The organism is Phaeobacter sp. CC-HEC084, assembly GCF_059429255.1.
This window is the reverse complement of record NZ_JCAIJQ010000001.1, coordinates 1-57,671: the sequence shown is the minus strand read 5'-3', so window position 1 is coordinate 57,671 and position 57,671 is coordinate 1. Positions and strand designations below refer to the sequence as shown.

Annotated in this window: 45 protein-coding genes and 1 pseudogene (1 of these 46 running past the window's edge); 31 read left to right on the top strand and 15 right to left on the bottom strand. The window is 60.4% G+C overall.

Going from position 1 to position 57,671, the window contains the following annotated elements; all coding sequences use genetic code 11:
* The 9 genes from AC5SSZ_RS00230 to glmM form a co-directional block, all read left to right on the top strand.
* Window positions 1-611 carry the 3' portion of an NAD-dependent epimerase/dehydratase family protein gene (locus AC5SSZ_RS00230; RefSeq protein ID WP_274838604.1) on the top strand. The gene continues 295 nt to the left of window position 1, outside the view, so the window shows 611 of its 906 coding nt (coding positions 296-906); the start codon falls outside the window, past its left edge; its stop codon occupies window positions 609-611.
* 3 nt (window positions 612-614) lie between these two features.
* Window positions 615-1,226: a sugar transferase gene (locus tag AC5SSZ_RS00225; protein ID WP_274838605.1), complete on the top strand. Its 612-nt coding sequence runs from the start codon at window positions 615-617 to the stop codon at window positions 1,224-1,226.
* Window positions 1,227-1,326: 100 nt separating this feature from the next.
* Window positions 1,327-2,220 carry a UTP--glucose-1-phosphate uridylyltransferase GalU gene (gene galU / locus AC5SSZ_RS00220; protein WP_274838606.1) on the top strand — a complete coding sequence of 298 codons (894 nt, stop codon included), beginning with the start codon at window positions 1,327-1,329 and terminating at the stop codon, window positions 2,218-2,220.
* A 274-nt stretch (window positions 2,221-2,494) separates the two neighbouring features.
* The gene (locus tag AC5SSZ_RS00215; RefSeq protein ID WP_274838607.1) at window positions 2,495-4,369 is read left to right on the top strand and encodes a polysaccharide biosynthesis protein; all 1,875 of its coding nucleotides are present in this window, start codon (window positions 2,495-2,497) and stop codon (window positions 4,367-4,369) included.
* Between the two features lie 91 nt (window positions 4,370-4,460).
* A complete protein-coding gene (locus tag AC5SSZ_RS00210) occupies window positions 4,461-6,734 on the top strand; it encodes a YjbH domain-containing protein (RefSeq protein WP_274838608.1) in 2,274 nt (757 codons plus the stop codon).
* A gap of 2 nt (window positions 6,735-6,736) precedes the next feature.
* Complete coding sequence (locus AC5SSZ_RS00205; RefSeq protein ID WP_274838609.1) at window positions 6,737-7,450, top strand: YjbF family lipoprotein; 714 nt, start codon at window positions 6,737-6,739, stop codon at window positions 7,448-7,450.
* A gap of 175 nt (window positions 7,451-7,625) precedes the next feature.
* Window positions 7,626-7,868, top strand: a complete 243-nt coding sequence (locus tag AC5SSZ_RS00200) for a hypothetical protein (RefSeq protein ID WP_495436049.1) — start codon at window positions 7,626-7,628, stop codon at window positions 7,866-7,868.
* Window positions 7,869-8,074: 206 nt separating this feature from the next.
* Window positions 8,075-9,349 carry a Vi polysaccharide biosynthesis UDP-N-acetylglucosamine C-6 dehydrogenase TviB gene (tviB, locus tag AC5SSZ_RS00195; RefSeq protein ID WP_274838611.1) on the top strand — a complete coding sequence of 425 codons (1,275 nt, stop codon included), beginning with the start codon at window positions 8,075-8,077 and terminating at the stop codon, window positions 9,347-9,349.
* Window positions 9,350-9,390: 41 nt separating this feature from the next.
* Window positions 9,391-10,734: a phosphoglucosamine mutase gene (gene glmM / locus AC5SSZ_RS00190; protein ID WP_274838612.1), complete on the top strand. Its 1,344-nt coding sequence runs from the start codon at window positions 9,391-9,393 to the stop codon at window positions 10,732-10,734.
* A gap of 12 nt (window positions 10,735-10,746) precedes the next feature.
* Here glmM and AC5SSZ_RS00185 read toward each other — a convergent pair whose 3' ends face one another.
* On the bottom strand, window positions 10,747-13,407 hold the full coding sequence (locus tag AC5SSZ_RS00185) for a methyl-accepting chemotaxis protein (protein WP_274838613.1): 2,661 nt from the start codon (window positions 13,405-13,407) through the stop codon (window positions 10,747-10,749).
* A 578-nt stretch (window positions 13,408-13,985) separates the two neighbouring features.
* On the opposite strand from AC5SSZ_RS00185, the gene AC5SSZ_RS00180 reads away from it, so the two are divergent.
* Window positions 13,986-16,688 (top strand): PAS domain-containing hybrid sensor histidine kinase/response regulator, encoded by a 2,703-nt coding sequence (locus AC5SSZ_RS00180; RefSeq protein WP_274838614.1) that lies wholly within the window; start codon window positions 13,986-13,988, stop codon window positions 16,686-16,688.
* A 152-nt stretch (window positions 16,689-16,840) separates the two neighbouring features.
* Here the strand turns inward: AC5SSZ_RS00180 and AC5SSZ_RS00175 are convergent, their stop codons facing one another.
* The 3 genes and pseudogenes from AC5SSZ_RS00175 to AC5SSZ_RS00165 all read right to left on the bottom strand — a co-directional run.
* The gene (locus AC5SSZ_RS00175) at window positions 16,841-17,194 is read right to left on the bottom strand and encodes an RES family NAD+ phosphorylase (RefSeq protein WP_274838615.1); all 354 of its coding nucleotides are present in this window, start codon (window positions 17,192-17,194) and stop codon (window positions 16,841-16,843) included.
* 171 nt (window positions 17,195-17,365) lie between these two features.
* The gene (locus tag AC5SSZ_RS00170) at window positions 17,366-17,872 is read right to left on the bottom strand and encodes an Xre family toxin-antitoxin system antitoxin (RefSeq protein WP_274838616.1); all 507 of its coding nucleotides are present in this window, start codon (window positions 17,870-17,872) and stop codon (window positions 17,366-17,368) included.
* Window positions 17,873-19,141: 1,269 nt separating this feature from the next.
* Window positions 19,142-19,249: pseudogene (locus AC5SSZ_RS00165) on the bottom strand (IS30 family transposase); the annotation flags it as partial.
* 234 nt (window positions 19,250-19,483) lie between these two features.
* Between AC5SSZ_RS00165 and AC5SSZ_RS00160 the strand changes: the two are divergent.
* Entirely contained in the window at window positions 19,484-20,209 is a 726-nt protein-coding gene (locus AC5SSZ_RS00160) for a hypothetical protein (RefSeq protein ID WP_058242034.1), read from the top strand.
* Window positions 20,210-20,278: 69 nt separating this feature from the next.
* On the opposite strand, the gene AC5SSZ_RS00155 is transcribed toward AC5SSZ_RS00160, so the two are convergent.
* A complete protein-coding gene (locus AC5SSZ_RS00155) occupies window positions 20,279-21,625 on the bottom strand; it encodes an ISNCY family transposase (protein ID WP_058242035.1) in 1,347 nt (448 codons plus the stop codon).
* Between the two features lie 396 nt (window positions 21,626-22,021).
* Here AC5SSZ_RS00155 and AC5SSZ_RS00150 point away from each other — a divergent pair, with 396 nt between their 5' ends.
* From AC5SSZ_RS00150 to AC5SSZ_RS00140, 3 genes are read left to right on the top strand one after another with little or no spacing between them, the layout of a single operon-like run.
* On the top strand, window positions 22,022-22,246 hold the full coding sequence (locus AC5SSZ_RS00150) for a helix-turn-helix domain-containing protein (RefSeq protein ID WP_274838547.1): 225 nt from the start codon (window positions 22,022-22,024) through the stop codon (window positions 22,244-22,246).
* Window positions 22,239-24,164, top strand: coding sequence for a tyrosine-type recombinase/integrase (locus tag AC5SSZ_RS00145; RefSeq protein WP_274838548.1), 1,926 nt, complete (start codon window positions 22,239-22,241; stop codon window positions 24,162-24,164). The genes AC5SSZ_RS00150 and AC5SSZ_RS00145 overlap by 8 nt, the downstream gene beginning before the upstream one ends.
* Entirely contained in the window at window positions 24,148-25,533 is a 1,386-nt protein-coding gene (locus AC5SSZ_RS00140) for a hypothetical protein (RefSeq protein WP_274838549.1), read from the top strand. Before AC5SSZ_RS00145 ends, AC5SSZ_RS00140 begins: the two co-directional genes overlap by 17 nt.
* Before the next feature lie 604 nt (window positions 25,534-26,137).
* Here AC5SSZ_RS00140 and AC5SSZ_RS00135 read toward each other — a convergent pair.
* The 4 genes from AC5SSZ_RS00135 to rfbF all read right to left on the bottom strand — a co-directional run bounded on the left by AC5SSZ_RS00135 (window position 26,138) and on the right by rfbF (window position 29,983).
* The gene (locus AC5SSZ_RS00135) at window positions 26,138-26,908 is read right to left on the bottom strand and encodes a cephalosporin hydroxylase family protein (protein ID WP_274838550.1); all 771 of its coding nucleotides are present in this window, start codon (window positions 26,906-26,908) and stop codon (window positions 26,138-26,140) included.
* Window positions 26,909-26,935: 27 nt separating this feature from the next.
* Window positions 26,936-27,781 (bottom strand): NAD-dependent epimerase/dehydratase family protein, encoded by an 846-nt coding sequence (locus AC5SSZ_RS00130; RefSeq protein WP_274839029.1) that lies wholly within the window; start codon window positions 27,779-27,781, stop codon window positions 26,936-26,938.
* A gap of 19 nt (window positions 27,782-27,800) precedes the next feature.
* Entirely contained in the window at window positions 27,801-29,015 is a 1,215-nt protein-coding gene (locus tag AC5SSZ_RS00125) for a glycosyltransferase family 2 protein (RefSeq protein ID WP_274838552.1), read from the bottom strand.
* A 200-nt stretch (window positions 29,016-29,215) separates the two neighbouring features.
* Window positions 29,216-29,983 (bottom strand): glucose-1-phosphate cytidylyltransferase, encoded by a 768-nt coding sequence (rfbF, locus tag AC5SSZ_RS00120; RefSeq protein WP_116560461.1) that lies wholly within the window; start codon window positions 29,981-29,983, stop codon window positions 29,216-29,218.
* Window positions 29,984-30,373: 390 nt separating this feature from the next.
* Between rfbF and rfbG the strand changes: the two genes are divergently transcribed.
* The 5 genes from rfbG to AC5SSZ_RS00095 all read left to right on the top strand — a co-directional run bounded on the left by rfbG (window position 30,374) and on the right by AC5SSZ_RS00095 (window position 37,812).
* On the top strand, window positions 30,374-31,492 hold the full coding sequence (gene rfbG, locus AC5SSZ_RS00115; protein WP_274838553.1) for a CDP-glucose 4,6-dehydratase: 1,119 nt from the start codon (window positions 30,374-30,376) through the stop codon (window positions 31,490-31,492).
* Window positions 31,493-31,777: 285 nt separating this feature from the next.
* On the top strand, window positions 31,778-32,110 hold the full coding sequence (locus AC5SSZ_RS00110) for a hypothetical protein (protein ID WP_274838554.1): 333 nt from the start codon (window positions 31,778-31,780) through the stop codon (window positions 32,108-32,110).
* Between the two features lie 13 nt (window positions 32,111-32,123).
* The gene (locus AC5SSZ_RS00105) at window positions 32,124-34,346 is read left to right on the top strand and encodes a nidogen-like domain-containing protein (protein ID WP_274838555.1); all 2,223 of its coding nucleotides are present in this window, start codon (window positions 32,124-32,126) and stop codon (window positions 34,344-34,346) included.
* A 159-nt stretch (window positions 34,347-34,505) separates the two neighbouring features.
* Window positions 34,506-36,227, top strand: coding sequence for a calcium-binding protein (locus tag AC5SSZ_RS00100; protein WP_274838556.1), 1,722 nt, complete (start codon window positions 34,506-34,508; stop codon window positions 36,225-36,227).
* Between the two features lie 190 nt (window positions 36,228-36,417).
* Window positions 36,418-37,812 carry a M10 family metallopeptidase C-terminal domain-containing protein gene (locus AC5SSZ_RS00095; protein WP_274838557.1) on the top strand — a complete coding sequence of 465 codons (1,395 nt, stop codon included), beginning with the start codon at window positions 36,418-36,420 and terminating at the stop codon, window positions 37,810-37,812.
* A gap of 5 nt (window positions 37,813-37,817) precedes the next feature.
* Here AC5SSZ_RS00095 and AC5SSZ_RS00090 read toward each other — a convergent pair whose 3' ends face one another.
* On the bottom strand, window positions 37,818-40,115 hold the full coding sequence (locus AC5SSZ_RS00090; protein WP_274838558.1) for a calcium-binding protein: 2,298 nt from the start codon (window positions 40,113-40,115) through the stop codon (window positions 37,818-37,820).
* 213 nt (window positions 40,116-40,328) lie between these two features.
* Between AC5SSZ_RS00090 and AC5SSZ_RS00085 the strand changes: the two genes are divergently transcribed.
* Window positions 40,329-41,324: a peptidase G2 autoproteolytic cleavage domain-containing protein gene (locus AC5SSZ_RS00085; protein WP_274838559.1), complete on the top strand. Its 996-nt coding sequence runs from the start codon at window positions 40,329-40,331 to the stop codon at window positions 41,322-41,324.
* Between the two features lie 13 nt (window positions 41,325-41,337).
* Here the strand turns inward: AC5SSZ_RS00085 and AC5SSZ_RS00080 are convergent, their stop codons facing one another.
* Both AC5SSZ_RS00080 and AC5SSZ_RS00075 read right to left on the bottom strand, forming a co-directional pair.
* Complete coding sequence (locus tag AC5SSZ_RS00080; RefSeq protein WP_274838560.1) at window positions 41,338-42,330, bottom strand: ATP-grasp fold amidoligase family protein; 993 nt, start codon at window positions 42,328-42,330, stop codon at window positions 41,338-41,340.
* An 11-nt stretch (window positions 42,331-42,341) separates the two neighbouring features.
* Window positions 42,342-43,778, bottom strand: coding sequence for a mannose-1-phosphate guanylyltransferase/mannose-6-phosphate isomerase (locus AC5SSZ_RS00075; RefSeq protein ID WP_274838561.1), 1,437 nt, complete (start codon window positions 43,776-43,778; stop codon window positions 42,342-42,344).
* A gap of 155 nt (window positions 43,779-43,933) precedes the next feature.
* On the opposite strand from AC5SSZ_RS00075, the gene AC5SSZ_RS00070 reads away from it, so the two are divergent.
* Entirely contained in the window at window positions 43,934-44,884 is a 951-nt protein-coding gene (locus AC5SSZ_RS00070) for a Gfo/Idh/MocA family protein (protein WP_274838562.1), read from the top strand.
* A complete protein-coding gene (locus AC5SSZ_RS00065; RefSeq protein ID WP_274838563.1) occupies window positions 44,877-45,773 on the top strand; it encodes an SMP-30/gluconolactonase/LRE family protein in 897 nt (298 codons plus the stop codon). The genes AC5SSZ_RS00070 and AC5SSZ_RS00065 overlap by 8 nt, the downstream gene beginning before the upstream one ends.
* A gap of 209 nt (window positions 45,774-45,982) precedes the next feature.
* On the opposite strand, the gene AC5SSZ_RS00060 is transcribed toward AC5SSZ_RS00065, so the two are convergent.
* From AC5SSZ_RS00060 to AC5SSZ_RS00050, 3 genes are read right to left on the bottom strand one after another with little or no spacing between them, the layout of a single operon-like run.
* On the bottom strand, window positions 45,983-47,932 hold the full coding sequence (locus tag AC5SSZ_RS00060) for an O-methyltransferase (RefSeq protein WP_274838564.1): 1,950 nt from the start codon (window positions 47,930-47,932) through the stop codon (window positions 45,983-45,985).
* Entirely contained in the window at window positions 47,929-49,074 is a 1,146-nt protein-coding gene (locus AC5SSZ_RS00055; RefSeq protein ID WP_274838565.1) for a hypothetical protein, read from the bottom strand. The genes AC5SSZ_RS00060 and AC5SSZ_RS00055 overlap by 4 nt, the downstream gene beginning before the upstream one ends.
* Before the next feature lie 52 nt (window positions 49,075-49,126).
* A complete protein-coding gene (locus AC5SSZ_RS00050) occupies window positions 49,127-49,846 on the bottom strand; it encodes a 6-hydroxymethylpterin diphosphokinase MptE-like protein (RefSeq protein WP_274838566.1) in 720 nt (239 codons plus the stop codon).
* A 394-nt stretch (window positions 49,847-50,240) separates the two neighbouring features.
* On the opposite strand from AC5SSZ_RS00050, the gene AC5SSZ_RS00045 reads away from it, so the two are divergent.
* From AC5SSZ_RS00045 to AC5SSZ_RS00005, 9 genes are all read left to right on the top strand, one after another.
* On the top strand, window positions 50,241-50,774 hold the full coding sequence (locus AC5SSZ_RS00045) for a hypothetical protein (RefSeq protein WP_274838567.1): 534 nt from the start codon (window positions 50,241-50,243) through the stop codon (window positions 50,772-50,774).
* Window positions 50,775-50,790: 16 nt separating this feature from the next.
* On the top strand, window positions 50,791-51,762 hold the full coding sequence (locus AC5SSZ_RS00040; RefSeq protein WP_274838568.1) for a glycosyltransferase family 2 protein: 972 nt from the start codon (window positions 50,791-50,793) through the stop codon (window positions 51,760-51,762).
* Window positions 51,759-52,784: a hypothetical protein gene (locus AC5SSZ_RS00035; RefSeq protein WP_274838569.1), complete on the top strand. Its 1,026-nt coding sequence runs from the start codon at window positions 51,759-51,761 to the stop codon at window positions 52,782-52,784. The genes AC5SSZ_RS00040 and AC5SSZ_RS00035 overlap by 4 nt, the downstream gene beginning before the upstream one ends.
* Window positions 52,781-53,815 (top strand): glycosyltransferase family 10 domain-containing protein, encoded by a 1,035-nt coding sequence (locus tag AC5SSZ_RS00030; protein ID WP_274838570.1) that lies wholly within the window; start codon window positions 52,781-52,783, stop codon window positions 53,813-53,815. Before AC5SSZ_RS00035 ends, AC5SSZ_RS00030 begins: the two co-directional genes overlap by 4 nt.
* A 145-nt stretch (window positions 53,816-53,960) precedes the next feature.
* Window positions 53,961-54,920, top strand: a complete 960-nt coding sequence (locus AC5SSZ_RS00025; RefSeq protein WP_274838571.1) for a glycosyltransferase family 2 protein — start codon at window positions 53,961-53,963, stop codon at window positions 54,918-54,920.
* The gene (locus tag AC5SSZ_RS00020) at window positions 54,859-55,560 is read left to right on the top strand and encodes an acylneuraminate cytidylyltransferase family protein (protein ID WP_342456209.1); all 702 of its coding nucleotides are present in this window, start codon (window positions 54,859-54,861) and stop codon (window positions 55,558-55,560) included. Before AC5SSZ_RS00025 ends, AC5SSZ_RS00020 begins: the two co-directional genes overlap by 62 nt.
* Window positions 55,560-56,501 carry a phosphoglycerate dehydrogenase gene (locus AC5SSZ_RS00015; protein ID WP_274838573.1) on the top strand — a complete coding sequence of 314 codons (942 nt, stop codon included), beginning with the start codon at window positions 55,560-55,562 and terminating at the stop codon, window positions 56,499-56,501. The genes AC5SSZ_RS00020 and AC5SSZ_RS00015 overlap by 1 nt, the downstream gene beginning before the upstream one ends.
* 4 nt (window positions 56,502-56,505) lie before the next feature.
* Entirely contained in the window at window positions 56,506-56,823 is a 318-nt protein-coding gene (locus AC5SSZ_RS00010; protein WP_274838574.1) for an NAD-dependent epimerase/dehydratase family protein, read from the top strand.
* On the top strand, window positions 56,820-57,671 hold an 852-nt coding region (locus tag AC5SSZ_RS00005), incomplete at its 3' end, for a glycosyltransferase family 2 protein (protein WP_495436027.1). The genes AC5SSZ_RS00010 and AC5SSZ_RS00005, both read left to right, overlap by 4 nt.

Genomic DNA, 57,671 nt, shown 5'->3' with positions numbered 1-57,671 from the left:
GCCTTGCCGAAGCTGCGATAAAGGCGGCGCAGGCAAGCACCCGGGTCAGTGACAGAAAGACGCGGGTGTTGCTGACCTCTTCGGCGGCGGTCTACGGCAATCAGCCCGGAATATTGCCCGAAGAGGCGCCACTGCACCCGGCCAACCCCTATGGCGCCGCCAAGGCCGCGATGGAGACGCAGACCTTCAGGCTGGGGGCAGAGGCCGGGGTGGCGGTCACCGCCCTCAGGATCGGTAATATCGCGGGGCTCGATGCCATTCTCGGCGGCTGGCGCCCCGGGTTTCAGCTGGACCGTTTCGCCGATGGCACAACGCCCCGGCGCAGCTATATTGGGGTGCAGATGCTGGCGCAGGTGCTGGCGGCGCTGGTGCAGCGCCGGGGTCTGCCTGAGGTGGTTAACGTGGCTCAGCCCGGCCCGGTTGCCATGGGCGATCTGCTGCGCGCGGCGGGGCTGGAGTTCAGCTTGCGCCCGGCGCCCGATAGCGCCATCCCCGAGGTTGCGCTGGAGGTGACCCGGCTGGCCGGGTTGCTGCCGCCGGATGTGCCGCTGCCCCCTGCCGATCCGGCGCGGCTGGTGGCGGAATGGGCCGCGCTGAGGGACGAAAGCTGAGACATGACCTGGGACAAACGCCTTTTCGATCTTTTCTTTGCCACGCTGCTGATCATCATTCTGGGGCCGATTTTGCTGTTGCTGCTGCTCTGGCTGCTGCTGAAGGAAGGGCGACCGCTGTTTTATGTGGCAGAGCGGATGAAAACGCCGGATCAGCCCTTTGACCTCTGGAAGCTCCGCACTATGACGGTGGTGGCCGAGGATGCCGGCGTCTCCGGCGGTGACAAGGCGGCGCGCATCACCCGCACCGGTGCCTGGCTGAGGCGCAAGCGGCTGGATGAATTCCCCCAGCTCTGGAACATCCTCAAAGGTGATCTCAGTTTTGTCGGGCCGCGCCCGCCGCTACGCCAATATGTGGAGGCCCATCCCGAAGTCTATGAAAAGGTTCTGAAAAGCCGCCCCGGCGTCACCGGCCTGGCTTCGATCACCTACCACAAGCACGAGGCGGCGCTGCTGGAACGCTGCACAAGCCGCGAGGAAACCGATGCGGTCTATTCCCGCATCTGCGTGCCCGCCAAGGCGCGGCTCGATCTGATTTATCAGCGCCACCGCAACATGTGCTATGACTTCGACCTAGTGTTCCAGACCATTGGCAATATCTTCCGCCGTGGTTAGGGCGGATGATGCGCCGACCAGCCTTAGAAAGGTAGCCATTGTGGTTCGCTCATGTTTTGTGAAAAACGTGCATTGTTTACAATAATAGGAAAAGTTCTTGATGCGTAAAAAAGTGACGAAGGCGATTTTCCCTGTGGCGGGTCTGGGTACACGGTTTTTGCCTGCGACCAAATCGGTGCCCAAGGAAATTATGACGCTGGTGGATCGCCCCCTGGTGCAATATGCCATCGACGAGGCTCGCGAGGCGGGGATCAAGGAATTCATCTTCGTGACCTCGCGCGGTAAGGGGGCATTGGAAGACTATTTTGACCAGGCCCCGATATTGGAGCAGGAGCTGCGCAAGAAAGGTAAGGATGCGCTGCTCGAAACTCTGAAGCACACCAATATGGAAAGCGGCGCCATCGCCTACATCCGCCAGCATCAGGCCTTGGGTCTGGGCCATGCGGTCTGGTGCGCGCGGCGGCTGATCGCCAACGAACCCTTCGCGGTAATCCTGCCCGACGATGTGATCGCGGCGGAAACTCCCTGTCTCAAGCAGATGGTTGAGGCCTATGCTGAAACCGGCGGTAACATGGTGGCTGCAATGGAAGTCGCGCCGGAGAAGGCTGGTGCCTATGGTGTTCTGGATGTGAAGAACGACATGGGATCGGTGGTCGAGGCCCGTGGCATGGTCGAAAAACCGGCTATGGGCGAGGCGCCCTCCAATCTGGCGGTGATTGGCCGTTACATTCTGGAGCCCTCGGTGCTGCGCAATCTCAACAAGATGAAGCATGGAGCGGGCGGTGAGATCCAGCTGACCGACGCCATTGCTCAGGACATTGAAAAAGATGTGCCTGTTTATGGCTATCGCTTCCGAGGCCAGCGCTTTGATTGCGGCTCCAAAGCAGGTTTCCTGCAGGCCACCGTCTCCTTTGCACTGGCCCGCGAGGAATTGCGGGACGAGCTCTTGGGCTATCTGAACGGGGTGATCGGCACCCGTAAGGCGGCTGAGTAGACTGCCGTGTCTGCCTAGGATTCCGCAGGGAACAATAAAAATCCTGGGGTGGCAGATTTCCGCCGCACCGGGGTTTGTGCTAGAGGCAAATCAGGATAGACATAATCATTAGACGAATTTGAACAGTGATCCGGGTGATTTTAAAAAGCCGGGCGGATAGCATGTGCGGGATTGCGGAGAAACGCGTCATGCAAAGGTAGCAACCCGATGTCGTGACCGGGCAGGGTCATGGCAGGGTCAACTGGGCAGGCTGTCAGGGAACAGGGGCGCAAGCGTGTTTAATCTGATCAGTGCATTATCGCGCAAACAGAAATCCTATATCTTTCTGGCTATTGATCTGGCTCTGATCCCTCTGGCGCTTTTGTTCACCTTTGCAGTGCAGCCGCTGCCGGATCCTGCCCTAAAAACCCTGATTCTGATGGTGCCGGTGCTGCCATATGCCATGGCGGTGATGGCGGCCATGTCGGTCTGGCTGGGGCTGCCGATGGTGCAGCTCAACGCCTATGAACGCCACGCGGTGACGCTGACGGCGGCGGTCGCCTTCGTGACCGCCCTTGTGGTGGCCGGGCTGACCTATCTGTTCGGTCCCGACCTGACGCCCGGCACCCATGTGGTCTTCGGCACCAGCTATTTCCTGTTCCTGGTTGCCACACGCGGGGTACTGCATCAGGTGGTCATGGCGATCTACCGCCGCGCCCAGCCGCGCTGCCGGGTGCTGATCTACGGCGCAGGCACCACCGGCACCCAGCTGGCGCAGGCACTGAAGGCCCATGACGGTATCGATCCGGTGGCCTTTGTGGATGATAATTCCTCGCTGCAGGGCATGACGCTGGTGGGCTTGCCGGTCTTTCCGCCCGCCCGCATTAACCACATCGTCAAGACCCGCAGCATCAAGCGGGTGCTGCTGGCGATGCCCTCGCAAAGCCAGCCGAAACAGGCCCAGATCACCAAGCACCTGCAGGATATGCGCCTGGAGGTGCAGGCGCTGCCCTCCTTTGCCCAGCTGATCGGCGAAGAGGCGCTGGTGGACAAGCTGACCCCGGTGGCGCCGCAGAAATTCCTTGGCCGCGCGGCCCGCGATGTGCCCTTGCAGGAGGCCGCGCCCTCCTATGCCGGGCGGGTGGTGCTGGTCTCCGGCGCCGGCGGGTCGATCGGCTCGGAGCTCTGCCGTCAGGTGCTGGCCTGCGCGCCGACGAAACTGGTGCTTTTCGAACTCTCCGAACTGGCGCTTTATACCGTGCATCAGGAAATGAAGCAGCTGACTGCGGGCACCGGGATCGAGGTTGTGCCGGTGCTGGGATCGGTCACCGATCCGCGTCAGGTGCGGTTGGTGCTGAACACCCACGACGTGCAGGTGGTGCTGCATGCGGCGGCCTATAAACACGTCCCCCTGGTCGAGGCCAACCCGCTGCCGGGCCTGGCTAACAACGTCTTTGGCACCGAAACCCTGGCCCGGGCGGCGGCGCAGGCGGGGGTGGAACGCTTCATCCTGATTTCCTCGGACAAGGCGGTGCGCCCGACCAATGTGATGGGCGCCTCCAAACGCATGGCCGAGCTGACCGTGCAGGATCTGGCCAGCCGCCATCCGAACACCGTCTTCACCATGGTGCGGTTCGGCAATGTGCTGGGCTCTTCCGGCTCAGTGGTGCCGCTGTTTCAGGAGCAGATCAGCCGCGGCGGCCCGGTGACCGTCACCGATCCCAATGTGAAACGCTATTTCATGACCATCCGCGAGGCGGTGCAGCTGGTGCTGCAGGCCGGCGCCGAGGCCATGGGCGGCGAGGTCTTCGTGCTGGACATGGGCGAGCCGGTCTCGATCCTGCAGCTGGCCCGTCAGGTGATCGCCAGCGCCGGTTACACGGTGCGCGACGAAGACAATCCCGAAGGCGATATCGCCATCGACATCATCGGGCTGCGCCCCGGCGAGAAGATGGAAGAGGAGCTGACCCTCAGTCAGGAAGTGATCGGCACCCGGCATCAGAAGATCTTCTGCGCCCGGGAAACCGTGCTGTCGGAACTCGAAACCGCCGCCTTGTTGCGCGGGCTGCGTCAGGCAGTGGCCGCCGGGGACGAGAGCGCGGCCCGGCAGGTGGTGATGCGCTGGGTCGAAGGCTATACCCAGCCCCCCGCGGACCGGAAAACCTCATAAGCGCGCGCCGCGCTGTTCTGACCGTTGATCCGGTTCAGGATTCTGTGTTCTAACCGCCTGAGGCAGGCATTTTCAGACAGTCAGGACCGTCGTGACCTCTTCCCGCAGATATACGTTCCGGCGCGTTTGGCCCTCTCTCGCAGGGTCGGGCACCTCTGGGTTTTCTGCCGCGATCATCGCGGGGATCTGCGCAGGCGCCTCTGGCGCCGTGGCGCAGGACGCCGCCCCGGCGCCAGGATTTGCCACTGCGGCGCAGGTCGACAACTTTGATGCGCCCACTCTGGAGCCACCCGCTGCACCGGGGCTCAATTTCTACGGCACCCCCGGCCTGATGGACACGCCAAGCGCCGAAATGCTGCCGGACGGGCATTTCGCCACCACCTTTTCCTGGTTTGGCGGGCAAAGCCGCTACAACCTGACCTTCCAGGCGCTGCCTTGGCTCAGCGCTTCCTTCCGCTACAACGGCATCCGCAACCTCAACCTCTTTGGCTTCAACACCTATTACGACCGCGGCTTTGACGTGCGCTTCCGTCTGCTGCGCGAGCGGCGCTACCTGCCGGAACTGACCATGGGATTACAGGATTTCGCCGGCACCGGGGTCTATGCAGCGGAATATCTGGTCGCCACCAAGCGGATCGAGACGCCGCCCCTGCGTTTTGGCGGCGCGCCCGGGCGCAGCCCCGGCCAACTGAAAGTCTCGGCCGGTCTGGGCTGGGGGCGGCTCGGCTCTTACGGGGCGATTGGCAATATCGGCGGCAAGCGCCCCAGTTTCGTCGGTGGCGGCACCGGCGGTAACCTCTCCTATGACCAATGGTTCCGCGGCGATTTCGCGCCTTTTGCAGGTATCGAATGGCAGGCCAATGAACGCTGGTCCGTCAAGGCGGAGTATTCCTCGGACGCCTATGTGACCGAGACCCGCATCTCCAATGTTTTCGAGCGCAAGTCGCAGGTGAACTACGGGCTTGAGTACCAATGGTCCAAGACCACCCGCATCGGCGCCTATTACATGTATGGCTCCGAACTTGGCATCACCGCGCAGTTCCAGCTGAAGCCCCGGCACCCGATCATCGCGACCCAGGTGCCCGCCCCGGCGCCCATCGTGCCGCGCAGCCAATGGGCCACGAAAGAGGAACACTGGAGCCAGGATTGGACCGAAAGCGAATATAAACGCACCCGGTTCCGCGATCTGGTGGCTGAAGGGCTGAAACCGCACGGGTTGATCCTGGAGGCAATCGACCTCAAGGGGACCGAGGCCGAGGTGCGGTTCCGCAACCCGCGCTACCGCTCTTATGCCATCGCAGTGGGCCGGGTGGCGCGCACCATGGCGCTGACGCTGCCGCCTTCGATCGAAACCTTCCGCATCATCCCGGTGCGTTCGGGCATGGGCCTGTCCACCACGGTGATCCGGCGCTCCGATCTGGAAGAGCTGGAATTCTCGCCCGAGGCCTCTGATGGTCTGATGGCGGTGGCGGCGGTGACCGGCGCCGGGCCGCTGCCGGAGACGGCAATCTTCTCCGAGGAACTTTATCCCGCCTTCACCCGCTCCATCAGCCCCTATGCGGCGCCGGCCTATTTCGACCCGGCCCGGCCGTTCCGGCTGGATGTAGGGGTGGATTTTGCGGCGGGCTATTCCCCGGCACCGGGCTGGCGCATCGCCGGCACCATCCGCCAGCGGGCCTGGGGTAACGTGCAGGACGGGCGGGCCTCGAACTCGGTGCTGCCGCATGTGCGCACCGACCAGTCCTTTTATGCGCAATATGGCACCACGCTGGAAAACCTCTACGTGGACCGCAGCTGGCAGCCGCGGCGCAATGTCTATGCCCGCCTGCGCGCCGGCCTGTTCGAAAGCATGTATGGCGGTCTGTCCGGCGAGGTGCTGTGGAAACCGGTTTCCAGCCCGCTGGCGCTGGGGGTCGAGGCCAATTACGTCATCCAGCGCGATTACGACCAGCGCCTGTCCTTCCGCGATTACAAGACCTTCACCGGCCATGCCTCGGCCTATCTGGAACTGGGCGAAAGCTATCAGGCGCAGGTCGATGTGGGGCGCTACCTGGCCGGGGATTACGGCGGCACCTTCAGCCTGTTCCGGGAGTTCGAGAACGGCTTCAAGGTCGGCGGCTTCTTTACCCTGACCAATGTCTCGGCTGCCGATTTCGGCGAAGGCTCCTTTGACAAGGGGTTCTACTTCCGCATTCCGCTGGGCTGGCTCCTGGGCAAGGAAACCCGCAACGCCTACGGGCTGACCATCCGCCCGATCCAGCGCGACGGCGGCCAGCGCGTCGGCGGGGTCGGCGGTCTTTACGGCGATGTGCGCACCGCCCACCGCCGCAGCCTGCGGGCGCAACGGGCGAGGTTCTGGGAATGATCATGGCACAGCTGACCCGCCCCCTGCGCGCATTCGCCGGGATCCTCAGCGCTGCGCTTGTGCTGGTCGCCTGCAGTGGCGGGCCGCAGGATGCACCGCTTGAGGTGGAAATCATGCAGGTCGTCGGCCAGCAGGTGAAGCAACGCCTGCAGCGCAAGCCCGAACGCCCGCCGGTCACCCGGGCGCTGCTCGACAGCCTGGACGAGACTTATATCGAGGTCACCATCGAGGACGATGGCCAGCGCGCCTATCTGCAGCCGCAGCTGGTAAAACGGGACAGCACCCCGGGTCAGGTCACCGTCTGGCTGACCGAGGATGCGGTGACGCTGGCGATGCGCAACGGCGTGCTTACAGCCACCCGCGGGCTGCGCAACGACATGCTGTCTTCTTCGGCGCTGGTCCGCGAGACCGGCGGCGTGATGGGTCCCGCGGGTACCGGCGCGCGGCGCTATGAATTTGCCGCGCTCGACAACCGGTCGCAGGTCTTCACCCTGGCCTGCACCGTCTCTGATCTGGGCCCGGAGACCATCGAAATCATCGAGTTAACCTATCAGACCCGGCATCTGCAGGAACGCTGCGAATCCGGCCCGGGGGGCGAATCCGGCGTGGTGGTCAACGATTACTGGGTCGATTCCCGCAGCGGCCATCTGTGGCAATCGCGGCAATGGGCCGGTCCCACCACCGGCTATCTGCGTATCCGCCAGCTAACACTTTGAGCGAATTACCGCCTTTTTCGCCTTATTTTCCCCGCATTTCGCAGGGGGGGAGCGGTTTTCGCGCAACGCTCGAAAAAAATGTAATATTGCGCTTTCCTCAACCACTCCTTTCATTGAACCGAAAGGATATTTCGCATAGGTTCACTATCAAAAGATCTTCACAGGAGTTTGGATCATGAAACAGTTCTTCGCAGCATTTGCACTAGCCGCAATGGCAGCAACATCCGTATCCGCACAGGCAACTGGCGCCGCAGCTGCCGGTAACGGCGGCGGCAGCGGTGGTGCAGGTCTCGGCGGCGGTCTGGGTGCAGGCGGTATCGCAGCAGGTGTGGTCGCGGCAGCGGTCATCGTTGGTGTTGTCACCAACGACGACAACGAAACCGGTACCACCACCACCACCACCACGACCGGCAACTAAGCCAGAAGGTCGCAGTCGGCATTATCCGGCACATGATATTTCGAAAAAGCGGGTCTTCTGTGGCCCGCTTTTTTGCACCCTGTTGAAGCCTCTTTCACAGCGGTTTATAGCCAAGGGTCAGACGCCTGACGATCCAGTCTTTGCCCCGTGTCCTGGCAGGATTTTGGCACGTTTCCCGGCCCGAACAGGAAGAAAAGGACCCCGGCATGAGCGATCCAGAGGCGCGGATTTGCGTGATCGGCCTTGGCTATGTGGGCCTGCCGCTGGCGGTGGCCTTTGGCCAGCAGCGCCCTACCCTAGGGTTGGACATTGATGCCAGCCGCATCGCTGAGCTGCGCGGCGGCCGGGATCGCACCGGCGAGATCGCCGCCGAGGATCTGACCGGGGCAGGCCAGCTTTCCTTTACCTCGGACCCAAGCGAAATTGCCGGTTGCACGATCTTTATCGTCACGGTTCCGACCCCGGTGGATGCCAGCCACCGCCCGGATCTGACGCCGCTGCTGCGCGCCTCGGAAACCGTCGGCGCCGCGCTGAAGCCCGGCGATCTGGTGATCTATGAAAGCACTGTCTATCCCGGCGCCACCGAAGAAGACTGCGTGCCGGTGCTCGAAGCCGCCTCCGGTCTGGTGTTCAACCGCGATTTCCACATCGGCTACTCGCCGGAGCGGATCAACCCCGGCGACAAGACCCGTCGCCTGGCCGATATCGTCAAGGTCACCTCCGGCTCGACCCCCGAAGTGGCGGCGCAGGTCGATGCGCTTTACCGCCAGGTGGTGCAGGCAGGCACCCATCCCGCGCCCTCGATCCGGGTGGCCGAAGCAGCCAAGGTGATCGAGAACAGCCAGCGCGACATCAATATCGCCCTGATCAACGAGTTGGCGATGATCTTCAACCGCATGGGTATCGATACCGAGGCGGTGCTGCAGGCGGCTGGCAGCAAGTGGAATTTCCTCAACTTCCGCCCGGGCCTTGTGGGTGGGCACTGTATCGGTGTTGATCCCTATTACCTGACGCATAAGGCCGAAAGCCTTGGCTATCACCCCGAGATCCTGCTGGCGGGGCGGCGGCTCAACGATGGCATGGGTGCCTATGTGGCCGGCGAAATGGTCAAGGCGATGCTGCGCCGCGGTCTGCCTGTCGCAGGCGCGCGGGTGCTGGTGATGGGGCTGACCTTCAAGGAAAACTGCCCCGATCTGCGCAACACCCGGGTCATCGACGTACTGCGCGCGCTTGAGGAATTCGGTGTTCTCCCCGAGGTCCACGACCCCCATGCCGACCCCGAGGAGGCGCTGCGAGAATATGGTATCTCCCTGGTAACCGAGCCCGCCGCGGGGCGCTATGACGGGGTGATGCTGGCGGTGGCCCATGATACCTTCCGGCAGATGGGCGCCGAGGCGATCCGCGCCTATGGCACCCCCGGCGCGCTGCTTTATGATCTGAAATACATCCTGCCGCCCGAGGCCTCGGACCTGCGCCTCTAGGTCGTCAGACACAGCTATTTAACGGAAAGAAGACCCAACCCATGCGCAAACTCTTTGGCACCGACGGGGTGCGCGGCACCGCCAACACCCACCCGATGACCGCCGATATGGCGCTGCGCATCGGCGCTGCCGCCGGACGTTATTTCCGGCGCGAGGCCGGCGGCGTCCACCGGGTGGTGATCGGCAAGGACACCCGTCTCTCCGGCTATATGTTCGAAAATGCGCTGACCGCCGGTCTGACCTCCACCGGCATGAACGTGCTTCTGCTGGGGCCGGTGCCGACCCCGGCGGTGGGGTTGATGACCCGCTCGATGCGCGCCGATCTTGGCGTGATGATCTCGGCCAGCCACAACCCGGCCGAGGATAACGGCATCAAATTCTTCGGCCCCGACGGGTTCAAACTGTCGGATCAGGCGGAGATCGAGATCGAAGCCCTGATCGAAGCCGGGGTGGAACCGGCGCAGGCGGGCAATATCGGCCGCGCCAAGCGGATCGACGATGCCCGTTTTCGCTATGGCGAGCGGGTGAAATCCTCGCTGCCGCGGGATATCCGTCTGGATGGGCTGAAGGTAGTGGTGGATTGCGCCAATGGCGCCGCCCACCGCGCCGCGCCGGAAATCCTCTGGGAGCTGGGCGCCGAGGTGATCGCCATGGGCACATCCCCCGATGGCACCAATATCAACCGCGGCTGCGGCTCTACCCAGCCGCAGGCCGCGGCCGAAATGGTGGTCGCCCATGGCGCCCACGTGGGGATCTGCCTGGATGGGGATGCCGACCGGGTGATCGTCATCGACGAGAACGGCGCCATTGCCGATGGCGATCAGTTGATGGCGCTCTTGGCCGCGCGCTGGTCCGAGGCAGGCCGACTTGCGGGCGGCGCACTGGTGGCCACGGTGATGTCGAACCTCGGGCTGGAACGCTTCCTTCAGGACCGGGGTCTCAGGCTGGAACGCACCGCCGTTGGCGACCGTTACGTGGTCGAGGCGATGCGCGCGGGCGGGTTCAACCTCGGCGGCGAACAATCCGGTCATATCGTGATGAGCGATTACGCCACCACCGGCGACGGGCTGATGGCGGGGCTGCATGTGCTGGCCGCCATGGTGCAGACCGGGCAGGCGGCCTCGCAACTGGTGCGCCAGTTCGATCCGGTGCCGCAGCTTCTGAAGAACGTGCGTTTCGGCGCCGGGCAGGCACCGTTGGAAGAGACCGGCGTTCAGGATGCGATCCGCGATGCCGAGGCCGCGCTGATGGGGCAGGGGCGTCTGCTGATCCGCAAATCCGGCACCGAGCCGCTGATCCGGGTGATGGCGGAATGCGAGGATGACGCCCTTCTGATGCGCACCGTGGATCAGGTGGTCGAAGCCGTCGAAGCCGCAACCGCCTGACGGGTCCCTGGATCAGGCCGACAGGCGCGGGGCTTCTTCTTCCATCAAATCCTGATCTGATGCGCTCTGGCCGGTGCGGAACCGGTCCAGCGCTGCGGCCATGGCCTGCGCCTCCTGCGACAGGGAGATGGAGGCCGAGGTTACCTCTTCGAAAAGGGCGGCATTCTTGGTGGTGGCATCGTCCAGATTGGCCACCGCGCCATTCACCTCCTGCAGGTTGCTGGACTGTTCGGCCGAGGCGCGCGAGATATTCTGCATCAGCTCGGCGGCGCTGGAGACCGATTGCGAAATCTCGTTTATCACCTCGCCGGTGCGCCCGACCAGATCCGCGCCCAGTTCCACATGTTCGCTGCTTTCGGCCACCAGACTGGCGATCTCGTTGGCCGCCTCTTTCGAGCGATGCGCCAGGCTGCGCACCTCCGAGGCCACCACCGCAAACCCCTTGCCCACGGATCCGGCCCGCGCCGCCTCGACCCCGGCATTCAGCGCTAGAAGATTGGTCTGCTGGGCGATGCTGTCGATGAGGCCGATGATCTTGGCGATCTTGTCCGAGCTTTCCTTGATCGCCTCCATGGCGGCAAAGGTGCGCTGGACCACATCCATGCTTTCGCTGGCGTTGCGGCGCGCGGTCTCTACCGAGGCCGAGGCCTCGCCCGAGGCCTGCGCCGTGCTTTCGACCGAGACCGACAGCTCGTTGAGCGCTGCCGCGGTGGAGGCCAGGGTCTGCGCTGAATGCTCTGAGCGGGCTGACAGATCGCGCGCGGCGCCGGAAATCTCGGTGGTGCCGCTGGCGGTGGACTGGCCGCTCTGGCTGAGGCTGCGTACGGAGTCTTCCAGCGCGCCAAGCGCCCGGTTGAAATCGTCGCGCAGCTTGCCGTAGCCCGCGCTCATCTCGTCGTGGATCCGTACCGTCAGATCGCCTTCGGCGAGCCGTTCCAACCCCTGACCGATGGCGCTGACGGCAGCCGTCTGCTGCGCCAGATGCTGTTGGCGTTCGGCCTCGGCCGCCTTTGAAATCTCTTCCTTTTCCACCAGCCCGTTGCGGAACACCGACAGGGCCTGGGCGATGCGGCGGATTTCGCTGCTGGAACGATCAAAGCCGATGACCGGGCTGAGATCGCCGCCCGCCAGGTTTTCCGTGGTCTCGCTGATCCGGATCAGTGGCCGGGTGATCAACAGCCGGGTCAGCACCAGCGCCGCCAAAAGCACCGCCGCCGAGACCGCCCAGAGGGTCTGCATCCGGGTTTGCGCTGCCTTCACATCGTGGGAGACGGAGCCGGCCATCTCGGCGATGGCGCCTTGGTTGTCGGCGCTGAGCGCAGCCGCCCGCAAGGCGATTTCGGCCACCGTACTGGCCGCCTCCTGCGAGGCAGAGACGGTTTCGGCGCGGGCGCGGATCGTGGCAATCCGCGAGGCGGCAAGGCCGGTCTCCGGATCGGCATCGGCAGCGATCTGTTCCAGATCGGCAGCGAATTGCCCGCCAGCAATATCGCGAAATGCCATCAGCGCCGTGGCCGCCGCCTGCAGCGGCGCAGCGGCCTCTTCGACTGCGGCGGTGCGATCGGCGGCCAGCACCTGCAGCGCCGCCACCTGCAGAGCGTTGACCTGCGTGTTCATTTCCAGAAGCTGTTTCAAGACGCCGATTTCATTGTCCAGCAGGCCCTGCACCGCATCGCGGCTTTCCTCGACGGTTTCCTCGGCGACGATTTCCAGCACAAAGACCATGTCCTCGATCGCCTTGTGCAGGACATTGGCACTGGCCTGGCGGTGATCCAGCACCAGGGGGCGCAATTCTTTCTGTTCAGAGCGGCGCGCGTTCATCATCTGGTCAAAGATGGCAAGCGCCTCTTCGACGATGCCGGCTTCAACCGGGTCTACCTCCATCTCCACCAGCAGCTCGGGCAGGTTTTCCAGCCGCGCGGTCGAGCTTTTGGCGATATTGGACAGGGCTTTTTTCAAAGACGGATCCCGGGTCTGCCCCAGCGCCAGCGCCACCCCGGACAGAAGGTTGATATCGCCCTGCGCCTCCAGAAGGCTTTGCAGGTCGGCAAAATTTTCCTCCACCAGCACCAGAAGCGCGTCTTCGATCGAGGACATCGTGGCATCGCCCCCGGTCTGCAGGTTGGAATAGGCGGCCTCGGCAGCGCTCAGCAGCGTGTTCTGCAGATGCTGGCTGTTCTCCTGCAGATCATCGATCTGCGCCGCGATCCGGGCCTCGCTGTCAAAGGTGGTTTCCCGCGCCACCATCAGCGCATTCAGCGACTGCACCGTCTGGGTCACCACGGCCTCATATTCGGCGCGTAGATCCGAGGGCAGGTCGGTGACCTCCTCCTGCAGGCGCTGGGTCGCCGCCTCCATCTGGCTGCGGCGGTCCTGCAGCTCTGCGGCATCATCGGCCAGCAGGATATCCGTCATCGCATTGCGGGTCAGGCCGGTGGCCTCGGTCAGCCGGGCGCTGACCTCCAGCTGCGGCAGCATGTCCTGAGTCAGCACCCCCATGTCATCGGACACCCGGGCAAAGACCAGCGACACCAACACCCCGATCCCGGCCGAGGCAGCCCCCATCGCCAGTAGGATCAGCACCAGCTTGGCCCCGATGCTGGAAAATGGCCGGAAGCGGCGCGCCGCGCGCGTCCCACCGGCTGCGGGATCTGCGGAGGACTTGTGAACCATGTTGTATCACCTGTAGCAAAGCACCGCCCGCCTGCCCGGCGGAGGGCCTGCGGATCGGGAGGGGGTCAAACAGCCACACCGTATCAGCCGGTGGTTTAATTTTATTTTAGCCCTCTCCCCCCTTTTTTCAGATAATTTGATCGGGTTGATTAGACGCGGTCACGCCCGATGTGCAGCCAGTTGCTTTTTGGGGCGAGGTCAGGCGGTTTCTAAATATTTTCAGTGCCCTGTACAGTTTCTAATCTGGTCTTCGGTCTCGTCTCTTCCCTGTTCGGGGCTGGATCGGGGCTCGCCGACCGCCTCCGCCGCGCCAGCGCCCCGTCCAAAAATATGCCCAAAATGCGACGCTTTGACGGTTTTTCTCCTGATTTGAACCGCTTACTAACTGTTAATGGCTAGTCTGCGTACCATCGGGGCAGAAACCGACGTCCGACTGCTGCCTGAACGCATCTTTGCCACCGGCAAAGGGCGCGTTGCAGGCGGCCCGGGCGCGATTTGGATCTGTCCTGAACGTGTCTGGCACCCGGCTGGCACCCTTGATACAGGGCCGGTCGTACTAGGATTTAAAGAGGTTTTCGGTGACGCAGGCAGAGCATGCCCAGGATGATACGGCGCTTCGCGCCCTGATCGGCGCAGCCCAGAGCCCCATGGCCCTGCTCGGCGGCGATGGCGCGATCCTGCATGCCAACAAGGCCTTTGCGCGCCTTGTGCCGCTGCGCCCGGGTCCGGCGCCGGGTATGCAGCAGTTCGTCTCCCCGCCGCCGCTGTCGCCGGAACGGCTCAGCCCCGGCGCAGGCCCGGCGCGGATCACCACCATGGCCGCGAGCGGGGACCGGCTGCACTGGAATATCAGCGCGCTGCGCCCCGGTCTGTTCCTGATCGAGCTGACCCGCTCCCAGAGTTTCTGGCGGCGCCGGTTCTATGCCCGGCTGCGGGGTCTCGCCCGTGCCACCCAGAGCCCGGTGATCTTCTGCAACCCGGAGCAGCGCATCCGCTGGATCAACCCCGCCTGCGAACGGCTCACCGGCTACAGCAACGGCGATGCACAGAACCTCAACCCCAGCGAGATCCTGCAAAGCGCCCACCTCGATCCAAAGGGTACCGCCCGCATCACCCGAGCGATGACAGCACAGCGACCGGTCACCGCCGAGCTGATGAATCGCACCCCCTCAGGCCGGGACTATTGGCAGATGCTGGATGTTACCCCGCTGCATGGCCCCGACGGGCAGCTCGAAGGCTATGTGGCGGTACTCACCGATATCACGTCTCTGAAACAGGCCGCCGAAGAGAATATGCGCAGCGCCCGACTGGGCCGGATCATCGAGGAAAGCCTGCACGAAATCTATGTCTTCGACCCCGACAGTCTGAAGTTCACAGAGGTGAATCGGGGCGCCCGTGAAAACCTCGGCTACAGCATGAAAGAACTGGCGCAGATGACGCCAGTGGACCTCAAACCGGATATTTCCCCCGAAGCCTTCCGCAAGATGGTGGAGCCGCTGACCTCGGGGCGGCAAAGCGTGCTGCGCTTCAAGACCCGCCACAAGCGCCGGGACGGCAGCTGCTATCCGGTGGAGATCACCCTGCAGCTGATGATAGACGATCAGCCCTGGTTCGTGGCCATGGTCCAGGACACCAGCCTGCGCGATGCCAGCCAGCAGGCGGCGGAAGTGGCCCATGCCAGGCTGGTGGCCGCGGTTGAGGCGCTGCCGGACGGCTTTGTCTACTATGATGCCGACGACCGGCTGGTGCTGGCCAATGCCCGTTACCGTGAAATCTATTCCGCCAGCGCCCCGATGATCCGCGAAGGTGTCCGGTTTGAGGATATCTTGCGCTACGGGCTGGAGCATGGCGAATATGAAGAGGCCAGGGGTCGCGAAGAGGACTGGCTGAAGGAACGCCTGGCCCAGCACCGCAAGGAAAGCGGCTCTTTGCGCCAGCGGCTCAGCAACGGGCGCATCCTGCAGATCTACGAACGCAACACCCCCGATGGCGGCCGGGTCGGCCTGCGGGTGGATGTCACCGAATTCGACGAGGCACGCGCCCGCGCCGAAGCCGCCAATGCCGCCAAGACCGCTTTTCTCGCGAATATGAGCCACGAGCTCCGCACCCCGATGAACGGTATCCTCGGCACCCTGCAACTGCTGGAAGACACCAGGCTCGACGCCGAGCAGAGCGAAATGCTGACCACCGCGGAAACCTCGGCTCAGGGGCTGCTGTCGATCCTCAACGACATTCTGGATCTGGCCCGCATCGAAGCGGGCAAGGAAGAGCTGAACATCGCACCTTTCGTGCCGAAGACGATGCTGGAGCAGGTCGCCTCGCTGCACCGGGTAGTAGCCGAGCGCAAGGGCGTGGCGCTGGAACTGGTGCTGGCACCGGGCACCGGCACGGCGCGGCTTGGCGATGCCCGCCGGATCGGCCAGATCCTGCATAACCTCTGCGGCAATGCGCTGAAATTCACTGAAGTTGGTGAGGTGCGGCTCAGCGCCGAACTCTCGGGCGACGGGCATTTGCGCCTTGAGGTGCGCGACAGCGGCATCGGCATGACCCCGGAAGAGCTGCAGCGGGTGTTCGGAAAATTCGAACAGGCCGACAATTCCAGCACCCGCACCTTTGGCGGTACTGGTCTGGGCCTAGCCATCGTATCTGAGCTGGTCACGCTGATGCACGGTCAGCTGGAGATCGTTTCAGAGCCGGGGCAGGGCACCACCGTACAGGTGCGGCTGCCGCTGGCGCAGGCCGATGATATCGATGAGGATGCCGTTGCAAGCCCCGAGGCAGAGGCTGGGCCGGGCGACGATCTGCTAGCCCTCCCATCCGAGGCTCCATCCGCGCCACCTCTTGACAAACCCACACAATTTGAGCCCTCTGATCGGCCAAATCAATCTGACCGACCACTGCGCATCCTGGTGGCCGAGGACAATGCCACCAACCGGCTGATCATCCGCAAGCTACTGAACCGGATGGGCCATCAGGCAGTGCTGTGCCACGATGGGGCAGAAGCCATCGCGGCCTGGAAACCCGGAGCCTTTGACTGCCTGCTGATGGATATTTCCATGCCAAAGCTCTCCGGCATCGAGGCGCTGCACGAGATCCGCAAACAAGCTGGTGGAGCGGATCTTGCCCCGGTCTTTGCAGTAACCGCCCATACCATGCCGGACCAGGTGGACTCGCTGCTGGACGAAGGGTTCGACGGGGTGCTGAGCAAACCGATCCGGACCATGGACCTGAGCCAGGCCCTGCTGCGCTGCCGGTCCGAGAGCAGGCGGGTAGATCTGTGATCGGCTCCTGCTGTCTTTATTCAAAACCGAAACTACTTAGATGTCCTGTCGACATAGAGCACTACGAGTGCGGTCTCTTTTGTGGCACGTTCTGAAAAAATCCCGGCGGTTCGGCAGTATCACAACACAATCCGACCCGTCGGCATCACGTGTCACGCGCCGGGGATGTCTGTACGAACTCGGTAGACGCGGGGGCGCGGGTCCATTGCGAACCTTTCTTGAGTGACATCAGTAAAATGGCCCTTTGCCTGATTGGCGTCAAAAATAAGGTTCCAGCTGTACTTGGAAACAGTTGATGGAACCAAGACGAAAATGTGCTCCTCCAACAGCTGATCCACAAACGCCTGTTGCCCGGGTCGATGCGAGCCCGGAACAAGCCAGTTGGGGTTTGCCACATCGCCGGGTTTCACCACATGTATATCAGAGGGGTCCGGAATGTGAGCTGATGTCAGCATATGCGGAGAGGTATCCAGAACCTTGAAACCCTTGTGAACCGCCACCTCCATGATCGCAGTTGCGGGGTCAATTTAGGCTTAGACGGCGCGCCCACCTCTTGAGTTCCACCGGCCGCCCACGCGGTAGGCCCCTTCTCGGGAAACCCAAGTTCCCGCATGCCGGTTCTGATCGAGGCGCCAGAAGGCGAATATGACCGCTGCCAAGCGGCGGCGGGAGCGGAGTCAAGTATAAACCCCATACTCCACCCGTGTCAGGTAGTCCTCAACCGCCTCTGCCCCGGCGGCTGTTGCAAGGAGATCGATTGGCCTCCTGTTATCAAGGCCGATCGCTTGATCAAGAAGCCATGTCTCCGCTGCCTGCTGACTGCCCAGCACATCCGTGGCCTGAGCGAAGATTTCAGCGAAACGCCAGGCTCGACTGCTTTGCTCTGTCGAAAGCGTCTTGCCCGAGGCTTCCGCCTTGCGACGCTGAAGAGTGCGCAAGCTCATGCCAATTGCCTTATTGAGGACATCGTCCACCATCAGCACACGAACTCTGTCGACCAGGTGCAGGAGCGCCTGGGAGGGTAGCCCCTCAACAATCAGATCGTGCGCGTCAAGCGAGCTGTGAACATTCCGGTTCATGACTTTACAGCCGCCCAGCAGATCGAAGGCGCGCATCGCTTCGCTTTTGAGCTCGGCCGGAACAGGTGAGGCTTTTGGAGTAGCCGTTTCACTTGCTGCAAGCATGTCAGCCCCCACGCTGTCACATGGCGCAATTAAAGTGACATATGGCGCCTGCATTTTCAACGGGCGGCTGGGGGGGCATGCCCAGCTACGCAATCTGGATCGAACCCTGGATGCATGCATTTTTGCTCACTAATCGCCCGGGAGCCCCTTCCTTCAGGTGGCTAACCGTTATTGCCGTGCGCGTTATACCATCGTTCGGACCCTATTTTCCGATATTTACATTGTCGCAGGCGACATTATCGTCCGTAGCCGCCTCATGACCGGTGCTCCCTGACCTGGCCTCAGTCGCCTTGTTACAGCCCGTTCTTCCAATTTATGGACATAGGCGCATCAGCATCGAACTATTTCTAAAAGCACAAGTCGGTCGATGAATGCATCGGTACCCTGCCGACAAGAGGTGCCTAATCACTCTTAGGATTAACATCCAGTACTTAAATCAACCTAAACAAGATTATATCTGGAATTGTCTCGTTGATGTTGACGAAGCGCTGGCATCAGTCAGTGACTTAGTCTGAGATTTTCAAAGCCCCCAAAACCTGTCAGCGGGATCCGGAAGCCCTTCCCAGAATGCCATCCACCTCATCCAGCACAGCGACGAAGTACGCTCCGTTATGAAAAAGGTATCCACTTCCTCGCTGCATGCCACTATCGTCAAGCGGATCAACGTCATGCAAGGTAGTTGACCGCGGACACCTGCAGTTGAAGGCGACTTCGGTCGTCAGAAGAAATATGTAGCCACTGTAGCTGATGCTCATTCAAGGCTGGCACACCGTGCCGAACCGTGAAGAGCATCAGACTACGGCTAGGTTCAATGGTACCTGATGGACAGCTTTATCTGTTGTGTCTTGCATCCTCTGTTTTTCGTAACTTCTCGCGCGATAGGCTTAAGGGCTCAGTTGATGACGACCGGCACGCGGACGGAGAAGTTGACCATTGGTCAACGCGCAGGTCCGTCGGGAAATTGACCACTGGTCAACGCGCAGGCCCGTCGAAAAATTGACCACTGGTCAACGCGCAGGTCCGTCGGGAAATTGACCACTGGTCAACGCGCAGGTCCGTCGGGAAATTGACCACTGGTCAACGCGCGGGCCCGTCGGGAAATTGACCACTGGTCAACGCGCAGGTCCGTCGGGAAATTGACCACTGGTCAACGCGCAGGTCCGTCGGGAAATTGACCACTGGTCAACGCGCAGGCCCGTCGGAGAATTGACCACTGGTCAACATGCAGGCCCGTTGAAAAATTGACCATTGGTCAACGTGTCCACGAGCAGTTTCGTGCCTTGCGGTATCCGCTGCGATCTTGCTTACCGGCATTTGTGCATTCAACATGTCTTTAATTGCGCGTCTCTCACGCAAATCCAGCTCTGTATGGGCCATGTCCGTTCTCCTAGCTTTTCAGCAAGATAGGGGATTTGTCGCAAGCCAGTTTAGAATGCGCCCCGGCTACAAACAATGTAAATCCCATTCAGAAATGTCACTGGCTGCGCAAAGCAGAAACGTCACCACAGGGAGGGACAGGAGCAAGGCTTTGCAGCCCGCAGACCCCAAATATCGGAGGGCTGAAAAGCCTTGCGGATTGCGGGTCTGTGGTGTCGAGGATAGCGTGGCGACATGCTTCCGACGCTCAAACTTCACTCAGATGCTGATGTCCTGAAACACTCTTCGCTGGTTCGTGGGATGACGCTTGCGTTGCGTTATGCCAACGAAACCGGCGGGATCGGGCTGACGCAATCAGGCTCCTTCAACCGCAAGTTTGTGCATTGGGCGGCGGAACACTTTGAATGGCCAGATTACACCGCCACCGAGTTATTCGAAATGAACAAGGTGCTGGATGAATACAAAATGCCACCTTTGTTCCCGGTGCATGGGTTGCTGCGTCATCTGAAGCTTCTTCGTCGTTACAAGGGCAAGCTGGTTGCGACTAAGAAAGGACGGGAGATGGCGGAAGCATCTGACGTCTTTTTTGATCTGACCGCTCCGGTTTATCTTTATCGTTTCATCCATGATGAACGGATCGAAGCCCGGGGTGGCCCCTTGGGCAACTGGGACATCTTTCTGAACGTGATCAACGTCGAGGCGCGGGCAGGGTGTACCTTAGCACATCTTCTCAAAACGCTTTACGGGTGGGAAGAAAAGGACCGCTACGATCCAGAGCACAGCGACATGCGGTTTGCGCTGAAATTCTGCGTCTTGCAGCCACTGTGTTGGCTCGGCCTGCTTTGGGAAGATCGGGAGGGGCTGAGGATTTGGGACGACGGCACATTTTACAAGACGCCACTCTGGCACGCAGCCCTTAAACTCGAAACCGATGGTCAGGCCGCTTTACGCCTTGTCTGATGCCACAGCTGCCGCATCCTGCTCGGCGTGTTTGAGCTCGTAATAGGCGTCCATGTCAGCAGTCTTGAGTTATTCTGCCGCGCGCGCAATCTTCTTCTTGGCCCGCGATCCTGGCGGTCTGCCTGGCCGACGCCCGTTCGGCTTGTAGCCCATCTTCTCTGAGTTTGTCCGCACCTTCGGCTTAGGCGGTGCGGCGTCCTGCATCTCTTTGACATAGGCCAGAACCGCACCGAGCCGCTTGTTCTCGGTGATGGCTGCATGGGTGACGCGCTGGTCCATATCAAAGATCCTGTAGGGCAGGGCTTGGCCTTTCCAGCGTACCTCGAACCGCCCATCCACAAAGACATAGGTGTCCACATATTTGCCGACCAGAGCGCGTGACAGCTCGTTCTCTTCGAGCATGATCCGCTTGCGGTCATAGGAAAACGTGAGCTGCTTGCCGACATAGCGGTTCTCACGCCAGCACAACACTTCCGCCAGCCGATCCGGCTCCACATTCAACGCCCGGTGCAGGTTGTCCGGTTTGGCCGGGGCCTTGGCAAATTTGGCGTTAAAGCGGCTCTTAAAGCCTTCAAGAAAAGCGTTTCCGGCTTTCATGTCCGAAACGCCTGCCAGCCTCAGTTCTTTGACAAGCCGGTCCTGAAGCGTGCGGTTGGCCCGTTCTACGCGACCTTTGGCCTGAGAGCTGTTGGCGCACAGGATCTCGATGTTCAGCTCATTCAACGCACGCCCGAACTGGGTCATGCCTGCACCATTCCTGGCGTCTTCTTTGGCAACTCGGAATACCGAATGCTTGTCGCTGTAAAAGGCCACTGGGCGGCCATGCTGAACCAAATAACTGTCCAACGCCTCGAAATAGCTGAACGTGCTCTCGGACTTCACAAACCGCAGCTCCATCAAGGTGCTGGTGGCATCATCGATGAAAACGAGCAGGGTGCAGGGATCACCCCGATCCTCAAACCAACGGTGATCGGAACCATCAATCTGGATCAGCTCACCATAGCATTCGCGCCGTAAGCGAGGTTGATGGAAGGTCCGGCGCTGTTTCCGCGAGAGCCAGATGCCGTCTTCGATCATCCATTTGCGCACGGTCTCGCGAGACACTGTGAACCCGTGATGCTCAGCCAGCTTCTCAGCTGCCAGTGTTGGGCCGAAATCCGGGTAATTCTCTTTGATCAGGCTCAGAGCATAATCGCGCTTTGCATGATGGATACGATTGTTTGGAGGTTTGCCGCGCGCCTTATGCCGGATCGCTGAGGCGCCATCCTGCCGGTATCGCTTGAGAAGCCGGAACACTTGCCGCCTTGTCAGATCCAACATGTTCGCCGCATTAGCGACCGTCAGCCGACCATCACCAACCTGCGCCAAAACCTCAACGCGGTTCAAATCGCGCTCGCTCATCATCACCCATCCCATGTCCGCTCGTCCTCGCTACCGTATGCGAGGAGAGTGACACTTCTGAATTGCTCAGGGGTGACATTATCGCTTTGCGGCTACAAACAAAAAACGCATAACTAATATTATGGTGCATTTATATGTAGCCGCATAGGCTGCAATTGACACGGCCATGTCCTCTATCATTGAAGCGGCGACGTGGCTGGAACCGGGTGCGCGGCACCAAGACACTGATGTCTTTCACTGCGCAGGCGAACTCCTGTGCCGCTTAGTCGACGCATCAGTGTCAACGTCGGGCCAGAATTTTTTAGAAAAACTATTTCCAAACAATTACTTATATGTGGAAAACTCCGAAACCATGATGATTTGCTCGCCTGATGCAACTACTGTGAAGGTAAGAAACTACGGAGTAGTCACATGACTGAATATCACAGCATCGAGGCGATCGCAGATCGCTTCCAGCGCAACCCGCGGACGATCCGCGACTGGATCAATCACGGCTGCAAGACGCCGGACGGCACGATCCGCCTCCAGGCTGCGAAGCTGGGAAAGAGCTGGGTCGTGAAAAAGGAGTGGCTGGAGTTTTTCGAATTTCAGATCCGCCCGCGCCCGACCTTGGAGGGTCTGGACATCGATGAATAAGCGCGTTGTTGTGACCTCGACGGAGACCTATCAGGCCGTCGCGAACCGCCTGACCACCGCATGGCCGAAGGGAAGCTCGGAAGCCAAAAAAGGGGCGCGGATCGCCCGCCGTCTTCTCTGGGTGTGCCGTCAAGCGAACTGGGTTCCAGAGACGACTGCGACTTCGCATCAGGCGGTGACGGAATTTTTTGATACGAATACGCCCGCCACGTTCGGGGTGACGCCTGGCACCTACGCGGTTTACCGCTCCGAGGTTCTTTCCGTCCTGAAACCTGATCCGGTTCGGAAGCGCCGATACATCTTGCAGATGGACGGGGTCTACCGCGAGATTCACGACCGGACTGTGAACTCGGGTATGCCCGAGGCGTTCCGATGGCGCTGCTCGCCCCTGCTTTGGTACCTGCGCGAGCGCGTGATAGACCCGCCCGACATCACTGTCGATACGCTGATGGAGTACTATCGGTTCAGTCTCGACGTTGAACAGCTGGCGGAGGAACGAGCCCGGCGACGCGCACAAGACGCCGCCAAGTATATCTCTTTGATGGCGAGCGACCCGGACTTCGCAGAGTTCGGGTTTTCCCCGGTTGAGATCACGTTTCCCAACCGATCGATCAAGTACGATGTCCCGCGTGATATCTCCGACGCTCTCCTCAATGTGTTCGACAGCCGCGTGGTTCCCTGGGCACGGGGTGAGGTTTCCAACCAAGGCGAGTCATGGGCAGAGTACATCGCGCGTCTTGATGCGGCCGAGACACCAGCCTCGACTTCTGACAAGAAGCAAGCGTGGAAAGCCAGTCAAGAATATCAGGATCAGATGGCGAAAGGAGAGCAACTTTCCCGGGGACCGGCAAAGGGTTTCATGCCGGAAAGCCGCAGATGGAAGCCCGCGACCATTCAGAGTAACCGCAACCTCTGTGCAACCTGCGCGAAGGTCATGTACGAGGCGGGAAAGTTCCACATCGAGACGATCGAAGAGCTTACGGATCCCGAAATTGCCGAAGCGATCGCGAAACGGCTGGATGCGCGCAAGCCCAAGGATAACCCCCAGTCTTCCTACACCAGCAGTATCCTCACGCTTATTTCAACCCTGGCGAAGGATTTCGTCCAGCGCTCCCCAGACGATCTGGAGAAGATCGGAAAGGTCAAAGAGAAATACGGAAAGAAGCATGAAGGGATCGCTCCTAAAAACAAGGAAACACTAAAGAAATTCACGGATGCGCGCATCCAGACTCTGATCGATATGCCCGACAGGATCACTGATGAGGTGAACCGGGAGGTGGCACGCCGCCGAGAAATATTCCGGCAGGAACATGGCGCTCTCCCTCCTCCCATTGAGGTATTCGACCAGTTTCTGATCAAGAAAGTCATGTTTGCTCTCGCAGCGAAAATCATGCTGACCCGGGCCCCAAGGCGCTCGAACCTGGCAGGCCTGCGCCTCGCGTGGATCAGGTGGCGGGACGGGCACGCAACCATCGAAATCCCACCTCAGTTCGTCAAGTCACGGAGACAACAGGATCTCCCGCTGATCATTCCCCTTGATATCAAGACAAGCAAACTGCTGGACCAGTACCTTAAGAAACTGCGTCATAAGATGCTGCATCCGGACGACGATCAGAACCCGTATATCTTCCCCTCACCCCCTCACGCCGGAAAACAGCGGCTTGGCGGGTTCTATGACGGTTTGCCGGATCGACTTGTGGATCAGGTCCATGATCGCGTCGGGGTGCGCATTAATCCGCATCTGTGGCGCCATCTGCTCGGCTGGATCTGGCTGAAGGAGGACCCGGACAAGTTGCCTGCCGTGCAGAAACTGCTCGGGCACAAGAGCATCGAAACGACGATCAAATACTACGCAGACATCGACGAAACTGTAATTCTGAAGAAGTGGATGGAGTATCTGGATGGCAAGAAAACGTAAGCTCGACCCCGAGACTGCACGGCTCTGGGATCGGCTGAGCAAACGCCACCCGGAGTATCCGGACTCTCGCAGGGCCTCGATCCTCTCCGCCTATCGGGGTTATCGTGAGGAATTCGGGAGTCGCCTTGCCTCTGAAGCAGCCCTCAGGGGCTATCTGCAAAGCCTGTTCCGGGAGAAGGGCGCGAACCAAGGCTACGCTGTGGCGATGCATCTACGCGATGCGCTGAGAACCCTTTGGGGCGATGACACTGGGGCAACCGTGACCCGTCATGTTCGGGATATTCAGCCCCGGGCCGAGGTGACGCTGAAATCCGAATGGGACGCCATCCGGGGGGCGGTGGCTCATCTGCCTGCCGCGTGGCGCACGCCCTTCAACAATTTCGTCACGCGGTGTGAAACCGATCCGCCCGACGATATTCTAAGCCCGTTTTCATTGAAAAGCATGGCTGAGGTGCTCAACAGATGGGCACACTTCCGGCGTGGAGACACCTCCCGCCCCCTGACGGGTGCCGAGCTGACCGAGTATGCAGCGTATCTCGCAGATAAAGGGCTCTGGGTATCGGCTGTGCTATCCGCAGTCGAGAAAATCTATATGAGCTATACACATATCCTTATCCCCGGGTTTCGGTCTGGTGCCTGTCAGGCGGTCCTGCGGGACCTGAAAGGACGAGCCGAAACTGCGGGTCCCAAGCGAAAAAACCCCGCGCAGATAGTCCCCGCGAGCCTGCTCTACAGGACGGGTCAGGAGATGATGGCCGAGGCCCAGGCAGGGCCTAGCCACGACATACGGGCGGCCACCTTGTACCGGAACGGGTTTTTGTTGACGGTTGCCGCAGCACTCCCTTTGCGCCGCCGCGCCCTGGCAAGCCTGGACCTCGCCACCAGTTTTTGTCTGGATGAACGGCCCGTTATACAAATCGACATTCCGGGTCACTACCTCAAGCTCCGGCAGAATAAGAAGAACTACTCGCGATATCAGGCGCAGCTCACTAGCCCGGCCCTCTGGGACGCTGCTCAGGCCTGGCGACAGCGCTTCCGCCCAATGTTTGACGAGGGCACAGCACTGTTCCCCAGCGTGCGGATTAAGGGTGAAGCTCTGGTGTCAGATGCCCTGGGACAAGTCTTTGGGGATACCACGGAACAACGCATCGGGGTTCGGGTGCCTATCCACAGGGTCCGAGACTGTGTGGCAACCGAAGCGATCGAGGAGATGGAGCATGGCGCTGGTTGGGCGCGTGTTCTTCTTGACCACACCTCGACCCAGACAACCACAAAGTTCTACGATCACTCCACCGGTGTTGCCGTCAGCCGTGAATTCGGGCAGCTTGTGGCGGCGCGCCGGTCGGATCCGGTGGACCTAATCCTATGAGATGGAAGTGCTTCCGTTCACCGCCGCATCTGTCTGTAACCGTTGACATTCGCAAGAATGGTTAAAAACGGCGCAGAATAAATCGACCTGTTTCATGCCTGACCGTTCTTAACTTTTTCCGTATCCGAACGCATCCGCCGTTAACCACCCCCGGATCAGCCCGACGCTCCTTAACCATTCCATTTTGCGCGAGAAAAAGGCGCCCGGTTCAGGGTGCTATGTCATGCCGCTTAAGTACGGGAGGATGAATTTTCGCAAAACAGTACAAACCCAAGCTGTCAGCGCAGCGCGATCAGCTAATGCTGGCTCGGATCAATCACACCATGACGCCCCTTGGAAACCGTGTCATGGGTGCAGCGCTCAAGGCCTGACGTCAGACACGAAAAGCTCTTGGAGGAGTTTGATGTGGATTCACCCTGCTAAAATCATGCGATGCAGTTGCCCATTCACTCACTCGACGCCGCAGAGAGGCACCGACCTCTGCAATGGCCGCACCGCACCACCACCGGAACATAAATAACCGCCGGAAAATGTAACGACCGACCGTTATAACCGATGCGGCTTACCCGCACCGGCTGTGATCTATTCCCGAGTCAGGCACGCGTCAGTCGATGCGCCGCAGGAAGCCGCCCTTTGCGACGGTGATCAGCAGGCGTTCGTGGATCTTGCTATCGGTCTCGAAGCTGCTGCTCTCCTGCAGATAAGACTGCACGGCGGTGTAGGGATTATTGCCCTTGCCCCAGGGACGGTCCGGATAGGTGTCCTCTTCCATGTCTTCGACCAGAGTGTCGAACACCACGCAGTAGCTGCCGGAGGAAGTGAGCGGAGCATAGGCGCGCAGCTCTTCCAGGACGTGTTCATGGGTGTGGTTGCTGTCGAGGCAGACCAGGATCTTCTTGTAGTCGGCAGCGAAATCACGGACCTGGCTGATGATCTCGGGATCCACCGAGGAGCCCTGGATCATCTCGATCCGCGAGCGCATCGGATGGGCGTCGATGGCGGCGCGGTTGTGGGCGCGGATGTCGATATCAATGCCCAGAACCCTGCGCTTGGAGACCGCCGGATCAAGGCTTTCTCCGGCTTCGATGGCATCGACCATATCCAGCATGGCCAGCATCGAGGCGGAGAACACCAGCGAGCCGCCATGAGCGATGCCGGTTTCGATGATCAGATCCGGCCGCAGCTCGTAGATCAGCTCCTGCATGGCGACGATGTCCTGCGGGTACTGAATGATCGGGCGGTCCATCCAGTGGAAATTGTAGGAATACTGCGCCTTGGCGGAGCTGCGCAGGAAATCCAGCGCGGTTGTCTGAATGGTGGGGTTTGCACCCATTTCCTTGATGCGGCCGGTAATCTCGGTTTTGAAGTCGGTCATGGTGTCAGTCTCTTGCTCGATAGGGGGTCAGATGGGAAGCGGGGCATCGGTGCGGTGGCCGATCACGCAGGGCGGATCATCCGGATTGCCGGGGCGGGCGCCAAAGATCAGCAGATCCCGGCGGCCGTATTGGTCGGCGATGCTTTCGGCCAGGGCGCGCACCGAAATGCCGGTGCCGCTGCAGATATTGCTGATGCCGCTGCGCGCGGACAGGGCATCCTGAACCAGCAGGGCGGCGGCGGCATCGACATCCATAAAGTCGCGGATCTGTGTGCCGCTGCTAAGCTCCAGCGGACGGCCTTCGGCCAGATGCGCATGCAGCGAGGCGACCAGCCGCCGGGGGTCCTCTTCCGCTCCGTGCAGATAGAACAGCCGCGCCCAGAGAAAGGAGACACCGGCCTGCGGCAGCGCCGCTTGCAGAGCGGTTGCGCAGGCCGCCTTGGCGGCGGCATAGGGCGACTCCGGCGCCAGCGGCGTGTCCTGGAAGGCCTGGCCGCCGTTCAGATCGTATTCCAGGCAGGTGCCGAGCCCCACGAAACGCGGCACCCCGGCCTGCCGGGCACCTTCGGCCAGAGCCATGGTGCCGGCTACACAGTGCAGATTCTTGAGCGAGGTCTGGTATTTGCCCGGCTCCGCATACCAGGCCATGTGCAGCACCAGATCATAACCGCGGGCGGTTTCCGCCCACCAATCGGCGGGTTGCGCAAAGAGATCCTCGACCTCGACGACGCGGTCCCGGGGATCCGGGGCACAGATGCGCCCGGCCGAACCCTTCCGGATGACATGACACAACTCATGGCCGCCTTGGCGCAGCTGCCGTGTAACAGCGCGGCCGACAAATCCGGTGGATCCAGTCAGAAGGATACGCATCATTGCTACCCGCAGCCTCTCTTCATACGAATTTCTGCTCCAGCTGGGTGCCTGTGACATGCGCCAGCGCGCGGTGCCGCGCGGCGTCGCACAAGGCTTCCTCCTCGCAACCGAAATCGAGGACGACATCCCGCTCGGTGACACCCTCGGCCTCGGTCACGCGCCGGAGCGGCAGGATGGTGAAGGTCTTGAGCTGCTGCAAAGAGGCCTCCGGATACTCGCCAATGACCGCGACCCCCTCGGCCCGCAGGGTCTCGGGCAGTTTGACACAGGCAAAATAGAGCGCCGCCGTACTGCGGATCTGCGCCATCGGAACAGGCAGGTTATCGACCTGCCCCAGCCCGCGCAGCCGCGCCGCCAGCGCATAGTTTTCCAGCGGGTCGGCGCCCAGATTCACCCGCAGCCGCAGCCCCGTGAGCATGCGTTCGATCGGGTGAATCCGCAGATAGTTGGCAACCATATCCGGCTTGGTCAGACCGCCATGGGTCAGGGCCAGACCATAGAGAACCTCCAGGCCACCGCGGTAGATGTCCCAGGCGCTCATGACATCGCGGAACCCCAGCTGCGAGCGTGTATCGCCTTCGAAGTGACGACTGACGGAGATATAGAAGGGGTCCTTGGCATAGATCAGATCCCCCGCCCCCAGGTATTCGGCAGGAATGGTGAAGGCCCAGAATGCAATATCGGTGGCGATCGGGTGCAGGGCGCGGAAAGCCTCCCGGCGCAGGATGCAGATTTCCGAGTAGATGCGGTGTTCTACGATATGCTCCAGCAGCTGGGCATATTTGCCCTGACCAATGGTGACATCGCGCGGCTGGCTGTAGAATTGCGCTTGCACCTCGCCGGTGACCAGATCCTTGATCTGCCAGGGGGCATAAAGACCGCTGGCGGAGGGGGTGGCCTCCAGCATCGCAATGGCACTTTGCAGAGCCTCGGGCTGCAGCCGGTCGTCATCCGCGAGATAGACGAGATACCTGCCCTTGGCCGCGCTCATCACCGAATGAATGTTCGGCACCGCCCCGATGTTTGTCTCCTGCCGGAAGGTTCGCAGAGGCAGCCGCTCCCGCGCCGCCTCCAGCACAGCCTGGGTGCTGTCTTCGGAAGCATTGTCAGAGACCAGCACTTCGGTTTCAAAGGGCAGCTGCGGCAGGATCTCCTCCAGATGCGCCAGCACCGTCTCCAGATATCTGGCCCGGTTGAATGTTGGAATGCAGATACTGAGTTTCAGGTCTGACATACGTGAAGTTTCCTGTTCGAGTGTGCTGGGGGTCCGGCCGCAAAGCCGGAAGTCAAAGAGAGAGAGGCCAGACAGGCCGGTGCCAGGGTCACGGTACGGGACAGACGGCAGACACTGCCGCGCGTATCCTCATGCGGCTGTGGCCGGTAGCAAAAGGCGCCAGGCAGGGACAAGGCGGACAGAAGCGGATCTGACATGGGTCAGGTCCAGGTCTTCCAGGGCGCCTGATCACTGTTCCACAGGCCTTCCAGATAGGTCTTGTCGCGCAGCGTATCCATCGCGCTCCAGAACCCGCGGTGCTTGTACACCGACAGCTGCCCCTCCTGCGCAAGATTCTGCATCGGCCCCTTTTCCCAGATCGTCTCTGGTCCTTCGATCTGATCCAGCACCGAGGGTTCGCAGACGAAGAAGCCGCCGCTGACCCAGTGGTTGTCGCCCGCCGGTTTTTCCACGAACCCGGTGGCGGCGCTGCCGTCCATCTCGATGCTGCCATAGCGGCCGGTGGGTTGCACTGCGGTGACCGTTGCCTGACGACCTTCGGCAAAGTGAAAGCCAAGCAGGCTGGTCAGATCGACATCGGAGACCCCGTCGCCGTAGGTCAGGCAGAAAGTCTCGTCCAGATACGGCCGGGCATAGGCCAGGCGGCCGCCGGTCTGAGTCAGCTCACCGGTGCTCAGCATGGTGATACGCCAGGGCTCGGCGGAGTGGTTCAGGATATTGAACTCTCCGGTGCCCAGATTGACGCTCACATCTGCATTATAGAGCAGGTAGTTGGTGAAATATTCCTTGATCATATGGCCTTTGTAGCCACAGAGGATGACGAAATCCGTCAGCCCATGGGCGCTGTAGGACTTCATGATGTGCCACAGGATGGGTTTGCCGCCGATCTCCAGCATCGGCTTTGGCCGCAAGTGGGATTCTTCGCTGATCCGGGTGCCCAGGCCGCCGGCCAGAATAACAACTTTCATGCACTTGCTCGCATCATTTTCAATTTCTCTTGAAATTTAGCGATAAGCGGACGCGGTTAATTTTCTTTTACCCGGATGAGGTGTTTCGAGTTTGGTAACCATTTTCTCCTAGGCCTTCAGACATCAGCCCCGTACTGGAAATCCCGCGCTGGAAACCCTTGCAAAGATGGATCATGAGCCGACCGCTGCCGCCCCGCAGACCCCTGCCCGCCTGCTGCACAAGGTGCCGCGCCCTGCGGGATCACCAAGACGTGAGAACCGGAGCAGGAAGGATCGCGGACAGGTCCAGCATCACCGGCAGCCGTCAACTGCAGCATGTTTCCTGACCCAGACGGCAAGACACCAACAGGCAGAGCACCAGAGGCACGCCACCGCAAATAAGGCACCAACGTGAGCAACACTGACTTCGACAGCGCATCCTCATTCTGGCAGGGGCGCCGTGTATTTGTGACCGGGCATACCGGGTTCAAGGGCAGCTGGCTGACCGCCTGGCTGCTGCAGATGCAGGCCCAGGTGCGTGGTTTTGCGCTGCAGCCCGCGATGGAGGGCGTGCCCGAGGGACGCCAGAGCTTCTTTGACGAGCTGGGCCTGGCGGCGCAGATCGACCATGTGCCGGGGGATGTGCGCGATCAGGAGGCGCTGCGCCAGGCGGTCAAGGGGTTTGACCCCGAGATCGTCATCCACATGGCGGCGCAGCCGCTGGTACGCTATTCCTATGCGGCGCCAGTGGAAACCTATGCGACCAATGTCATGGGCACCGTGCATCTGCTGGAGGCATGCCGCACGGCGGCGCCTTCGCTGCGCTCGGTTGTCGTGGTCTCCAGCGACAAATGCTACGAGAACCGCGAACAGATCTGGGGCTACCGGGAAACCGATGCCATGGGCGGCCATGACCCCTATTCCAGCAGCAAGGGCTGCACCGAACTGGTCACCGCCTCCTACCGCAATTCCTATTTCCCGCCGGACCGATTGGCAGAGCATGGCGTGGCGCTCTCCTCGGGGCGGGCCGGCAATGTGATCGGCGGCGGCGACTGGAGCCCGGACCGGATCGTGCCGGATGCCATGCGAGCCTTTGCCAGTGGTAACCCTCTGCACCTGCGCCACCCCGGCGCCCTGCGCCCCTGGCAGCATGTGCTGGATCCGCTGGCGGGCTATCTGCGCCTTGCCGAAATGGGAGTCTCCAACCCCGGGCGCTGCGCTCAGGGCTGGAATTTCGGCCCCGCCGATCACATGACGCTTTCTGTCGAGGCGATGATTTCCGGTTTCGCCGAAACCCTTGGGCCGACGTTCCAATGGAGCAGCCAGCCGGACAACAGCCTGCATGAGGCGAACCTTCTCAAACTGGATTGCAGCGCCGCGCGGCAGCTGCTGGGCTGGCAGCCGATGCTTGACGCCGGTGATATGACAGCCTGGACCGCGGATTGGTACCAGGGCCAGACGCCAGAGCAGCGCAACGCAACCACCGCGCAGCAGATTAGCGAATACCGCCGCCGCCTGGCCGCGGCCTGAGGCGCAGGGATTTGCTCTGAGAGGCTCTGACCGATCCTGCTGCCCTCCGTTCGGCACGATACGCGGGGCCATCAGCTGCAACCCTGCTTCGGCCTTCACATGAACAGCGTGACGTTCCGGCACCCTGTGCCCGGAACGCTACGATCCTTGATTAAAATCAAGAACACCCCCTGCGAACCATGCCACCCTCAATGTGGTTCGCGATTAGAAGGGGCTGGATCGCGCATGGGGGTGATACGCGCGAAGCGGACCATTCAGGAAAACAGCAACGGGGGCACCGGGAGCATGGTATCTTTGCACGCAGCCAGAACCGCAGCGGCGCTGTCTCTGCTTGTTCTTGCGACCGCAGCTCCAGCCGGTCCCCCCGCACCCGGGGGCGGCTGTCGCCTGCTGAAGACACAGGCTGCGGTGATCTGCAAGGCCAAGGTCTCCTGCCGCAGCTCTGCCCCAGCGGTCGCGGCCATCCGTCCCTTGTTCTTCCACTGCGCCGCAGGCCAGCACTTACCCCGCCCCGTTACCGAGGCCGCCATCGGCGCCTTTAAATCCCCGCGTTATTTCCGCTGCTGCATCGGCAACAACCTTTTGCCCATGCTGCCCACTGCTCCCAATTCCGACTGAAAGGACTCCTGCGATGGCTTTTAACGATTACCAATCCCTTCTGGTGAGTGACACCGAAGGCTGGCACGACGGCAGCGGTGTCATCACCTATTCCTTTATCGGCACCGAAATGCCGCGCTACTATCGCAAGCTGGATACCGATGGCGACGGAACCAAGGATGCCTGGAACATCGACGGGGAGATCGTGCCTTTCACCAATGATCTGTCGATGACGGTGGAACAGCGGTCGATGACCTCGGCCGCGATCAGCGCCTGGAACGAGGTGGCCAACGTCAATCTGCAGCCCGGCACCATCGCCCGCGGCGGCACCGACAGCACATTCGGCACCCCGGTCACCGGCGACGGCACCCTGGTCGCGGCTGGCGGCAGCGCCCTGCCCACCAATGACGACGGCTCCTCTCTGGTGGATATGTCCGCGGTCTTCGAGGAGGGACTGAATTTCTTTGGCGTCGAATATGATGCCAGCCAGATCTACGTGAACACCAATGGTAATATCACCTTCGGGTCGGGCCTGTCCGAATATACCCCAAGCGGGATCTCGGCCGGCTCCACCCCGATGATCGCCGCCTTCTGGGCCGATGTGGACACCCGTGCCGGGCAGCCGATCTATGTCGATGTGGATGCCGAGGCCGATGTCGTCACCATCACCTGGGAGGATGTCGGCTTCTACGACCAGCACGCCGAGCCCAGCAATTCTTTCCAGATGCAGCTTTATGACCGCGGCGAGGGCGATTTCGACATCGTCTTCCGCTATGAAGATATCAACTGGTCGGCTGGCACCGCCTCGGGCGGCGACGAGGAAACCGGTCTTGGCGGCACCCCGGCCCGGGCCGGCTATTCGGCGGGCAACAGCACCGATTTCTTCGAACTTCCGCAATCGGGCAATGAAGGCGCCATCACCAATCTAGAGAACATCACCGGCAACACCGGCGTCGAAGGGCTTTGGGTGTTTGAGGTCCGAAATGGCGCCATCGTCGGCGACATCACCTTTGCGGCCACCGAATTCGACGACCCGGACCTGTTCGGATTTGTCGCCAATTTCCCCAATCCCAACCATCTGGGCGACCGCCCGTCAAAGGCCGGCGATCTGTGGATCAACAGCGCCAATGAAGACCAGTTCATCCCCGGCACCGGGCCGGTCTATGGCCACACCAGCTGGAACAGCTACCTACACGAGCTCGGCCATGCCCTGGGCCTGCGTCACCCCAATGAAGCACCCAATGACGACAGCACCAGTGCCCAGTACACAGTGATGTCCTACGTTGAGCATCCATCCGAATCCGGCGAACCGCTGAGCACTCAGGCCTATTCCCTGACGCCAATGGTCTGGGACATTCAGGCCATGCAGGAGCTTTACGGCGCCAATACCACCACCCGCGCAACAGACACGGTCTATTTCGGCGATGGCAGCGGCACCCATGGCGCAGCGGAATATCAATACGCCACCAATGCCGACAACGATCTCGGCATGCAGGTCAAGGGCGAGGATGGCACCTATCGCGATGTCTACCTGACCATCTGGGATGCCGGCGGGCAGGATCTGATCGATGCTTCGGATCTGTCGACCCGCAGCCTGATCGACCTGCGGCCCGGGAAATATTCCACCATCGGCGAGGAAACCGACAATATCGCGGTCGCCGCCGCTGTGAGCCAGGATGGCGCGGTGATCAATTTCATCGAGGATGCCTGGGGCGGCAGCGCCAAGGACCGGATTATCGGCAACAATGCCGACAATGATCTGCGCGGCGGTGGCGCCCGCGACGTGATCCGCGGTGGCCGCGGCAGCGACGAGATCGCGGGCGAGGGCGGCAACGACCGGCTGTTCGGCAATGGCGGCGCCGACCTGATGCTGGGCGGCCGCGGCAATGACAAGATGAATGGCGGCGGCGGCGGCGATGAGCTCTCCGGCAACGCCGGCCGGGATACCCTGAAGGGCCGCAACGGCAGCGATCTCCTGGACGGCGGCAACGGCAATGACAAGCTGATCGGCGGCGCCGGCGGCGATACCTTCGTCTTCAGCCGCGGCGATGACCGGGTGCGTGATTTCGACACCAGCCGCAGCGGTGAGGTGATCGATCTCTCCGGCGTTGCCGCCTTCACCGGTTTCAGCGATGTGATGACCAACCACGCCAGCGACGAAGCCAAAGGGGTGATGATCCGTGATCTGACCGGCAATTCGATGCTGCTGGAAGGCATAACAATGGGCGAGCTAAGTGCAGACGACTTCCTGTTCTGATTGTATTGTATTTCAGGCGCATCAGGGCCCGGGGTTTTTTACACACCCGGGCCTGTTTTTTATTCTCCCAGGGTCGAAAATCGTTAAAATCACCTAGTAGATTTGCTGCCGGTATTCTGGGGCAGCGGCCTGAGTGACCAGTAGAAGGGACCCTCCTCCATGACCACCTACAGCCTGACCGGTATTGCCGTGCTGCGCAGCAGCCTCCAGGGCGAAGAAGACGTGATCCGCGGTGTTGAAACAGGAATTGACCTGTCCATTTTTGTGCCCGGAGATACTTCGACGCTGCGCTATACTAATTCTGCCAACCCAGACCCCGAAGAGTCGAACCAACCGCTGGCGGATATCCGGGTCGAGGGTGCCACCGGTTATATTGAAGGCGGCCCGCTGGATGAGGACGAAGCCTCGATCCTTGAGGTGCGCTGGAATGATGGCGGCACCATCCGCACCACCACGGTGCTGGTGATGACCTTCTTTGAGGCCGAGGTCGATGGCTACAGCAATGTGGACGCTGATGCGATCTTCGTGCTGGACGGCGCGCCCCTGCCCAGCATCGCCACCCGCGCCCAGTGGAATGCCTTTGACGGCAGCATCGTATCGGTCGGCCCGGCCACCGGCACCTTTGCCCCGAACCAGGAAATCCCGCTGACCACCTTCTTCGATTCGTCGACCGAAAATGATCTCATCATCGGCGGCGACGGCAATGACGAGCTGATCGGCGGCCCCGGCAACGATACCATCAACCCGGGCGATAATATGGACACGGATTTCATCCAGCCCGGCGCTGGCCGAGACCGGGTGATCTTCTCGGATCTGGAGCGCGGCTATGTGCATCTGGACCACTCGGATCTTGACGAAGGCATCACCGTGGAGATCGACGGCAATGCCAATACCGGGTTGATCGACAAGGGTGGCAATGGTCGCACCCGGCTGGTGGATGTGCAGAACCCGATCCTGGCCGGCGCCGATATCGGCGGGCTTGGCGTGGTAGGCACCGATTACAGAGATGTCTTCCGCGTCACCTCGGCCGATGGCGGCTGGCTGCAGCTGCGCGGGGGCGGCGGCAATGACCGTTTCGTCATCGGCGAAAGCGACGGTGCGGTGCGGCTGGATTACATCAACGCAGACAGCGGCGTGGTCGCCAAACTGAACCGTGGCCGGGTCATCGATGACGGGATGGGCGGCGCCGACCGGATTGCGGGCGACGGTCAGATCACCGAAATCCGCACCGGCATGTATGATGACAAGGTGATCGGATCGGGCCAGAACGAAAGCTTTATCCTGATGGCCGGCGAGGACACCCTGGACGGCCGCGGCGGCTATGACCGGCTGCGCTATGACCGCTCGGGCGTCGATGCCGTCGAAGTGAACCTTGGCCGGAATGAGGCCACCGGCACCTGGCGCGACGAAGCCTTCAGCCACAGCATCCGCGGCATCGAACACGTGCGCGGCTCCCGCGAAGGCGATGACACGCTGGTGGGCAACCGCGGCGACAACCGTTTTGATGGCCGCGGCGGCAATGACACCATCAAGGGCAAGGGCGGCCACGACCGGCTCAATGGCGAGGACGGCCGCGACAAACTGATCGGTGGCGGCGGCCGCGACACCCTGGATGGCGGCGCCGGCAACGACCTGCTGATCGGCCAGAAGGGCGGCGATACCTTCGTCTTCTCTGAAGGCCGCGACAAGGTCAAAGGCTTCCGGGGCGCCGACGAGATCGACCTCAGCAGCGCCGAGGGGATCAGCGACTTCTCCGACCTGAGCAACAACCACATGAGCGAAGCGAACGGCAATGTGGTGATCACCGACGATAACGGCGACAGCATGATCCTCGTGAACCGCGATATCAGCGATCTGAGCGCGGACGATTTCCTGTTCTGATCCGCTTCTGCCTTCCCCGGCCCAGTGGTCTGGCGCCGGGGAAGGCCCCCATTTCCAGCTCCCTTTTTCCGCCCCGCCTGCCCCTTCTGGGATCGACAGCCCAGCCTTAACCCGACCGCAGGGCAAGGCAGCTTAAAGAGATTTACCAGATCCATCCCGGATCCCCGGTATATTTAAAACAGGAACGCTCATGGCCCGCAGAAACAGCTATCAGTCCATCCTCGGTGACAGCTGGCATGACGGCAGCGGCAGCGTGACCTTTTCCTTCCTCGACGCGGACATGCCCGGTTATAACCGGGCTGTCGACACCGATGGAGACGGCATAAAGGACGCCTGGCGGGTCGGCGGCGGCCGGGTCTCTTTCGACAACGATTTTTCCATGACCGCAAGCGAACAGGCGATGGCGCTGCAGGCAGTCGCCGCCTGGAACGAGGTCTCGGGCGTCAACCTGCAGCCCGGCACCATCGCGAGCGCAGGGGTCGGGGACGTTACCTTTGCCAGCACCGAATTCCGCGACCGCTTCCTCTTCGGCTTTGTCTCGGGGTTTCCCGATGCGGAGGATCTGGGCGAGACCCCGTCGCGCGCAGGCGATGTCTGGATCAACCGCAATAACCGCGATCAGTTCCTCGCGGGCGCCGGTGACGACGGCGGGCCGGTCTATGGCCATACCAGCTGGAACACCTACCTGCACGAGCTGGGCCATGCCCTGGGCCTCCATCATCCGAACGAAAACCCCAGCAATCCAAGGACCAGCAACCAATATACGGTGATGTCCTATGCCGCCCACCCGGAGGAACGCGGCGACGGTGCGCTTAAACAGACCTTTCCGCTGACGCCGATGCTCTGGGACATCGAGGCCATGCAAGAGCTTTACGGCGCCAATACCACCACCCGCACCAGCGATACGGTCTATTTCGGCGATGGTGGCGGCACGCGCGGCGCTCTGGAATATCAATACGCAACCAATGCCGATAACGCGCGCGGCATGCAGGTACAGGGCGAAGATGGCCGCTACCGCGATGTGATCCTGACCATCTGGGATGCCGGCGGGCAGGACCTGATCGATGCCTCGGGCCTTACCACCGACAGCCGCATCAACCTGCGCCCCGGGACCTATTCCTCGATCGGCGAGATCAACGACAATATCGCCATGGCCGCTGCGGTGCGCCAGGAGGGCGCGGTGATCAATTTCATCGAAGACGCCTGGGGCGGCTCTGGCAACGACCGGCTGCGCGGCAATGGTGCGGATAACAACCTGCTGGGCCAGGGCGGACGTGACCGGCTTTTGGGCGGCGGCGGCAACGATCAGCTCGACGGCGGCACCGGGCGCGACCTTCTGGTCGGCGGTAAGGGCGCTGATGTCTTTGTCTTCTCCGGCGGCAGCGACCGGATCCGGGATTTCACCCCCGGCGAGGACAGGATCGATCTAACCCATGCCACTGGCATCGAAGATTTCCAGGACCTCCGCGACAATCACATGCGCAGCAGCAAAGATCATGTGGTGATCGAGGATGAAGACGGAGATCTTCTGATCCTGCGGCACAGCGCGCTTGATGATCTTGGCGCCGAGGACTTTCTGTTCTGATATGGTCAGAACAGGAAATCATCGGCATCGATCTGGCCCGGGCGCAGATCCTCCAGCAGCAGATGCCCCGCTCCGGTGTCGATCCATGTGCCCGCCGGGCGGCGGCTGATCTCCAGATCGTCAAAGCCGAAACCGCGTCCCGGCAGATCTGACAGGTCAATCAGATCCTCCCCCGGGGTGAAATCCCGGATCCGGTCCACACCGTGGTTGCGGGCAAAGACAAAGACATCAGCCCCGGCACCGCCTTCCAGCCGGTCACGGCCCTTGCCGCCGTCGAGCTGATCATCGCCCGCCCCGCCCATCAGGACATCCTTGCCGCCGCCGCCGGACAGGCGATCCCCGCCGTCCCCGCCAAAAAGCCGGTCACGTCCGCCCTGGCCGAACAGCCTGTCACTCCCGTCATCGCCCCAGAGCCCGTCGCTGCCACCGCCGCCCTTCAGCGTATCCGCGCCATCGCCACCGTGTAGCTGATCATTGCCGCCACCCGCTTTCAGAACATCATCCTCCTGCGCGCCAAACAGGCGGTCATTGCCCTTCTGCCCCTTCAGCACATCGGCGCCGCTGCCGCCATAAAGCTGATCATCACCCGCCCCGCCCATCAGCCGGTCGTTGCCCCGCTCTCCCTCCAAGTGGTCGGTGCCGCCATGGCCCTTCAGCACATCGGCGCCATCGCCACCCATCAGCCAGTCATCGCCACTGCGCCCCAGCAGCAGATCATCACCGCCCAGACCCTGCACCGTATCATCACCACTGCCGCCGCCCAGCTGATCATTGCCGCCACCGCCGTATTGAATGCCATCCGCCAGCGTCACCCCCAGGGCCACCCGGTCGGGGTGGCTGAAATGCCCGCCCGGCCACAGATCGGCAAGGTCCAGCGCGCCGCCATCGGCGCTTTGCACCACCACCACCGTGTCGCCAAATTTCAGGCGGATCCCGTCGCGCAGCTCTGTGACCTGCAGCTGCGTCATGCTGCGCAGCCCCGTCAGCAGGGACAGATCCAGCACATCCTCACCCGGGGTGAAATCCTCGATCTGCACCCAGCCGGATACCACCTCCGGCAGGAAGACATCGGCGCCATCGCCACCCCGCAGCGTGCTGCCCGTAACCTGCGCCCGCAGCACATCATCGCCCGCACCTCCTGCGACCGTGGTCTGCCCTGTTCTGGCGGTGATCACCTGCCCCAGATCCGACAGATCGAGGGTAAAACGGCTGATACCGCCCGCCGCCCCCGAAGCTGCAAAGACCTGCAGCGTCTCGCCCGTCACCAGGGTTTCCAGCGCCGTCACATTCTCCAGCCCCAAGCCGCTGTCGTGGGCTAGGCTGGTCAGATGCAGCAACTGCCCCGAAGGCAGCATCCGCAGCAGGCTGATCCCGTCATCGCTGCCCGCTGCCAGCACCAGCACGGTGCCATCCGCCAATGTCACCACCTCCAGCGCCGACAGCCCGCCGAACCGGGTGGTGGCGGTGTCGTTCAGCTGATCGGAGAGCGACAGCGCGCCGTTGCGCGCCACCGACATCAGGCTGAGCGAGCCGCTGCCGCCCGCCCCCAGCAAGGCCCAGGTCCGGCCATGCGCCTCAAAGCTTGCGACTGCGCTGATACCGCCCACCGGCAGGCCATCCTCGACGCCGAAACTGCCCGCTGGGGTCAGCGCGCCGGAGCCCGGATCGACCCGGTAGCTGCGCAGCCCCTGAAAGGTGCCGCCTTCGGCCAGAAACAACAGCAGTGCCCCGCCCGGACCGCCGAGGGCCAGCGCCACCGTCTCCGGATGCAGATAGGCAGCATCCCCCCCGGCCGTGACAACCGCGCCCTGCATCCGGCCCTCTGCGTCCAGCCGCCAGCCTGACAGGCGCCCGCCGGACCCGGTGATGCCGTAGATCACTGCATCGCCATTCGCCAGCGTCAGCGCCGCCAACGCCCCGAGGCCACCGGCATCGGCGCCGGGCAGATCCTGCTGCTGCTGATCGCCAAGGCTGCTAGCGCCCTGACCATCGGCCCCGAGGCGATGAAACAGCAGATCGCTTTGCCCCGTGTCCTGCAGCAGCAGCCGGGTCTCATCACCGATCTGCGCCAGCAGCACCTCTCCGGTTTCGGCCGTTACCCGCCCGTGCAAGCGGCTGTCCTCTGCCCCGGCGGGGCGCGCAGCGCCCATGTCATTCAACCGGAACAGGGTCATGCCGCCGCCCCGGCCATTCATCGCATAAAGCACCGATCCACTCTCCGTCTCCTGCACCGCAAGATCGCGAAGATCCTGATCGAACAGAGGGTTTCCCGTCTCAAAATGCTGCGCAAACACAATATCCATCAGTCTGCATCTCCGACCTGACCGCACTCATCACGGCGGCGAAGATCAGCAAACCCCATGTCCGCACTGGGATCCGGAATGGGGCAAAAAGGGGAATATTGTTTACATATTGAAGACAATCATCGGGGTTGGGCAGGACTAGCCCGCGTTGCCGGAGCCGCGTCCGCCCGGTTAGCGTCGCTTTGGCCCTCGCCGGGGCAGGCGCAGAAACACGTGACCCATAACGAGGCGCTGCAGATGCTGGATGCGCTGGTGCAGCTGCGCGTCGCCGCATTTGACGCCGAAACCCCGCCTGCCGACACCGCGCCGGGCGATACCTGGGCGCTTGGGACCACGCCAACCGGCGCCTGGGCCGGACAAGCAGGCCGTCTGGCCATCTGGCAGGGTGAAGGCTGGCTGTTCCTGGCGCCGCAGCCCGGCTGGCGCGCCTGGGGGCTGGCCGAGGAAGAGCTGCGCCATTGGGATGGCAGCGCCTGGCGCCAGCCTCCGCATCTGGGCCTCAACACCAGCGCCGATGCCAGCAACCGTCTGGCAATTGCCGCCCCAGCCACGCTGTTGACCCACGACGGCGCCGGGCACCAGCTGAAGATCAACAAGGCCGCTACCTCCGACACCGGTGCGCTGCTGTTCCAGTCAGGCTGGAGCGGATGGGCCGAGATGGGCCTTCTGGGCGATGACGATTTCTCGATCAAGGTCTCAAGCGATGGCAGCAGCTGGACCGAGGCGCTGCGCATCACCGGCGACGGCGATGTTCTGGCCGATGGCGCCCTTATCAGCGGCGGCGCCGATTACGCGGAATATTTCGAATGGGCCGATGGCAATCCTTCGGGCGCGGACCGGCGCGGGGTGGCAGTGGCGCTGGATGGCGGCAAGATCCGCCCGGCAGAGGTGGGCGAGGATCCCATCGGCGTGGTCTCGGTCACGCCTTCGGTGCTGGGCGGCGGCGATGGGGGCGGCTGGCGCGGCAAATACCTGCGCGACGATCTGGGCAGCCCCTTGCGGGAGGAAGGCGAGAATGGCCAGCAGACCCGCCGTCTGAACCCCGCCTATGATCCCACCCGCGCCTATGTACCGCGCGCGGAGCGGGCCGAATGGGCCATGGTGGGGCTCATTGGCAAGCTGCGCCTGCGCCGGGGCCAGCCCACGGATGCGCGCTGGATCAGGCTGCGGCAGGTGTCAGACAGCGTAGAGGAATGGCTGCTGCGCTAAGCGGGCCTGCCCGTTAGTCCGGCCAAGCTTCCCACATCTGCAGCACCGTGCGCCGCCCGAATCCTGTGTGGTCGAGACCGGCATTTGGAAAGGTGGTGAACTCGCCAAACACCGGTCCCGACGACGTCAGGTAGAAATCTAATCGCAGTAGAACCGGCAGCCGCGCAGAGAGATATTCGGCCATGGCAATTAACGCATCGTACCCTGCGGGCGGCACGGTCTCTGTCGCCATCCCGTCTGCCCCAGGCGCTTCAGGCCAGCCCACCAGCGCCGCAGGCAGACGACGGCCCTGACGATCCAGCGTCATCATATTGCGTTTGCCATCAGCTGCATTGCGGTCATGCACCCGCACAAAGGCCACATCGCCCGCCACGGCATAGGCCTTGAAATCTCGCGGGATTACCAATGCCGGATCCGTCTGCGCGGCAACATCTTCCAGCATCTCTTCGGCCAGGATCTGCGGTGGTGTCTCAAAAAGGCACCCATAAAGCGCCTTGGCATAGGTCTCCAGATCCGGGGTAATCGCTGCCTGCGCCATGTGATCCCGCCCCTCTGCCGCCACGACCACCCCCTTGGACGAGGCGCCATTTACCGGCTTTAGTACCACCCGCTGCGGCAGGGCCGCCCAGTCCAGTGCTTCGAGATCCGGGACCTGCTGCCATAACTGCGGCAAAGGCAGGCCCAGATCCTCAATATAGAGCCGCATTTCCTCCTTCTGGGTCAATCGCGCTACATGGGCATGGACCCGACTTCTGGGCGCCCGATACCAGTCCTGCAACCGTTCCAGCATGCGCGGCCGCAAACGGTCGCGACCTTCGGCCTTCAACAGCGGCATCAGTCCCCAGGGTTTGCAATAGACCGAAGGATCCAGGATGCAGGCCGCCCGCAGCAGGGCCATGCCCTCGTCGCGAGCTCCGCCCTTGAGAGCCCGCCGTCCTTCCTCCAGAAGCGGCCGCGCCCTGCCGGGAAAGATCCGGCGCGGCGTCCAGGATCCAGTCTGCGCCATAGCCCTGCCCCTTATCCCTTGGCCCCCTGGCCGCGGGCATAGACATCCTCGTAGCGGATGATGTCATCTTCGCCGAGGTAGCTGCCGGTCTGCACTTCGATCAGCACCATCGGCACCTTGCCGGGGTTCTCCATCCGGTGAACCGAGCCAAGCGGAATATAGACCGACTGGTTTTCGGTCACGAGGCGCACCTCATCATCGACGGTGACCTTGGCGGTGCCTTCGACCACGATCCAATGTTCCGATCTGTGGTGGTGGCTTTGCAATGACAGCGCCGCGCCGGGATGCACATGGATGCGCTTTACCTGGAACCGCTCGCCCACCGCCAGGCTTTCGAACCAGCCCCAGGGGCGGTGATCCATCGGGAATTCGGTGGCCTGTTTGGCGTATTTTTCCTTCAGCGCCGCCACCGCCAGCTTCACGTCCTGCGCGCGGGAGGCATCGGCCACCAGCACCGCATCGGGCATCGCCACGGTGATCACGTCCCGAAGGCCGATCCCCACCACCTCAAGCCCTTCGTCCTCGGAGCGAATGAGGCTGTTGTCGCAATCGATCGCGGTGGCCGCCCCCGCGGTGACAACCCCCCGGTCATCCGGGGCGCTTTCGCGCCAGACCGCGTCCCAGCCGCCAAGGTCGGACCAGCCGGCGGCAAAGGGCACCACAGTGAGATTGTCGGCCTTTTCCATCACCGCATAGTCGATCGAGATATCCGGGCAGCCCTCCCAGGCGCCGGGATCAAGCCGGAAGAATCCGAGATCCGGCGCCCCTTGTGCAATCGATGCCATGACCGGCGCCAGCAGATCCGGCGCATGGGCGCGGAAGGCGGCAAGAATGGTTTTCACCGAAAACAAGAAAATCCCGGCATTCCACAGGAACTGCCCCGAGGCGAGCATCTCTTCGGCGCGGGCGGCATCGGGTTTTTCCACGAAGCGTTTCAGGCCAATGGCCCGGGGGGTGAAATCACCCGGCCCACCCTCCAGTTCCAGATAGCCATAGCCGGTTTCCGCATGGGTCGGCTTGATGCCGAAGGTGACGATCTGACCTGCCTCGGCGGCGGCCTGCCCGGCCGTAACCGCGGCGCGGAAAGCGGGCGCATCGGGCACCACGTGATCCGAAGGCGCCACCAGCATCAGCCCCTCCGGGTCGCTCTGTTCCAGGTAAAGCGCCGCCGCCAGTACCGCGGGCGCGGTATTGCGTCCCGCCGGTTCGATCAGCACGGCGCCGGGGTCGATGCCGATACCTGCCAGTTGCTCGGTAACAATGAAGCGGAAATCGGAGTTGGTCAGCACCATGGGCGCCGCATAACCCGTCCCCGACAGCCGCTTGGCCGAGGCTTGAAACAGGGTTTCCTCGCCTACCAATGGCACGAATTGCTTGGGGTAGCTTTTGCGGGACAGGGGCCAGAGCCGGGTGCCGGAGCCACCGCACAACAAGATGGGAGTGATCATGTAAAAACCCTTTCAACTGCCCCTTATCCGAGGTTTTCACGTGGATCTCCAATCATTGCAACCCCATAGCAAGTGCGGATTCGGAAAACCTTGCGATGTGCCACAAAGGTTCATAGACCGGCAGAAGGCAGCGAATGTGTTTCAGGAGAACCCCTTTGGAAAACGGTAACAAAACCATTGCCATTGCCGGGCTGGGCAAAATCGCGCTGGATCAGCATGTGCCGGCGATTGCCAACACCAGTGGGTTCCGTCTCGCAGCCACGCTCAGCCGCAATACCAGCCTCGAAGATATCCCCGGCTTTACTACCTGGGAGACACTCAGAGCCACAGGTCCCCGCCTAGATGCCTTGGCGATCTGCACCCCGCCACAGGTGCGTATGGAACTGGCTTATCTGGCGCTTGAGGTCGGCCTGGATGTGCTTTTGGAAAAGCCTCCTGCCGCCACGGTGGCGGAAATCCTCGCCCTGAAGGCCGCAGCCAAGCGCCAAGGCCGTGTCCTGTTTGCCAGCTGGCATTCCCGCCATGCCCGGGCCGTGCCCGCTGCCACCGCCTGGCTGGCGGACAAAAAAATCCGCAAGATCACGGTAACCTGGCGCGAAAACGTACGCCAATGGCATCCCGGACAAAGCTGGATCTGGCAACCGGGCGGTTTGGGCGTGTTCGACCCCGGCATCAATGCCCTGTCGATCCTGACTGCAATCCTGCCAGCGCCTCTGGCCGCTGATTTACATGTCACCGCCGCCGATCTGGAGGTGCCGGAAAACTGTGCCACTCCGATTGCCGCCCGGCTGACGCTGGCTGCCCCCGGCGGGCTGGAGGCCAGCGCTGATTTCGATTTCCGTCAAACCGGCATCCAGACCTGGTCCATAGACATAGAAACCGACAGCGGCCATCTGGCGCTGCAGGCAGGTGGCGCTGACCTGTTTCTGGACGGCCAGCCGCAGCCAAACGACCCGAACCGGGGCAGTGAATACGAAGAACTTTATCGCTATTTCGCAAGGCTGGTGCAAAGCCGACGCAGCGATGTGGACATCTCCCCCCTTGTCCTGGTGGCCGATGCCTTTCTACTGGGGCGCCAGATCCCGACCGAGGCCTTTCATGACTGACCAGAACCCAGATCCCGTGCCTACAGCCTCCCTGTTCGACGACCGCCGCTGCACCCTGGGCGAAGGCCCCCTGTGGCACCCCGGACGCGCGCAGTTGTTCTGGTTCGACATACTGGGTCGGCGCTTGCTGAGCCGCAGCCCGGACAGAAAGCACGACAACACGCAAGAGTGGCACTTTGATGAATATGTCTCGGCAGCCGGCTGGACCGGGCAGGACAGCCTGCTGATCGCCTCACAAACCGCACTGTGGCACTTTGATATCGGCACCGGCCACCACGAAAAGATCCTGCCGCTGGAAGCGGACAATCCGGTGACACGCTCCAACGACGGGCGTGCCGATCCCTGGGGCGGCTTCTGGATCGGCACCATGGGCAAGGCGCTGGAGCACGGTGCCGGAGCCATCTACCGCTATTACCAGGGCGAACTGCGCCAAGTCTTCGACAAGATTACAATTTCCAACGCGATCTGTTTCTCTCCCGATGGGCACTGGGTGTATTTTACGGACACCCCGCGGCAGGCGATCTGGCGTCAGGCGCTGCGCAGCGCCGATGGTTGGCCCGCCGCAACCGAACCCGAGATCTTTATCGATCTACGCTCCGAGCGCCTTAATCCCGATGGCGCAGTGGTGGACAGCACTGGCTGCCTGTGGAATGCGCAATGGGGAGCCAGCCGCGTTGCCTGCTACGGCCCGGACGGCAGTTTCCGCCACGCCGTGTCCTTTGCGGCCAGCCAGATCTCCTGTCCGGCCTTTGGTGGAGCGGAGCTGCAAACGCTGTTTGCCACATCGGCAACCGAAGGATTACGGGATGCCAGTGGATCCGCAGACGGGCAGACCTTCGCCCTACGGCTGGAAGTAACCGGACAAAGCGAGCATCAGATACGGCTCTAGCAGCGTGATCTACATCTGGAGGGGCTCACTGATCACAAAAAGCTGAGGCTTGATACCAGTAGCCGCCTGCTTGGTACTTTTACCTATGCGCTCTGTTTCTCCGCGATGCGTACAGCCTAACGTTACGGTACTGGTAGCACCAGAGTGCCAGCTGGCGTCATTCTTAGAGCGGCAAAGCACATCAAGCTCCGGCACAAAACATCCAGTTGCTAGCGTGAGATCTCCGAATGGCGGCGCAACAGCGCCGCCCGATTGCCAGCGCTGACTACCTCAAAGCCATTGTCCAAAAGATACGGCATGGCAGTCGTACCTTTTGCTGTCCACTTTTCATTTTCATCTAACCACGTATCATCGAAACAGATCACACCGTCCGGTGTGAGTTTGGAGACCAGAGTTTCCGCACAGTCCAGATGCATCTTATGGCACTGGAGCTCATCAATGCGTGCCCCCAGAAACTTTTCATAACGCCCCTGTCTGATTTCTGAATGATTGCCGTGATCGAAATCGTATGCATCCAGGAAGACATAATCGATTGAACCTTCATACTGCGCCAGAAAATCCTCTCCTTTTGCTGTGACCGCCTGGAACGTGTAACCATGTCTACGGAACATCCGCCGGGCCATGCGCGTGTTGCGCTCATCCATGTCCACCGTAATGAAGTCGACGCCATACTCGGCACAGAATGATGCAAGTTTTTCGGTGGATCCCTGTCCAGGAACCACTTCACGTGTTGTGCCGATTTCGATCAGCACGCGCTTGCGATTGCTCCGCAGCGGAGGCGTCCGATGCAAATAATCCAACAACAGGGCGTGCCCATGTTCCCCTGCCTTCTGTTCATTCCCCAGACTGCCCAAATACGCCTTAAGAACATCCTTTCCGGCACCGAAAGGCGCACTCGACAAAATGGCATCCTCAAGCAAAGTTGTCAGTGCTTCGTTTTTTCTATTCAATTCAAGCAATAGGGAGGCCGCCAGCACCCTCAACCACCGCGCATGGAGCGGAATCCTGTGCAGCGCTTCCGCCACGAAACTCATCCCGTGTACCGGCTGCTTTTTGTTGTAATAGTGGGCTGCTGCGGCCAACAAAAGAAGGGACGCGGTTTGCGGCCCCAGTCCATCAGCCGTCTCATCAAGCCTTTCCAAGAAATCCTGTTCGTCCCCTCCAAGGCACGCATCCAGCTTCTGCAGAACCTGTGTCGTATCCGGCTGCTGTGCTCCCTGTGGGGCCAGTGCATCGAAAAGAGCTATAGCCCGTTCCATAAAGCTGGAAACTAGCCCCAGCGCTCTGCCGTCCTCCGGCGACGGCTGCTTTTGTAGACTTAGCCCGGCTCTGTTACGATGCAGAAGATATGCACGTTCCGGCGGATAGCCCAGTTTCTCACAAAGCGCTCTGTAGGCTGGGACATTCAAGAAATCGCTGCAATCGAAGGTTCTCTGTTCCTTATCAGGGATAAAACCGTCGTCCTGCACGGCATAGCGCGACGGGGTGAAGTGCAACGGAGTACACAGATCCCTCAGCCCTTCCCTGTCCGTTTCAATGTCTTCGCTACGTAGCAACGGCAAATCCTGATGGTGGGCTAGAAAGTGGTTCAGGCCTACGCAAAACTCATCAAAGTTTAAATCCTCACCCGCTGCCAAACAGGCCTGATAAGAGGCTATCGGGTGACAAACCAACAGGGCAGCCCCTCTTTTCGGAACCAAGGGAAGCTCTGGACCATCGGCTGTAACGGTCAGCAAAAGGGACCTGCCCACTCGGCCCAGCTCCTGTTGCAGCTCCTCAATTGCACCGAGAGCCAGCCGTGACCTCGCCCCTCCTGAAAGACCATGGCGCGCTGACTTGCCCGGCAGGCATTCACCTACCCCCACACAGGTTACCCCCCCGACGCGCCCTTGCCACCAAACAGACGAAAGATGAGGAAGTCCTGGGAATGCACAAAGAATACGGGCCTGAGGCGCCGAATTCTTGCTGTTGCGCAACGCTTCTTCGCAACGCTCTAACATATTTGGCAAGGGCTCGGATGGAAGAGAGCTCTGCCCTTCCGCCTCGCCACAATGCGCATCAAGAATGGTGAGGGCCTCCTCGAACATCTCCAAGGCCTTACCCAATCCGATCCGGCTGGGAACCTGGTACTCTGAGCTCCATTGGACGCCTTGCTTCATGTCCTTGTTTTCTTTCCGATTTCTTTATCCGCCCCCTGAAGTGGCGTTGCGGTTTCCACTTTGGGATCCTGCAAATCGTCCTCCTCCTCCTGATCAGCGGTCTTGGCGCGCATATCACGCAGATATTGCGATGCTTCGCGCAACCGTGGCGTCAATTGCTGCAAAAGCATTTCGAGTTCAGTTTTTTCATCGCAGAGTAACGCATATTGCTTTTGCAGACTTTCATAATCCACTTGGAGGCGGTTTTGCTGCTCCAGAGCCAAAGTCAGATCCCGTCTTGCGATACGATAACTGACTTCGGTTCGCTGCATCTTCTCAGACGTTTCCTGTTCAGCCTTAAGCTGTGCCAGCAGACGTGCGTTCAGACTTTCGAGGCGCTCTTGATGACTTTTCAAAGCCGCCGCCAGTTCTCTCTCCGCCTTCACCAAAGCCGCCTCACTTTCAGCCTGCACCTTGGTCTTCTCGGTCAACTCATCGCGCATTGCGACGTTTTGAGCACGGGTTTGCTCCAGTTCGGTTTCCAGCTGCGCAAGACGCCGCAACGTCGGGCTATCGCGAAACCAAAGAACTGGCCAATCTGGATCACTCTCATCCGCTTCTATCAGCTCGAACGTCTCTTGCATCAAACGGTTTTTGATCGCAGCACAGTCTTCGGAAGCCTCAAAGAAGCTTTCAACACCGCAGCGGACTACCACCTCTTCCGCACGCTCCAACAAGCCCGTCCTCTTCAGAGCATCCAACAGGTGGGCTTCCTGCCCAGGCATATCGACCCATACGCGGATTGGATCATTGAGAGGCTGCAGCCGTTCCAGCAAAGACGTCACCGTAATGGTCGGCACACTTTCCCTACCGCGCTCTTTCAGGCCGGGAAAGACATCTTTTAATGCATGCGTCGGAGGTGAGAAACTGCGCAGCCCCTCAATAGAGTAGAACGTCATCTCCGCGTTGCCATCTCCTGAATACGCGGCCGCCTCAACATGCTCAGCGCACAGTTTCTGCTGCAATGAGATGTGAGGCTCTGGATCCACAAGGACCACACGCATGCCCCCCTCCACCAAGCGGGTTGAACACTTTGCAAATAGATCGGAAGCAGACACCCCCAAAATGATCAAGGTTCCTGTAGCTGGCGTCTGCGCAACCATTTAGAGTCTCCTAGTCTCTTTGTTATTTTTATGCGACGTACATGGTAGTAAGCTAGTCTTTCAAACCAAAGAAAGACCGGTAATTCTCCTTCGGGAAAACCTGACAGTGTCCACCATAGGTTGCGTCCACTATTTCTCTCCCGACTGCTGAAAACGCCTCCAGCGCCGCACGGTAGGAAATCTCGGATTCAGCCAGATTCGGAGCATCCCACTTACTCCCACGAAAGTAGTCGGGGCTGAAATGGTTCGGGTCGGCTCCCCGCATCTCGAGCTCAGCATTGGACGGCCCGGATTGAGCGAAATAATGATCCATGCCGATAATGACAACCTGACGGAACCCCATGAAGTAGGCGAGCTGTAATGCAGCATGCGTGACCGTATGTCCTTCCCGCACACCTCGGGTGATATCACCGTAAAACCGGCCGGTCATATCCTTTGTTTGAATGCGATAGGTCAAGGCATCCTCTGGCAACACATCAGTGCCCCGATCCGAAATAAATTTCACGCAATTCATCTTTCGAAAGGCATCTGCGCTCTGTTCAATGACCTTGCGGTTCACGGCAACCATATAACGAGGGTAAAAACCGAATTTGGGCAAGCCAAGATATATTTTGTTTAGACCGAACACCACTTCCTTGCGCAGGAAACTCAGGTCCATACGGTTCAGGGAAGGGCCATTGCATACGATCACGCATCGCTCACCCTGGTGTAGGTCGTGAAAGCGCAACAGGCGTGAACTTGGATCAAAGCAGTCGAATTGCATTTTGCTCATTCCTAGGCGCTCCGATAGAGACATGATGTTCTGGTTGGTCTCACGACCACCTCTCCATGGAACTGCAGCATGAAGACTGAAGAGCACGGTCACACGACATAAAACGAACCGGCTACTGCAGGCGGCTTCTTACGCACAATATAACCGGCCTCCTGTCCAAGACCTGAATTATTGATCTCTTTCATATATTTGCCGCGTCCAGGCTACCGCGCCAAACAAAACCATAGCCCTGCGATAGTCAAGATCAGTCACCAAGCACCAAGACTGGACAATCAGCCTTGAGCCCATACCGGCACAGGGTTATGAAGATTTGATCGCTCACAACTCATGTTAGCGAACAGAGCTAAAAGGAAGCGCGAACAGCCGAGGCTCTGTTTGCGACAGTGGAGGACCAATGGCTGAGAACATCGCAACAGGCCTCGACGCCCAAGTCAACCACACACTGGCTGTCCTGCGCGACAGTGTGATCAAGGGCGATATTGGCCATGAGAATGGCATATTGCCAGGCTTGTCTCTACGGAGCGACATGGCGCTACAAGCAAGCGGCCGCTACATATCACAGGAAGGGCGACTGCTAACATTGGACGTCACCACCCAGGCTCAAGGAGACTGGATGGCGCTCCACCTCTCTCTGGGAGGCAGCGATTATACTCCACACGGTTTTGTTGGCCTTGCTTGCCGCACCGCCGCACCCGAACCGATCATAGTACAACCCTGCCTGCGCTCGGGCACCGAAGAGGGGTTCGTCGACTGCTTCTTCGATAAACACATCCTGGCAACGCCTGAAGAGGCAAGCCATCTGGACGCCCTACCGATCCATAATCGCTCAAATCTCCCACTCCATGCGCCCTGGCGTGAATTGATCATGTTCCTGCCGGTACACAGCTTCCGCTGGTCTTTGCACGACTTGCGTATCTTTGTGGTATGAATACCGACTCCCGAGCATGTCTCTAACTCTCGCCCTTCCCGTCCATAATGACGCCAGGAATCTGCGCCGTGTTCTAGCTCAAGCGCACAAATTGGGGGTCTTCGACAAGGTAGTGATAAGCGACGACGGCTCCGACGAACCTGTCAGCCGCACTGAAGTTTGCCCCCCAGATGCTTGGCCGCAGAATTGCTTCACAATCCTTCGGACAGAAACAAACAAGGGAGCTGGTCACGCCCGCAATCGTGCCCTGGAACATGTAACGACTGAGCACGTCCTATTTTTCGACGCCGATGACCTTTTAACGCCGGACCTAGCAGCCCTCATCAAGACCCTTGCCGGACGACAGTTCGACTTCTGCCTGTTTCGCCATACAGACAGCCGTTGCATAGGATGGGGTATCTTGGGTCAAATGCCACTTGATGAAGCGCATTGGCGCCGGGCCAAGGTGCAAGTCGGCGCACTCAGCTCAATCAACCCAACACAGGCCGCCGCTCTGGCCGAAACGACCAATTACCCTTGGAATAAGATCTACCGAACAGATTTTTTAAGAGAAAACAACATTTATTGCTCTGAGACCATGGTTCATAACGACATCGAGTTACACTGGATGAGCTTCCATCATGGCCGCAATATCCTTGTGTCTGATCGGGTGGGTGCTCTCCATTTCGTAGCCCCTAGCGGCCAGCGCCTAACGAACCGCAAAGGAGAGGAACGCTTCGCGGTCTTCGCTCCACTCGGTCGCATAGCGAGTGCCCTTGATACTGAGAACGCCTCTGAGCGATTACGCGAACCCTTTCTGCGGTTCACCAGCGGACTGTTTGATTGGATCAGAGGCAATATCGCTCCTCACCTGCAAGAACGATTTGATGCAGCGACACGTGATTTTCTGCTGACATATGTGGACATGACGCGTTTTTCACAGCTCAGCCAAGCCGATCCGGTCTTGGCACGACATATAGTGCTCCAACTGGAGCGAGGGCGCATATGAATTTGTCTTTCGTGATAATTACTGTCAGCGATGACGAGAACCTGTGGTCTCGCTACAAGGCCCTGGCCGCCGTGACTGCTCCAGGCGACGAGGTTCTGCTGTGCGACAGCGGGCAAGCCCGAAATGGCACACAGATCATACGCCGTTTCGGAGAAGAGATCGGCTGGGGCGAAGGCGTGGCTGCCCGCCCAATCGCACTGCCCGAAACCCGCTCTTTTCCCGATCGGGCTACACTACGCAAGCTGGCCGCACATCCCGCAACGCTGATCCTCCCCGACAAGGCGTACCCCACATCCGATGGTGTCAAAGCACTACGCGCACAGCTGGAACACAGCACTCCTGATTTACTGCTGCTTAACAGCGCCCGAAGACTTGGAGACACCAACATCATTCTCCCCAGTTCCGACGCAAGCCGCTGGCCTGCAGCAGGCATGCTAAACAATACGGCCGCCCATACCGCAGCAATGCAACTTCTCCCTGACATCACGCGAGTGATGCCCCTAAGCGAGCGGCCGCATGAAGATTACGAAAGCGCAGTCATGCAGGCGAACAGCATTGGCTTCGTACCGGCCACAGTGCTCGTGACACCCCAGCCTGCGCCCTGCGATCCCACACCGCAGATTGCCACGCTCAGCGCCCGGATCGCTGCCACGCCCCGCAGCAGAAGGGCGGACCTCCTGACCTCTGCAATGCTGCAATTTGACGACATGATAGCCCAACTGGACCCCCTCTATGTTGAAGCTTTTCTTGCCGCCTCCCGCTCTTTTGCAAAGCAACTACCACGCCGGTTGCGGCGATCACTTCGGGCACATGACGGACCAAGCGGCCCCCTTCTCCACGACCTTCAGCGCAGGGATCTCACCTCAGCCCGCGTCCAACTGGCACTACAATTCGCGGCACAGGACCGGATCCATGTCCGAGCCCTGACAACCGAAATCGGAAGGCTCAGCAATGACCTTGACCTCGCGCTCCCAAACCCGAGTTACCTGATGGACCTGTTTCAACGAGCACGGCGCGCATGATCAAAGTATTTAAAACCGGGCGCCACGCACATCGCACCCCCTTAAGCTATCCAGACCTTGCTCCACTTTTTGCTGATTGTATCCAGCTAGTGGACACTCCAGCCGAAGCCGATCTTTACATGTTTGCCCACAGCATGGATTTTGAAACCGCTCCGCGCGCGCTGGTCGAAGACTGGCGCCAGCGGCGACGCCCGGTTGCAATCCTGTCTGAAGAACCTTTTTGGGACACCATCTGGGGGCAACGCCCACTGCAGCGCCAAATTCGTCAGGAAACGCCCTTTGGAGCGCTACCTGTGTTCCAGCTCAACCACTGTACCACCGAGATCTACCACTTTGAGCATATCCCCTATTACCTGTTGACCGAGCATCGTTTCGCGCAGGTTTACGCTCCCCTATTCCAGCGCAATGCCCAGCTACGGGCCTCGGAATGGCGCGCGGTTTTTGCCAACTGCCCGAGCGACTTGACGTTCATGTTCGAACGCCGCCCTGAACGATACCACAATGTGGAGTGGGCCGAAGCTGATCTGATTGGCCTTTGCGCCTGGCGCACAGACTTGGCCGAGGCCTGCACTTGGCCCGGCGTTGCCCGCCTCGGCCAGAGCTGGCAAGGTGGACAGACCCGGTTCGAACTGGACGACTGGCATGGCGACAAGCTCCGGCAGCTCGACCAGAACACACGGCAGATGGGCGCGCTGGAAAACACTCATCACCCTGATTACATCACCGAGAAAATTTTCGATGCCTTTGCCATCGGAGCGCAACCGGTCTATTTTGCGAGTGCCGCTCACCGCATTCACAGCATGGGCCTGCCGACGGAAAGCTGGGTCAACCTACACGGCCAAACCCCGGATGAAGCTGCTGAAACCCTGAACGCTACAACGCAAGACGATACTTTTATCGACGCACTCCATGACGCGCAAAGCGCGCTGGCAAACCTGTTTGGAGACCCCAGCTTCGCCGCGATCGAGCGCACACGTTTGCGTAGCGCTGTGCTGAAGACCCTAGAAGAGGTACTCGACAGTCATCAGTGACAAAAGGTGGGCTTTGATAACCTGAGGGGTACAAAACGGGCATCCCCTGCACTCTCGCGGCCAAAAATCCGCTTCAGGGGTTATTTCTGGACATCAAATTGCTAGTCATGTAACCGCAGGGTAGATCACGTTTTCGAAGGTTGAAATGCTTATCAGTATTGTCATTCGCACACTGAACGAAGCAGACCATCTGGCTGACCTTTTGGCAATGGTAAGCCGCCAAAACACCTCTTTTGATGTTGAAACTGTCCTCATCGATTCCGGTTCGACCGACGGCACTGTTGAGATCGCACAACGCCACGGTGCGCGTATAACGCACATTAAAAAATCAGAATTTTCATTCGGGCGCTCGCTTAACCGCGGCTGTGATTTCAGCCATGGCGATATTCTGGTTCTGGTTTCCGGGCATTGTGTCCCCACCGACGAAAACTGGCTGCAGAACCTGTGCCAACCGCTGATCGATAAAGCCGCCTCCTACAGCTATGGTCGCCAGATTGGCGACGACAACAGCAATTACAGTGAGCGGCGCATCTTCGCCAAATACTATCCTGCGGAATCTGCCATTCCGCAGGATTCGTTCTTCTGCAACAACGCCAACTCGGCAATCCTGCGTTCTGTATGGCAGGACCATCAGTTCGACGAAGAGCTTACCGGTCTGGAAGATATGGAACTGTCCAAACGGATCTGGAATCAGGGCCATAAGATTGCCTATGTGGCAGATGCACCCGTCTTTCACCACCACAAGGAAAGCTGGGGGCAGATCCGCCGCCGCTTTGAGCGCGAAGCCATGGCCTTGCGCCTGATCATGCCCGAAATTCACGTTACGCCACTGGACGTGATGCGTTGGGTCGTCTCGAGCACCTGGCAGGATTGGCGTGCAGCAATCCGCCATGGCATAAAGTCCACTCGCAAACGCGACATGTTGCGCTATCGCTGGAACCAATACTGGGGTTCATATAAAGGCAACCACGATCACCGGCGCATGTCGCAGGAAACAAAACAATATTACTTCTACCCAGAAGTTTCGGAAAAGGCAGGTCAAGATGAGTGGCTCAAACCGTTGTATCGCACTCCTCCCAATGAAGGCCAACAGTCAAAGGGTTAAGGGCAAGAATTTTAGGCCGCTACATGGTAAACCGCTGTTCCGCTGGATCCTTGATACCTTGCTGGCCGTCGAAGAAATCGACGAGGTAGTGATCAATACCGACGCCCGGCACATCCTGGCCGAAAACGGCCTGGTGGAAACCGACCGGGTTCGCATTCGCGACCGCCAACCGGAACTGTGTGGCGATACCGTGTCGATGAACCTGATCCTTGCCGATGATCTCGCCGCGGTCGAGGCCGATACCTATTTGATGACCCACACCACCAACCCGCTGCTGACCCCGCAAACGATCCGGTCGGCGCTGACGCAGTATCAGGACGGCGTGGCCAAGGGCGAGGCTGACAGCCTGTTCACCGTCAACAAGATCCAGACCCGGTTCTATCGCGGTGATGCCAGCCCGGTGAACCACGATCCCGACAACCTAATCCAGACCCAGGATCTTGAACCGTGGTACGAGGAAAATTCGAACCTCTACATCTTTTCGCGCGATAGTTTCGCCAAGACCAATGCCCGGATCGGGAAGCAACCGCTGCTGCACGAGATGGACAAGATGGAAGCCTCGGATATCGATACGCCCGAGGATTGGGACCTGGCCGCCGCGCTGGCCGGGATGCGCATGGCGAAAGAGGCTGCTGAATAATGAAAGACGTTCTTGTTACCTGCCCGCCGATGCTGGGCCAATTCGACCTGTTCGTGGACTACGCCGCCGAGCGCGGACTGAACCTGCATCGCGCCGAAGTGACCCAGATTCTGAGCGAAGACGAGCTTTGCGATCTGCTACCACAATATGACGGCTGGATCATCGGTGACGATCCGGCCACCCGCCGGGTGTTCGAAACCGCGCAGGGCGGTCGGCTGACGGCGGCGGTAAAATGGGGTATCGGGGTCGATAACGTCGATTTCGCCGCCTGCAAGGATCTGGGCATCCCGATCATCAACACGCCGATGATGTTCGGTGCCGAAGTGGCCGATGTAGCCACCGGTTTCGTGATCGGGCTGGCGCGCGAACTGTTCCTGATTGATCGCGGCGTACGCTCCGGGGACTGGCCGAAACCGGCCGGCATCAGCCTTACCGGCAAACGCGTCGGCGTGATCGGGCTAGGGGATATCGGCCGCAACACGGTCGCCCGTCTGCGCGCCTTGGGAATGGAGGTCGTAGCCTACGATCCCGGCGTCGAAGGCGATGCCGGGTTTGAGGGACTTAAGCGCGCAGCATGGCCCGAGGCGGTCGAAGGGCTGGATTTCCTAGTCTTCACCTGCGCCCTGAACAAGCACAACTTCCATATGCTGGACGCCGATGTGCTGGCCAAGTGCAAGCCGGGAATCCGGGTGGTCAACGTCGCCCGCGGCCCGCTGATCGACGAACAGGCGCTAATCGCGGCGCTACAATCGGGGCAGGTACATTCGGCAGCTCTGGATGTCTTTGAAGTGGAACCACTACCCTCTGACAGCCCACTACGTGGAATGGAGCGTTGCATATTCGGCTCGCATAACGGCTCCAACACGGTGGATGCGGTCATCCGCGCCAGCCATGAGGCAATCGGGCGCCTTGCCGGATTTTATGTCACGAAAGAGGTTTAAGCGAATGCGCGTTCTGGTCACTGATGGCGCCGGGTATATTGGGCCACACACAATAATCGAGTTGCACGCGCGTGGCCATGAAATCTGTGTCGTCGATAATTTCAACAATTCTTCGCCCGCGCCACTACGCCGGATTACCGAGATTATCGGCAACGGTTTCGAACATCACCAGACCGATATCCGCGACCGCGCCAAGATGGACGAAATCAAGGCGAATTTCCACCTCACCTCATGCCCGTCAGAAAACCCTAACACTTCCAATATAGCAAAAGTCCAGAAAATGCTTTTAGGGCGGAAAATTTTGCAAAATGGTGGAAAATGAAAAATCCAAAAGTCTCCCTGATTATACCCTGTTACAATTCAGAAAAGTACATCCAAGGGACAATAGACTCTGTCAGATCCCAAACAATGGAAGACTTTGAATGTATAATTGTAAATGACGCTTCCACCGACCAATCCAAAAATATAATTCAAGAAAACTGCAAGCAAGACAGACGAATAAAATATGTCGAACATAGAGCAAACTCCCATGTTTCCGCAGCGAGAAATACAGGAATAAGACTCGCACGAGGTCGGTACCTCGCTTTTCTTGATTCTGACGATTTGCTTACTCCAGAAAGCTTACAAGATCGCTGGAGGACCTGTGAGGCAGCCCTCAGACACACCGATAAGTTTGCGGGATCATACTCCGCCTCAATTCCGATATCGGAAGATGCTGATAGCGCGGGAATTTCCAATAATGTCAAACTACAAAATATTGGTTTCGTAACGACTGGAGGAAAATGCCCTTTCAACGCAAACCAACCAATGGTGCGTGCTGAAATTATTCGAGCAATCGGTGGGTTTTCCGAGGCACTTTCACAAGCCGAAGACTACAATCTTTGGCTTATGATATTGCGTGCGGGGTACTGGTTTGCTCCTAGCAACCTAAGAACAGTAACTTACAGAAAACGGGAGCACAGTCTTGTAAGAACTGCCCCCACGGAACACCTGAATAATTCTATGTGCCTCTTGGGGCATTCTGACTTACCTCTTCCTCAAAATCACTTGACCGCATTTACACACAGATTAAGCAAAGGCTTTAATGAATATGAAAAGCAAAAAAGGCGTGCTGACCGTATCCTTGAATTCTGCGGGATAACCTTAGCGGTCAAGAAGGATGCGGCACTG

What these genes read in the sequence shown, in the direction of transcription:
- AC5SSZ_RS00225 (WP_274838605.1), top strand. Translation starts at nt 615, where the DNA reads ATGACCTGGGACAAACGCCTTTTCGATCTTTTCTTTGCCACGCTGCTG.
- galU (WP_274838606.1), top strand. Translation starts at nt 1,327, where the DNA reads ATGCGTAAAAAAGTGACGAAGGCGATTTTCCCTGTGGCGGGTCTGGGT.
- AC5SSZ_RS00205 (WP_274838609.1), top strand. Translation starts at nt 6,737, where the DNA reads ATGGCACAGCTGACCCGCCCCCTGCGCGCATTCGCCGGGATCCTCAGC.
- AC5SSZ_RS00200 (WP_495436049.1), top strand. Translation starts at nt 7,626, where the DNA reads ATGAAACAGTTCTTCGCAGCATTTGCACTAGCCGCAATGGCAGCAACA.
- tviB (WP_274838611.1), top strand. Translation starts at nt 8,075, where the DNA reads ATGAGCGATCCAGAGGCGCGGATTTGCGTGATCGGCCTTGGCTATGTG.
- glmM (WP_274838612.1), top strand. Translation starts at nt 9,391, where the DNA reads ATGCGCAAACTCTTTGGCACCGACGGGGTGCGCGGCACCGCCAACACC.
- AC5SSZ_RS00185 (WP_274838613.1), bottom strand. Translation starts at nt 13,407, where the DNA reads ATGGTTCACAAGTCCTCCGCAGATCCCGCAGCCGGTGGGACGCGCGCG.
- AC5SSZ_RS00175 (WP_274838615.1), bottom strand. Translation starts at nt 17,194, where the DNA reads ATGGAGGTGGCGGTTCACAAGGGTTTCAAGGTTCTGGATACCTCTCCG.
- AC5SSZ_RS00170 (WP_274838616.1), bottom strand. Translation starts at nt 17,872, where the DNA reads ATGCTTGCAGCAAGTGAAACGGCTACTCCAAAAGCCTCACCTGTTCCG.
- AC5SSZ_RS00160 (WP_058242034.1), top strand. Translation starts at nt 19,484, where the DNA reads ATGCTTCCGACGCTCAAACTTCACTCAGATGCTGATGTCCTGAAACAC.
- AC5SSZ_RS00155 (WP_058242035.1), bottom strand. Translation starts at nt 21,625, where the DNA reads ATGGGATGGGTGATGATGAGCGAGCGCGATTTGAACCGCGTTGAGGTT.
- AC5SSZ_RS00150 (WP_274838547.1), top strand. Translation starts at nt 22,022, where the DNA reads ATGACTGAATATCACAGCATCGAGGCGATCGCAGATCGCTTCCAGCGC.
- AC5SSZ_RS00145 (WP_274838548.1), top strand. Translation starts at nt 22,239, where the DNA reads ATGAATAAGCGCGTTGTTGTGACCTCGACGGAGACCTATCAGGCCGTC.
- AC5SSZ_RS00140 (WP_274838549.1), top strand. Translation starts at nt 24,148, where the DNA reads ATGGCAAGAAAACGTAAGCTCGACCCCGAGACTGCACGGCTCTGGGAT.
- AC5SSZ_RS00135 (WP_274838550.1), bottom strand. Translation starts at nt 26,908, where the DNA reads ATGACCGACTTCAAAACCGAGATTACCGGCCGCATCAAGGAAATGGGT.
- AC5SSZ_RS00130 (WP_274839029.1), bottom strand. Translation starts at nt 27,781, where the DNA reads ATGATGCGTATCCTTCTGACTGGATCCACCGGATTTGTCGGCCGCGCT.
- AC5SSZ_RS00125 (WP_274838552.1), bottom strand. Translation starts at nt 29,015, where the DNA reads ATGTCAGACCTGAAACTCAGTATCTGCATTCCAACATTCAACCGGGCC.
- rfbF (WP_116560461.1), bottom strand. Translation starts at nt 29,983, where the DNA reads ATGAAAGTTGTTATTCTGGCCGGCGGCCTGGGCACCCGGATCAGCGAA.
- AC5SSZ_RS00110 (WP_274838554.1), top strand. Translation starts at nt 31,778, where the DNA reads ATGGTATCTTTGCACGCAGCCAGAACCGCAGCGGCGCTGTCTCTGCTT.
- AC5SSZ_RS00105 (WP_274838555.1), top strand. Translation starts at nt 32,124, where the DNA reads ATGGCTTTTAACGATTACCAATCCCTTCTGGTGAGTGACACCGAAGGC.
- AC5SSZ_RS00100 (WP_274838556.1), top strand. Translation starts at nt 34,506, where the DNA reads ATGACCACCTACAGCCTGACCGGTATTGCCGTGCTGCGCAGCAGCCTC.
- AC5SSZ_RS00095 (WP_274838557.1), top strand. Translation starts at nt 36,418, where the DNA reads ATGGCCCGCAGAAACAGCTATCAGTCCATCCTCGGTGACAGCTGGCAT.
- AC5SSZ_RS00090 (WP_274838558.1), bottom strand. Translation starts at nt 40,115, where the DNA reads ATGGATATTGTGTTTGCGCAGCATTTTGAGACGGGAAACCCTCTGTTC.
- AC5SSZ_RS00080 (WP_274838560.1), bottom strand. Translation starts at nt 42,330, where the DNA reads ATGGCGCAGACTGGATCCTGGACGCCGCGCCGGATCTTTCCCGGCAGG.
- AC5SSZ_RS00075 (WP_274838561.1), bottom strand. Translation starts at nt 43,778, where the DNA reads ATGATCACTCCCATCTTGTTGTGCGGTGGCTCCGGCACCCGGCTCTGG.
- AC5SSZ_RS00065 (WP_274838563.1), top strand. Translation starts at nt 44,877, where the DNA reads ATGACTGACCAGAACCCAGATCCCGTGCCTACAGCCTCCCTGTTCGAC.
- AC5SSZ_RS00060 (WP_274838564.1), bottom strand. Translation starts at nt 47,932, where the DNA reads ATGAAGCAAGGCGTCCAATGGAGCTCAGAGTACCAGGTTCCCAGCCGG.
- AC5SSZ_RS00055 (WP_274838565.1), bottom strand. Translation starts at nt 49,074, where the DNA reads ATGGTTGCGCAGACGCCAGCTACAGGAACCTTGATCATTTTGGGGGTG.
- AC5SSZ_RS00050 (WP_274838566.1), bottom strand. Translation starts at nt 49,846, where the DNA reads ATGAGCAAAATGCAATTCGACTGCTTTGATCCAAGTTCACGCCTGTTG.
- AC5SSZ_RS00045 (WP_274838567.1), top strand. Translation starts at nt 50,241, where the DNA reads ATGGCTGAGAACATCGCAACAGGCCTCGACGCCCAAGTCAACCACACA.
- AC5SSZ_RS00040 (WP_274838568.1), top strand. Translation starts at nt 50,791, where the DNA reads ATGTCTCTAACTCTCGCCCTTCCCGTCCATAATGACGCCAGGAATCTG.
- AC5SSZ_RS00035 (WP_274838569.1), top strand. Translation starts at nt 51,759, where the DNA reads ATGAATTTGTCTTTCGTGATAATTACTGTCAGCGATGACGAGAACCTG.
- AC5SSZ_RS00030 (WP_274838570.1), top strand. Translation starts at nt 52,781, where the DNA reads ATGATCAAAGTATTTAAAACCGGGCGCCACGCACATCGCACCCCCTTA.
- AC5SSZ_RS00025 (WP_274838571.1), top strand. Translation starts at nt 53,961, where the DNA reads ATGCTTATCAGTATTGTCATTCGCACACTGAACGAAGCAGACCATCTG.
- AC5SSZ_RS00020 (WP_342456209.1), top strand. Translation starts at nt 54,859, where the DNA reads ATGAGTGGCTCAAACCGTTGTATCGCACTCCTCCCAATGAAGGCCAAC.
- AC5SSZ_RS00015 (WP_274838573.1), top strand. Translation starts at nt 55,560, where the DNA reads ATGAAAGACGTTCTTGTTACCTGCCCGCCGATGCTGGGCCAATTCGAC.
- AC5SSZ_RS00010 (WP_274838574.1), top strand. Translation starts at nt 56,506, where the DNA reads ATGCGCGTTCTGGTCACTGATGGCGCCGGGTATATTGGGCCACACACA.